Raw genomic sequence first — 57,460 nt, 5'->3', positions numbered from 1 at the left:
TTGGACACCCCCGCCGAGATCGCCCGGGTGTTGCATGCGAAGTGGAGCATGGGCTTGGACGGTGGCATGGTAATTGCAAACCCCATCCCTCCTGAATTTGCCATGCCGCGTGATGCCATTGATACCGCGATTGAACAAGCCCTGGCGGAGGCTAAGGCCCAAGGCGTGGGCGGAAAAGAGTCCACGCCTTTCTTGCTTGCAAGGGTGTGTGAGTTGACGGGCGGGGATAGTTTGGCGTCCAACATCCAATTGGTGCTGAACAATGCCCGACTTGCCAGCGCAATTGGTCAGTCTTTGCTGGACGCGCGCCGCACGGCGGCTTGAAGTACGTATTTGATGCGGGTTAGGGCGTGTATAAGCACTGAGTTATATACGGAGAAGCCCTGATGCGGACACTGGGACCCACTGTGATTCTTGAACTACAGTGTGGCGTTGTCTGCGGTAAGCAGCAAATGGGTAAGAAAAGGCGGCATTCGTGCCGCCGGATGGTTGGTCAAACTGATTTTTTTAACTTGATTAAGAACTGAGAGAAACTATGAACGTGAAATCTCCTGTGCGCATGACACTGTTGGCCGCTACCTTGGCTGCAAGCTTCCAGGCTATCGCGGCAGACCCTGCCGTGGTGTTCGATATGGGCGGCAAGTTCGACAAGTCTTTCAACGAAGCGGCCTACAACGGTATCGAAAAGTGGAAGAAAGAAACCGGCAAGAAATACCTGTCGTTCGAAATCACCAACGAATCCCAGCGCGAGCAGGCTATCCGCCGCATGGCAGAGCGTGGTGCCAGCCCCATCATCGGTATCGGTTTCGGCCAGGCTTCCAGCATTGAAAAAGTGGCCAAGGAATTCCCCAAGCTGCAATTCGCCATCATCGACATGGTTGTAGACCTGCCGAACGTGCAGTCCGTGGTGTTCAAAGAGCAGGAAGGCAGCTTCCTGGTGGGCACGATTGCAGCCTTGTCTAGCAAGTCCGGCAAAGTCGGCTTTGTGGGCGGCATGGATATTCCCTTGATTCGCAAGTTTGAATGCGGCTACAAGCAGGGTGCCCTGTTCGCCAACCCCAAGGCGGAGGTTGTGGGCAACATGACTGGTACCACCGGTGCAGCTTGGAACGACCCCGCACGCGGCGGCGAGTTGGCCAAGGCCCAGTTCTCCCAAGGTGTGGACGTGGTGTTTGCCGCCGCCGGCGGCACCGGTATCGGCGTGTACCAAGCCGCCAAGGACAGCGGCAAGCTGGCCATCGGTGTGGACAGCAACCAGAACCATCTGCAGCCAGGCACGATGCTTACCTCTATGCTCAAGCGTGTGGATACTGCGGTGTACAACGTGGCCAAGGGCCACAAAGCAGGCTTGACCGTGTTGGGCTTGAAAGAAGGCGGCGTGGATTACGCAGTGGATGCCAACAACGCCAAGTTGATCACTCCTGATATCAAAAAGAAGGTGGAAGCTGCCAAGGCTGACATCATCAGCGGCAAGATCAAGGTCGCAGATTTCATGGCAGACAACGCCTGCAAACTGTAATCCAACGGATAGATGTTCAGCGGCCTGCGTGTCGCTGAGCGTTGGTCCAGCTTGGTTTGAAAGCCCGCGGTGCTGATACGTACCGTGGGCTTTTCGCTTCAATGCAAGAGCCCCTTGAGGAGCAGGATTTGAGTTCAGAGAGCACAACACCGCGAACCACGCCCCCCCCGGCGATTTATATGCAAGGTATCCATAAGCGCTTCGGCGCAGTGGCCGCCAATGCAGAGGTGGATTTGCGCGTCGCCGCCGGTACGGTGCACGGTATCGTGGGAGAAAACGGTGCGGGTAAAAGTACCTTGATGTCCATTCTGTATGGCTTCTACCAAGCCGACAGTGGCGTGATTGAGGTGCAAGGCCAGCGGGTCATGATTCGCAATGCAGATGATGCGATTGCGCAAGGCATTGGCATGGTGCACCAGCACTTTATGCTGGTCGACACCTTGACGGCGCTGGAAAATGTGATGCTGGGTGCCGAGCCGCACTGGCTGTTGCACAAGGCGGATGCCCGGGTGCGCGCCAAGCTGGATACGCTCATGCAGGCCACGGGTCTGCAAGTGCAGCTGGACGCGCTGGTCAGCGACTTGCCGGTTGGCGACCGCCAGCGCCTCGAAATTCTCAAAGCCTTGTACCGTGGCGCCAAAATTTTGATTTTGGATGAACCCACTGCGGTGCTGACTCCCCAGGAAACCGAGCACCTGTTCAAGGTGCTGCGGGTGCTGCGCGGCCAGGGGACGACGATTTTGTTGATTACCCACAAGCTCAAAGAAGTCATGGGCTTGTGTGACCACGTTACCGTCATGCGCGGTGGCCGGGTAGTGCAGGAATTGCCGATTGCGCAAGCCTCGGTGGAAGGTTTGGCCGAAGCCATGGTGGGCCGCAAGGTGCACATGGGCCGCATCGAAGGCGAGGTGCTCAGGGCAGGCGATACCCTGTTGTCGGTGCGTGATGTGGTCGTGAAAGACGCCTTGCAGGTCGTGCGCCTGCATGGATTGAACCTGGATTTGAGCGCTGGCGAGATCGTGGGTGTGGCGGGTGTCTCCGGTAACGGACAAAGCGAGTTGCTGGATGTCTTGTCCGGATTGCTTACTCCAGACTCTGGGACCCTGCGCCTGGGCTCTGCAAGCTTTGCGGCCCCGGTGTGGTTGGACCCGCAAAAGGCCCGTGAACTGGGCTTGGCGCATGTACCTGAAGACCGCCACGCCCGCGCGATGGTGATGGATTTTGTGGCCTGGGAATCCGCAGTGTTGGGCTACGACAATTTGCCCGCCTACTCTCGCGCAGGCTGGATGTCGCACCGCGGTATGCGCCAAGCGACAGCGGCGTTGATGGAGCGTTTTGACGTGCGCCCACGTGATCCTGAGCTTAAGAGCAGCAAGTTTTCGGGCGGCAATCAGCAAAAGCTGGTGCTGGCGCGCGAGTTGGGGCAGGCGCCCAAGGTGCTGCTGGTGGGGCAGCCTACCCGGGGGGTGGACATTGGCGCGATTGAATTCATTTACTCCCAGCTCCGGGCCATGCGCGATGCAGGTTGTGCGGTGCTGGTGGTATCCAGCGAATTGGATGAAATTTTGGCACTCTCAGATCGGGTGATTGTGATGAACCAAGGGCGTGTAACCGGTGAGTTGGCCATTGAAGACTGCACCGAAGCAGGTATTGGCCTTTTGATGACGGGAGGCCCGCAATGAGCGCCACCAGTTACTCCTTGCCACGATGGGCCGACCTAGTGCTGTTGCCCGTGGTCTGCCTGGCGGTGGCCTTACTCGCAGCGGCCGGCGTGGTAGCCCTTGTGGGGCAAGATCCGGCCGAGGTGCTCTCTGTACTCGTTCAAGGGGCCTTTGGCAGCCAGCGGGGCATCAGCTATACGCTGTACTACGCCACCACTTTTATCTTTACTGGGTTGGCGGTGGCTGTTGCCTTTCATGGCGGACTGTTCAACATCGGTGGAGAAGGGCAAGCCATTTTGGGTGGTCTGGGCACTGGCTTGATGGCCTTGTGGTTGTCCCACAGCCTGCCGGCATGGGCTATGTTGCCTTTGATGTTGTTGAGTGGGGCTTTGTTCGGTGCCGCTTGGGCTGCGGTGCCGGCCTATTTGCAAGCCTACCGGGGCAGCCATGTGGTGATTACGACCATCATGTTCAATTTCATCGCCAGCAGTTTGCTGGTGTATTTGTTGGTGAACGTGCTGCGTCCGGCCGGGTCTATGTCCGTGGAAAGTGCGGCCTTCGCTGCGTCTGCCAAGTTACCGGGCGTGCATGAAGTATTGGCCTCGCTGGGGGTGGAGTGGGATGCTTCCCCCCTGAACCTGAGTGTGCTGTTGGCGCTCCTGGCGTCACTGGCGGTCTACTTGTTTTTGTGGCGCACGCGGGCTGGATACCGCTTGCGTGCGGTGGGCTCCAGCCAGAGCGCCGCAGAGTATGCAGGCATCAATGTGCGCCATCAGATTGTGATCGCCATGGCCATTTCGGGCGCCTTGGCGGGTATGGTGGGTATGAATGAAATCGCCGGTGTCAACGGCAAGCTGCTGCTGGAGTTTGTGAGCGGCGCGGGCTTTACCGGTATTGCCGTGGCACTCATGGGGCGCAATCACCCGGTAGGCATTATTGTTGCCAGCGTGCTGTTTGGCGCCCTTTTCCAGGGCGGTGCGGAGGTGGCGTTTGAGGTACCAGGTTTCAGCCGGGAGATGGTGGTGATGTTGCAGGGCTTTATCGTGTTGTTTTCGGGCGCCATGGTGTACGTGATTGCACCGCTTTTGGCCCGTGTGCTGTCGTGGGGCTTGAAGTCGGGGGTGCAACATGGATGAAGCCTTGTTCGCAGCCATGCTGGCCTCTACCTTGCGGGTATCCACCCCCTTGATTTTGTGTGCGCTGGCGGGCTTATTTTCTGAGCGCTCCGGCGTGGTGGATATCGGTCTGGAGGGCAAGATGCTGTTTGCCGCATTCGCAGCTGGCGCGGCCGGGGCAGCCTACCAATCCACGACGCTCGCCTTGTGTCTCGGTGTGCTGGTGGCGGTGGCCTTGTCTTGGATGCACGGGTTGGCCTGTGTCAGCCATAAGGGCGATCAGGTGGTCTCGGGTGTGGCCATCAACATCATCGCGGCGGGTATGACGGTGGTGCTGGGCATCGCCTGGTTCGCCCAGGGCGGGCAAACGCCGCCGGTGACAACAGAGGTGCGTATCAAGGCCCTGTTTCCTGGTCTGCAGGACGCGATGAGCAGTATTCCGCTGGTCGGGCGTGTCGTGGGGGAGGGCTTGCTAAGCCATAACGCTTTGGTGTACCTCGCCCTCGCGCTGGTGCCGGCGTCCTGGTGGTTGCTCTTTCGCACCCGCTTTGGTCTGCGCTTGCGGGCGGTGGGCGAGAACCCGCAGATGGTGGATGCCGCCGGGGTCTCGGTTACGGGCTTGCGTTATGCCGCTTTGACCATCAACGGCGTGTTGTGTGGCCTCGCGGGTGGCTACTTGGTGCTCGCGCAAAGTGCCAATTTTTCAGCCAATATGACGGCCGGCCGTGGCTTTATGGCGCTGGCCGCTTTGATTTTTGGTCGCTGGCATCCGGTCGGCGCCTTGTGGGCCTGTTTGCTCTTCGGCTTCCTGGACGCGGCGGCTATCCGTTTGCAGGGCGTGCAGATCAGCGGCTTTGGTGAGGTGCCGGTGCAGTTCATCCAAGCGCTGCCTTATGTGCTGACGGTGGTGTTGCTGGCCGGCTTTATCGGCAAGGCCGTGGCTCCCCAGGCGCTCGGTCGCCCTTACTCCAAGGAGCGTTGAGGCCCTACAGGTTTCACGGTTCACATGGCAATCACGGTATGGGTCAAAGTGGTGGGTTTTAGCGATGCCGAGCGGCACTCGCTGAACACCATTTTCCGCGTCTCCCGCCCCGACGGGCCGAACTATGTGCTGTGGACGCCGGACGACGCGGCATCCCCCAACGTGGCGGTGATCGATGTGGACAGCTACGAGGCCGGGCTGGACTTGGTCTCGCCCGGGTTCAACCCGCATTTGAAGATGATTGCAGTGGGTGACTCCGCCCCTTTGGGAGCCTGGCGGGCGGTGCAGCGGCCGGTAGATTGGGCGGGTATGGTGCAGATGCTGGACGAGCTCTTTGCCAGCCACCCGGAGGTGGACATCGACTTGTTTGCCGACACCTCGCCGGCTGCGCTCACATCGCCACCCGGGCTGCGCACTGCATTGCTGGTGGGTATTCCGCTGGAGAGTGCGTATTACCTGCGCGCCCGTTTGTCGCTGGCGGGTGTGCTGTTGGTGGATGAAGTGCAAACTCTGGCGCAATGTAGCGACAAACTGGCCGCCCGCGACTACGCCTTGGCCGTGGTCTACGTAGACCCGGCGACCCAAGACCCGTGGCGCCATGCCAAGTATTTGCAGGATTTGCCGTCCCCGCCCGACACCGTGCTGGGCGTGATGCCCGCCCCGGATTTCCGGGCCCAGCGTTTGTCGGAGAGCATGGGCTGTGCCGCCTTGCTGGAGGTGCCTTTCAACCCCCAGCAGGTGATTGCGGCATTGCAGCGGGTCTAGTGCGTTACATGCGTGGCTCTCGCGGGCACCACGCTAATTGCTGTCTGACTCTGCTTCCCGCAACGTGCGGCGCTTGCGCAGGCGCTGGGCATCCATGGACCGTGCCAGGCTGGTTTCCACAGGCCACGGCTCATGGCACAGGCGTGCTGCAATCAACTCGGCCCCGAGGGCAGAAAACGTCAAACCCCGCGCACCCATGCCGGCATGCATCCACAAGCCATTGCGCCCCTCTGCGTCTACCGGCCCGGCCAGTGGCAGGCGGTCGTGCGTAACGCAGCGTGTGCCGGACCAGCTTTGCACGGTGCCCGCCTGAAACTGTGGTGCTAGCGCATGGGCGGCCTCGGGCAAAAGCTGCTCCAGCCGCTGCAAGTTGCCGGCGTGTTGGGCACCAACCGGTGCCAAGTGGTGTGCTTGGAGCGAAGCAGCCGTGGGTTCCGCATCCGGCTCAAAACTGGAGCCAGCCAGCCACCCCATACCCGCGCCGGAGTCCGGCATGGGGATGAAGCAGCCGTGCCCGTTATGGGGCATAGCCCAGGCAGGCCCTGCAGCCCCCTCGGGCGCATTTCCCAGGGTGGCCGTGCCGTGTACCGCTTGGAGGTCGCCCAGGGTCAAGGGCAAAGTGGTGGCGCGGTGCGGCGCCAGGGTTTCTGCGTTTAGCAGGGCGCGCACGCCATAGGCCTGCGCGAATACGACTGTGTCTGCTGCGGCCAAGGTCACGCCTGCAGCGTCGGTCAGCGCCCAGGTGTCGCCATCGCGGGTGATTTGGTGCACCTCTGCATGGTGGCGCACGGTAATGCGCTCGTGAGCGAGCCATGCCTCAATCAGCGCGCGGGGTTTCACCCATCCCGCCTGGGTATGCATGCGGTCGGGGCCATCCCCCATGCGGTGCTCGTGCACACCGCTCAACCCCCATTGTTCGCCCTCGGTTAGCAAGCTCGCAGCGTGTTGCAGCATCAAACGTGCCCCCACGCGCGAGAGGCGTGAGCGCGGGCTGTCGTCTGCAGAAATGTGGGGTACCACCAAACCCACCGGCAAGCCGGAGGCGCCGGCGGCGGCGCGGGCAGCACGCTCCAACACCGTCACTCGCCAACCTCGGCGTGCCAAGGCATAGGCCACACTGGCCCCGGACAAGCCCGCTCCCACCACGCAGCAGTGCGGTGTACGCCCCGGGTCAAGAGGCACTGGCGGCTCCTTGGCCCCCAAAGACCATGCCGGGTCGAAGGTCGCCCGCAGCCTTGTGCCCCTGGCATTAACCTGTACGTTGACAAAGCCCGCTTCCCCCAGCCACTGCGCATGGGGGCCGGGCGGGAGCTGTGCGACAAGGCTTGCGCCGCGGGCGCATACGCGGGCCAGGGCGCGGGCGCTCCATTTGTCCCAGAGGCGGTCTTGCGCCTCGAACCACACCGTGTTCGCATACAAGCGGTGGTCGCTTAAAAAAGAGCTGCTCTCGCCAATGCACAGTGTGAGCGAGACCTGCCCTTCGCTCAGCAGCAAGCGGTGAATGCCGGGTGCGCGTTGTGCCGCTGCCGCGTGCAGGACGGCGTAGTGCATGGCCTCGTCCGCGCTCGGCGCGTGGGCTGGCGCAGTGGTGCTGAAGGCGTGCGCGTAATCGGTTTCGGTAATGTGACCCACGTAATGCAGCAGGGTGGGGCGCTGTGGGTCATTGCGCCAGGTCTGCCACACGGCCATGAAGCGCTGGCCTGCGTCGAACCGGGTGTCCAGCACGGTCCATGCCCGCTGGCCGGCCCATGCGGTGAGCTCCGCGGGTGCTTGCACCTCAGGCGCTGGGGGGAACGTAGCCTTGTGCAGCGTCGGCACCGTCGCCGAAAAAGTGGTTTTCCATTTGGCGGGCAAGGTACTGGCGAGCGCGGGCATCGGCCAAGTTCAGGCGGTTTTCATTGACCAGCATGGTCTGGTGCTTGAGCCAGGCCGCCCAGGCTTCTTTGCTCACGCTTTCCCAGATGCGTTTGCCCAGCTCACCGGGGTAGGGCGCAAAATCCAGGCCTTCAGCCTCTTTGCCCAGCTTGATACAGTTAACGGTGCGTGCCATGGGGAAACCTCATCGATGGTGTGAAAACGAAAGGCCGAATCTTATTCGCTTTGAACTCACCCACGGCGATTGCGGGAACTTCAGCGCCTAAGATGGCACCAAAATGTACAAGGCCCGTGCCCGCAGCGGGCTGGGCTCAACCCACAAGGACACAATTTTGAATTTGGTTTTCAGCTGGATGGACAACGCGCCCCGCCGCGCGTTCGGGATGGTGGCACTGGCCTGTGTGGCCATGCTGGTGTTTGGTCTATATCTGCAACATGTGGTCGGCCTGGAGCCATGCCCCATGTGCATCGTGCAGCGATATGCTCTCATTTTGGTAGCTGCTTGCGCAGCGTTGACGGGCGCTAGCAGCCGAAAAGGCTTGCATATCACAGGTGGGGCTCTCATGGTTGTACTCGCCGTTGCTGGTGCTTATGTGGCGGCCCGCCAGAGTTGGTTGCAGTGGTACCCGCCCGAAGTAGTGTCCTGTGGCCGTGACCTCTACGGCATGATCGAAACCTTCCCCCTCAAGCGCGCATTGCCCATGATCTTCCGGGGTGGGGGCGACTGCAGCAAGGTGGATTGGACCTTCCTGGGCGGCACGATTGCCAATTGGTCCTTCGTGTGCTTCAGTGCCTTTGCCGTGTTTGGCAGCCTCATGGTCTGGCGCAGCGCCCGCATGCGCTGACTCGGGAATCCGGCCGCGCTAGCGGCCGGCAATGAGCCCAGACGCCCTCAGCTCAGCTTCTTGACCAGCACTTGACTCTTGCGGTCCCAGTTGTATTTGCGCTTGCGGGCTTCCGGCAGCCAGTCCGGGTCCACCTGCACAAAACCGCGCTTGATGAACCAGTGCATGGTCCGTGTGGTCAGCACAAAAATGCTGTCCAGCCCGGCTGCCTTGGCGCGTTGCTCCACGCGCTTCAATACGCGCTCGCCGTCGCCCTGGCCTTGCACATCGGGTGACACGGTGAGGGCTGCCATTTCGGCCGTTTTGGCTTCCGGGTAGGGGTAGAGCGCTGCGCAGGCAAAGATGACGCCGTCGTGCTCGATGATGGTGTAGTTGCCGGCGTCCCGCTCGATTTCGGTGCGGCTGCGCTTGACCAGCGTGCCATCTTTCTCAAAGGGCTCAATCAGTTGCAGGATGCCGCCCACGTCTTCCTCGGTGGCTTCACGCAGCTCTTCGAGCTTTTCGTCCACCACCATGGTGCCGATACCGTCGTGCACATACACCTCCAGCAGGATCGCGCCATCCACCGCAAACGGGATGATGTGGCTGCGCTCCACGCCGTTTTTGCACGCCTTGACACAGTGCTGCAGGTAGAACGCAACGTCGGTGGGTTGGTTGGCTGCTGGTAGCTCCTTGAGCAGTTTTTCAGCCGCAGCCAGCGGCAGCTCGGTGTCAATCGGGTTGTCTTCACTGGCGGGCTGCGTTGGGTCCATGCGGATGCCGGGCACCTCGGTCAAAAAGATCAGCTTGTCCGCCTGCAGGGCTGTGGCCACACTGGTCGCCACTTCTTCCATGGTCAGGTTGAAGGCCTCGCCGGTGGGTGAAAAACCGAAAGGGGACAGTAGCACCATGGCGCCCATGTCCAGGGTTTTGGTGATGCCGGCAATGTCCACCTTGCGCACCAGACCGCTGTGCTGGAAGTCCACGCCATCCACAATGCCCACCGGGCGCGCGGTGATGAAGTTGCCCGAAATCACCCGTACCGTGGAGTCCGCCATGGGCGTGTTGGGCAGCCCTTGGCTGAAAGCGGCCTCAATTTCGTAACGCAGCTGGCCGGCAGCCTCTTGCGCGCAGTCCAGCGCCACTTCGTCGGTGATGCGGATACCGTGGCTGTATTTGGGGGTGTGGCCCTTGGCCAATAGCTGCTCATTGACCTGCGGCCGGAAGCCGTGCACCAGCACAATCTTCACGCCCATGCTCTGGATCATGGCCAGGTCCTGGGCCAAGTGCGGCAGCTTGCCCGCCGCAATTGCTTCACCGGCAATGCCCACCACAAAGGTCTGGTTGCGGAACTTGTGGATGTACGGCGCAACCGAACGGAACCAGGGCACAAAGGTGAAGTTGAAGACAGAAGTCATTGAGGGGCGGGGGAGGCCGGTAAGGGTTTGTCAGGACTGGGATAATCCGCAATTCTCTACGAAGACCACGCCTTGACTGCCAGCCCCTTGCAAATCGAATTCCCAGAGTCGCTCCCGGTGTCGGGCAAACGCGACGAAATCATGGACGCCATTGCGGCGCACCAAGTGGTCATCGTCTGCGGGGAAACCGGCTCGGGCAAGACCACCCAGCTGCCCAAAATCGCGCTCGCCATGGGCCGCGGCAAGTTGAATTACCCGGCGGGCCAGCGCGGCAAGCTCATCGGCCACACCCAGCCCCGCCGCATTGCGGCCAGCAGCGTGGCCAAGCGCATTGCCGAAGAGCTGAAAACGCCACTGGGCGATGTAGTGGGCTACAAGGTGCGCTTTAACGACCGGCTGGGCAAAGACGCTTCGGTCAAGCTGATGACGGACGGTATTTTGCTGGCCGAGACGCAGACCGACCCGCTACTCAACGCCTACGACACCATCATCATCGACGAGGCGCATGAGCGCTCGCTCAACATCGACTTCTTACTGGGTTACCTGCGCCAGATCCTGCCGCGCCGCCCGGACCTGAAGATCATCGTCACCTCGGCCACGATCGATGCGCAGCGCTTTGCGGATCATTTTGCGAGCCGACCGGCGCTGGGCCGCCCCAAGCCGGGCGACGCCCCCTCGGGGGGCAGCGACCCGCAAAGCGGCGGAGCCTGGGGGCCTTTGACGCCAGCGCCGGTGATTTTTGTGTCCGGCCGCATGTTCCCGGTGGAGCAGCGCTACCGCCCGTTTGAAGAAAGCCGCGAGTACGACCTGAACAACGCCATTGCCGATGGGGTGGATGAGCTGTGGCGCGACCCGCATAACCAAGGCGACATCCTGGTCTTTCTGCCCGGCGAGCGCGAAATCCGCGAGGCAGCCGACCACCTGCGTAAACACTTGAGCCACCAGCCGGTCATGCGCAATGCCGAAGTGCTGCCCCTGTTTGCCCGCCTGAGCCCGGCGGAACAGGACCGCATTTTTGACGGCCACACCGGCCGTCGCATCGTACTGGCCACCAACGTGGCGGAAACCTCGCTTACGGTGCCAGGCACCCGATACGTCATTGACGCAGGTACAGCACGCGTGAAGCGCTACAGTTTCCGCAGCAAAGTGGAGCAGCTGCTGGTAGAGCCCATCAGCCAGGCAGCAGCCAACCAGCGCGCCGGCCGTTGCGGGCGCGTGGCCAACGGTATCTGCATACGCCTGTACGACCAAAAAGACTTTGACGGTCGCCCGCGCTTTACCGACCCGGAAATATTGAGGTCCTCGCTGGCAGGCGTCATCCTGCGCATGAAGTCGCTGCATCTGGGCATCGTGGAAGATTTCCCGTTTTTGGAGCGCCCCAGCGGCCGTGCCATTGCCGATGGTTACCAGCTGCTCAATGAGTTGGGGGCCGTGGACGATGCGAATGAACTGACGCCTTTGGGCCAGGAACTCAGCCGCCTCCCATTGGATCCGCGCGTAGGCCGCATGCTGCTGGAAGCCCGTGGCCGCGAGGCCTTGGACGAAGCGCTGGTGATTGCCAGCGCCTTGAGCGTGCAAGACGTCCGTGACCGACCCATGGAGGCCCAGCAACAGGCGGACCAAGCGCATCAAAAGTTTGACGATGAAAAGAGCGAGTTCACTGGCTACCTGAAGCTATGGAAGTGGATTCACGACGCACGTGGCGGCGCCTCACCCGCCGCCCCGGGAGTTGGGGGCGGCGCACGTTCTGCGCAGGTCAAGGAGGAGCCCGCGCAGCGGGCGGGGGACACGGAGCAGAGCGTGCGCCGCCCCCAACTACCAGCGAGCGCAAATACGCACAAGTTAAGCAACCGCCAATACGAACAACTCCTGCGCCAAAACTTCGTCAACATCCGCCGCGTGCGCGAGTGGAAAGACATTTACACCCAACTCCACACCGTAGTGGCCGAACACAAATGGCGCCTGAATACCAAGCCCGCCAGCTATGAGCAGCTGCACCTGTCCATGCTGTCCGGCCTGCTGGGCAACGTGGGCTGCAAGCTCGAAGAAGGCCAAAACGGTGAATATCTGGGCGCACGCAGCATCAAGTTTTTTGCCCACCCCGGCGCCCACCTGACCAAAAAACCGGGCAAATGGATCGTCGCAAGCGAGCTAGTGGAAACCACGCGCCTGTTCGGCCGCGGCATCGCCGCCATAGAGCCCCAATGGCTAGAGCAAGTAGGCGGCCATCTGCTCAAGAAACAGCTGCTGGACCCGCATTGGGAAAAGAAAGCCGCCGAGGTCGTGGCGCTGGAGCGGGCCACGCTCTACGGCATCGTGGTCTACAGCGGCCGGCGCGTGAACTACAGCCGTGTGGACATGGCCGGCGCGCGGGAAATCTTCATCCGTGAAGCGCTGGTCGGCAAAGAATGGGAAACCACGCTGCCCTTTCTGGCCGCCAATCACAAGCTCATCAAACAAGTCGAAGAACTGGAGCACAAAGCCCGCCGCCAGGACGTGCTGGTAGATGACGAGCTGATCTACGCCTTTTACGACCAGCAATTGCCCGCCGATGTGTGCAGCGGCTACAGCCTGGAGCGCTGGTACCGCGAGGAAAGCAAAAAGCCGCAGTACTACGAGGGCGCTGGATTGGCAGAGCGCTCTGCTCCGTGTCCCCCGAGCCCTGCGGGCTCTCCTCCTTTACCTGCGCAGAACGCTCTGCCAACCCAGCTTCATGCGTGCAAGCTGCTTCGCCTGACCCGCGAAGAGCTCATGCGCCACGAGGCGGCAGGCATTACGACTGCGTCGTTCCCCAAAACCATCCGTTTGGGTGGCGTGGACTGTGCTGCAACTTACCTCCATGAACCCGGCGATGCCCGCGACGGCCTGACCGTGACCGTGCCCTTGTTTGTGCTGAACCAGGTGAACGACGAGCGCTGCGAATGGTTGGTGCCCGGCATGCTCAAGGACAAGGTGCAGGCCCTGCTGAAGACCCTGCACCAGCGCCCGCGCAGCCGCCTGGTGCCGCTGCCCGACACTGCGTCCAAGTTCGCCGAAGTCCTGAATGCGCCAGAGAAGTTTGGTACTGGCGGCTTGGTGGAAGCCGTGCTCAAGCTGGTGCGGGAAGCCACGTCGCTGGACATTGTGAAAGCCGACATCAAGGTCGACATGCTCAGCCCGCACTTCTTCATGAACTTCCGCGTGGTCGATGAACACGGCCGCCAGTTGGGCCATGGCCGCAACCTGGGTGCATTGAAAGCCGAGCTCGGCAGCCAAGCCCGCGGTGCCTTCCAAGCGCTAGCCAGCTTGAAGCTGGCCCAAAACCAGACTGCGAGCCAGGAACAGAGCAGCGCTAGAGCAAGCGGGATGACTGGGCGTTCTGCGCAGGTTAAGGGGGAGACCGCGCAGCGGTCGGAGGACACGGAGCAGAACGCCCAGTCATTCCGCGCCCCAGCGCCCGCCAACAATGCGCAAGCAGCTACAAAAAACGTAGCAAATGCCAACACGCCCAAAAACAGCGCCCCAAGCATCCTCGATAGCCGCTTTACCGCCTGGACCTTCGGCGAGCTGCCCGAGTTGCTGGAAATCCGCAAGGGCGGCCAAACGTTGATCGGCTTCCCAGCACTCATAGATGCCGGAGACTCGGTCACGGTCGAAGTGTTTGACGAACCCGAAGTAGCTGCCGCCAAACACCGCGCCGGCCTGCGCCGCCTGTTTGCCATCCAGATCAAGGACGCACTCAAGTACCTCGAGAAGAACATCCCGGACCTGCAAAAAATGGCGGTGAGCTACATGAACGTGGGCAAGGCCGACAACGGAAGCGGCGGAGGTACCGTGGAAGAGCTGCGTGAGCAAATCATCGCGGTGGCGCTGGACCGAGCCTTCCTGTTAGACCCGCTGCCCACCGACGAATTCGCCTTCAAACGGCGGATTGAAGAAGGGCGGGGGCGCCTGACGCTGATCGCCAACGAAGTGGCCCGCATGGCGAGTGTGATCCTGCTGGAGTACGCCACCGCTGCTCGCAAGATCAAGGACACCAAAAACGCGCCGGATGCCACGAGTGACGCCCAGCAGCAGATCAACCGCCTGATTCCCAAGAAGTTTTTGCAGGCCACGCCCTGGGATCGCTTGCAACACCTGGCTCGCTACCTCAAGGCCATCACGCTGCGGCTGGACAAATACCGTGCCGACCCGGCCCGCGATGCTGCCCGCCTGACCGAACTGCGCCCGCAAGAGCAACGCTACTGGCGGCTGGTGGCGGAGCGCAAAGGCGCGGTCGATGAGCGCATGCAGGAGTTCCGCTGGTTGCTCGAAGAATTGCGCGTCAGCTTCTTTGCCCAAGAGCTGCGCACGCCCCAGCCGGTGAGTGTGAAGCGGCTGGACAAGGCCTGGGCGCAGATCCAGAGCTAGCTGTCTTCCCTGAGAGCTCAGCCCTCGGGCGGTAGCAGCATGGCAATGCGCTCGCTGATGGAGTCCGCCCGCTCGTGGCCGGCAATTTCTTCCACGGCGCTGATCATGTCGCGCGCTGCAGCCAGCATGGATTCGCGGTCTTTGGCGTTGCGCAGTGCTTCGCGGAACGCTTCGGCGCGCGCCGGGTCGCGGCGCACAAACATGCGCTCGCAAATATCGAACAAAAACATGCGCGTGGTCGCCAGCGAGCGCTTGCCCTCGAAGTTGTCAGCGGCCACGGGGGGCGCGGGCTCCACCGTCGCGGTCAACGTGGGCGCGCTCTCAGCGGGTGGTTTGAGTTTGCTACCGGCTTCCGTTTTCCGCGTGGCCTCCTGGCTGCTGGCGGGCGCACGCACCTCGTGGCGCGCAGGTGCAAGCGGCTCGCGCAGCGTGATGGGGCGGCTCAAGTCCAGGCCGACCAGGTAGCCGGTATCGATGAGCTGCCTGGCCAGTTGCTGGGCTTGGCCGTTGAACAGGTGGTCGATCGTCTGCAAGGTGTTTTTGCCATCGGCAAGGATGAGCATGGTGCGCTCCCGCTGCCCCAGCGTGCGGCTACCACCCTGCAATTCGGCCCGTGCTTTGTCGGTTTTGAGTAGTTGCATGGTCTATCTCCAACGAAGGTCGGATTACAACCATGCCAAGTGACAAATCGGTGAAGGCGGTGGTGCCGGAGCGTCCGCTCACCGCCGCACACCGTCGTCCGACGCCGTTCAGCGCGGCAACACCCGCAGCAGGCGGCCGGGTGCCTGGTCGGTGAGCAGGTACAGCCAGCCATCGGGGCCTTGGCGCACATCGCGCACCCGCTCGCCCAAGGACTGCAGATGCCGGGTTTCCCGCAGCATCGTGCCGGCAAACGGCGCACTCAGCTCCAGGCGCGCCAGGTACCCGAATTTGAGGGAGCCCACCACCAGATTGCCCGTCCATGCCTTGCCGTAGCGGGCGCTGGTGACAAAGGCCATGCCCGAGGGGGCTATGGAGGGCGTCCAGTGGTGCAGCGGTTGCTCCATGCCCGCTTGCGCAGTCAGGCCGCTGCCGATGGGGCCGCCGCCATAGTTTTCCCCATAGGTGATCACCGGCCAGCCATAGTTGCGCCCGGCCTGCAGGAGGTTGATTTCATCGCCACCTTGGGGGCCATGTTCGATTTCCCACAGAGTGCCATCGGGTGCCTGCACCAAGCCTTGCGGGTTGCGGTGGCCGTAGCTCCATATCTCTGGCCGGGCTCCGGCGGGGCGAGTGCTGGCGCCGGCAAAAGGGTTGTCGGTAGGTACGCCGCCGTCTTTGTGGATGCGGATCATCTTGCCATGGTGGTTGTCCAGGCGCTGGGCGTCGTCTTTGCGGCTGAAGCGTTCGCCCAGTGCAAGGTACAGGCTACCGTCCGAGGCTCCTTGGCGTTGGCCCTCGGCGATGCGGCAGCCGAAATGGGCGTTACTCGCTACCTTGGGCTGTTGGCTGAAAATGACTTGCACATCGGTGAGGCTGCGGGTGTCTTCGCTCAGGCGTGCGCGGGCCATGGCGGTGCTGTTGCCGCCCGCGCCCGGCTCGGCGTAGCAGAGGTAGAGTTGCCGGTTGCGCGCAAAGTCGCTGTCCAGCAGCACATCCAGCAAGCCTCCTTGGCCCCGCGCATCCACGGCAGGCACACCGCGGATGGGCGGCCCCACGCGGCCTTGTGCATCCACCACCCGCAGGCGGCCCGGCCGCTCGGTCACCAGAAACTGGCCGTCCGGCAAAAAGGCCAGGGCCCAGGGGTGCTCCAGGCCGCTTGCCACCGTCTCGGTGCGCAACGCATCAGCCTGCACGCCCCAGGTACATAGCGCGAGGCCCACCGCCACTGAGGCGCGCCGTGCTGGGAGGGACAGGGTGAAAATCATATGAAATATGCCTCTAGCGCTCGTGGAATATGCGCAAGTAGCTATAAAAATGATAGTGAATGGGCAGACCTTCTGGTCTTATAAGGTTTTCAGGCGCTCCAGGGCGGAGTGCAGGGTGGCATCCTGCTTGGCAAAGCAAAAGCGCACCACGCGCTGGTCAAAGCCATTGCCGTAAAACGCTGACAGCGGGATGGCCGCTACGCCCACCTCGCGGGTGAGCCATTGGCAGAAGTCGGCTTCGTTCAGGTCGCTTACCTCGGAAATATCGATGCACTGGAAGTAGCTGCCCTGGCTGGGCAGCAGCTTGAAGCGGGTGCCGGCCAGCCCGGCGCGGAACAGGTCGCGCTTGCGTTGGTAGAACGCGGGCAGGTTGGTGTAGGGCGCGGGATCGGCCAGGTAAGCTGCCAAGGCGTGCTGTACCGGGGTGTTGACGGTGAATACGTTGAACTGGTGCACCTTGCGGAATTCGGCGGTCAAGGCGGCAGGCGCTGCCACGGTGCCCACTTTCCAGCCGGTCACGTGGAAGGTTTTGCCAAAGCTGGACACCACAAACGCGCGTGCTGCCAAGCCGGGAAACCGCGATGCGCTCTCGTGCTGCTGCCCGTCAAACACCATGTGCTCGTACACCTCGTCGCTGATGAGCAGTATGTTGGTGGGGGCGAGCAGGTCTTGCAGGGCCAGCATGTCAGCCCGGCTCCACACGGTGGCGCTGGGGTTGTGTGGGGTGTTGATCAGGATCGCCCGCGTTTTGGGCGTGATGGCCGCGCTGATCTTGGCAAAGTCGGGGCGGAAGGTGCCGGGCGTCAGGGGCACCCGCACCACGACGCCGCCAGCCAGCTCAATGTTGGGTACATAGCTGTCGTAGCAAGGCTCCAGCACAATCACTTCGTCACCCGGATGTACGACGGCCAGAATGGCCGTGATGATGGCCTGCGTGGCACCCGCGGTGATGGTGATTTCACTGTCGGGTTGGTAGGTCTTGCCGTGCAGCGCCTCAATTTTGGTCGCCACGGCCTGTCGCAGCACCGGCACACCCGCCATGGGCGGGTACTGGTTGTGCCCGGCTTGCATGGCAGCCGTCACAGCGTTCACCAAGGCGGGGTCGCAAGCAAAGTCCGGAAAACCTTGGCCGAGATTTACCGCTTTGTGCTCAGCGGCTAATGCCGACATGACGGTAAAGATGGTCGTGCCTACGTTGGGCAGGCGGCTGGTGAGCGAGGGTGTAAAAGCAGTGGTCATGAAATCACGCAGTGCAGGAGTGAAGTGTCTTGTTCAGTGCCAACGCGGAACCGGCTTTGCCGGGCCGCTGGTGGCGCCCCCCTGAGGGGGGAAGCGGCTAGAAGCCGCTTCGGGGGGCTCACAACTCATAGTCGTTGACATGGCCTTCCATGGCCTTGGCGATCAGGGCGCGGTTCAAGCGGCTACTCAAAAATTCAGCAAAGGTGAATACAAAATTGCGCAAATACGCGCTGCGCTTGAAGGCTACCCGGGTCACGTTCTGGCCGAACAGGTAGCCGGCAGGGCGTACCACCAGGCCGCCACGAGCGCCATTTTTCTCCATGTCTTCCACCACATCGGTCACCGCCATTTCGGCCGCGATGCCGATGCCCAGCCCCAGGCGCACATAAGTTTTGATCACATCGGAGTCAATGGCTTCGAGGGAAATGCGCGGCTCCAGCTTGCGCGCGGCAAATGCCTGGTCGATGCGGGTGCGCCCTGTGAAGGAGGGGTGGTAAGTGATGAGTGGCTCGGCGGCCACGTCCTCCAAGCTGATGCGCTCTTTTTGCGCCAGCGGGTGGTCTACCGGCAGCACCAGCACGTGCTGCCATTCGTAGCAGGGCAGGGTGACCAGCTCGGTGTAGTTGGCCAGCGACTCGGTGGCAATACCGATCTCCGCCACATCGTCAATCAGCATGCGCGCTACCTGGTCGGGCGCGCCTTGGTGCAGGCTGACGTTGACCTTGGGGAAGGCGGTGCGCAATTGAGCCACTTTTTCAGGCAGCACATAGCGCGCCTGGGTGTGGGTGGTGGCAATCGACAGGGTGCCGCTGTCCTGCGAGCTGTATTGCTCGCCGATGCGCTTGAGGTTGTTCACCTCCCGTAGGATCAGCTCGATGCTTTTGAGCACATGCTGGCCGGGTTCGGTGATGCGCTTGAGGCGCTTGCCGTGACGGGCAAAGATGTCAATGCCCAGCTCCTCTTCCAGCTCGATGATGGCTTTCGAGACACCCGGCTGCGAGGTGTGCAACGCCTTGGCCGCTTCGGTGAGGTTGAGGTTGCGGCGCGCGGCTTCTTGGACGAAGCGGAATTGGTGGAGGTTCATATCGAATTCCAGCTAAAGATGGAATTCATTATGCCTCAGAGCCTCATTTTCAGGCCGGGCTGAGTGCGATAGCGGCCAGCATGTCCAAGAGGCGTGCATCCTCACCCACAGCCGCTTGCAGATGGAATTGCACGGCTGGGTACTGCGTGCGCAGCTGCAGCACCAGCGCGGGCAAGTCTTCCCGGGCATGGCGGCCTACGCCCAAAAACATGGGCACGATGGTGATGTGGTTCACGCCACCTGCTGCCAAGCGTGCCACGGTATCTGGCAAATCGGGCTGGCTGAGTTCGAGGTAGGCGCACGCCACTTCCACGTCAGCGCTTTGCAGGCGAATGCGCTCGGCCACCGCCTCCATGGGTTTGTGCCACAAGGGGTCGCGGGAACCATGGGCGAACAGCACGATGGCGCTGCGGGGGGTGTTGCTTGTCATCGTCGGAGTACCAGCCAGGTGAAGGCGGCGAGTGAGAAAAAGGAATAAATCAAGCCCGGCAAAGCCGCCGTAATCCACGGCTGCCAGCCTTGCAGGTTGCCCAGGTCATTGAGCACGTTATTGAGCAGTACAAAGCTGATGCCAGCCATCACGCCACCAAAGGTGTAGCCCGCAATGCTGCCGGAGCGGAAGTGCAGGTAGGCAAAAGGCAGCGACAGCACCACCATCACCAGGCAGCTCAGGGGGTAAAACACTTTTTTCCAGAACTGGATTTCATACTTCTGGGCGCTTTGGCCGTTGGCGTTGAGGTGGCGGATGTACTGGAACAGGTCAATCGTGCCCATCCGCTCGGGGCGCAGCACAGCGGCGGCCACCATCTCGGCGCTGATCAGGGTGGGCCAGCGCAGGGTTTCCAGTTTGGCGTTTTCCACACGGATGGCTTGCTGGTTGCCAGCGCTGAATTCTGTGCGTGTTACATCTTGGAGTTGCCAAGACTCGTCCTCGCCAAACGTGCCGCCGGCCGCTTCGGTCAGGGACACGATGTAGCCTTGGTTGTCGAACTCAAAAATACGCACATCCTTGAGCGCCGCGTCGGAGGTGAGGGAGCCCACATTGACCGAATAGCTGCCGTAGGCCTGCTTCTCTTTGAGCCATGCGCCCGTTTTGCCCACGCTGATCTTGCCCTGAAAGCGGGACTTCAAGAGCTGCGCTGTTTTGTCCGCCAGCGGCGCTACATAGTCGCCCACCGCAAAGGTGAACATCACAAACCCCAGCCCCAGCGCGAGCAAAGTGCGCAAGGCCCGCCAGGGCCCCAGGCCGCTGGTACGCAAAATGGTGAACTCCGAGCTGCGGGCCAGCCGCGCCATCACAAAAATGGTGCCAATCAGCACGGTGATAGGAAACAACTCATACACGTGGGCCGGAATCATCAGCGCCACGTAAATCAAGGCCTGGGGAACTTGGTAGCCAGACGCCTTGATGCGGCTCACCGACTGCAGCTCTTCCACAATGTCGAAGAAGAAAAACAAGGCCATAAAGCCCAAGGTGACGAGCGCGACCGCCGTGATCACCTCCCCATAGAGCAGCTTGCGCAGCGTTTTCATGTGGCAGCTCCGGCCCTGGTCATGCGGCGTTTGGGCCAGCGGATAGCCCAGTGAAAGTGGCGCTTGGCAAGCCACACCATGCTGAGGATGAAGACCCCGCCATGCAACTGCAGCAACATGGGCAGCAGCGACATTTTGCTGTTATCAATCCAGCTTTTGCCCAGCACCAGCAGGTTGAAATACACCACAAAGGCTAGGAACGCAAAGATCAGGTTGCTGCTGCGCCCGGCGCGCGGGTTAGCTCCGGCCGCAGCCAGCCCGATCCAGAGCAAATTGAAGGCCGCCAACGTGAGCCCGGCACGCCAGGACAATTCGCCCTGGTGCTGGGGGGTAGGTGCTTTCAAAAGGTCCAAGGTGGTTTTGGCGTTGGAGGGGGCGTAGTCTCTGGCAGACGCATCGTCAGCGCCTACCCGTGCGCCGTAGCGCTCAAACGTGCTCAGGGTGAGGTCCGCCTTATCCGCTTTACGCTCCAGGCGCTGGCCGTTTTGCAGCACCAGAAACTTGTCGTCATTCATGACCTCCACGGTGCCGGTGTGGGCGGACGTGATGGTTTCTTTGTCTTGTTCTTTGGTGGCGATAAAGACGTTTTTACCGGTCTGTTGGCCTTTGCTGTCTTTTTCAATGAAGAAAACGCGGTCGCCGTTGGCGGATTCCTGGAACTGGCCGGGCTCGATGCGGGCGATGTCGCCCCGTTTGTCGTACTTGTCGCGCAGGTCTTCAATCTTGCTGAACGACCACGGCAGAATGAAAAAAGCCAGCGCCATCACCACCACCAACACCGGCCAGGCAAACCGCAGCAAAGGCCGCACCAACGACAGTAGGCCGTTGCCGCTGCCGAACCAGATCACCATTTCGCTGTCGCGGTACATACGGGTCACCACGCTGAGCACCGAGATGAACAGGCTCATCGACAAAATGGTGGGCATGTCTGACAGCACGGTGTAGCCCATGATGATGAGCACATCCGCAGGGTTGAACGTGCCCCGGGAAGCCTCACCCAGCGTGCGCAACAGGGTCATGGTGGTAACTACCGTGACCAGCACCACCAAGGTGGCGCCGAAACTGCGGCCTAACTCTTTGCGGATGGAGGAATGGAATAACATGGCGTTCAACGAAAGCGTGAATTATGAACTTTGAACTCAAGCCTCTGAATCTCGTAGCCCTTGCTAATGAAAAAACGGATCTTTTGATCTTGCTGGTGTCGCAAGATTTCAAGCCCGGTAAAGACGAGTTGTCTGTCTTGATCGCGCAGACGCTCAAGCAGGGCGATTTTTTAACCAAGGCGGGCACTGTGCTGTCGCTGTACCGGCCGGTGCAGGCTAACGCTCCGAAAGTGCTGCTCGCAGGCGTTGGAGACGGGCACGCGCGCGGCGTTCGCGGAGCACTCGCCGCATGTGCTGCGTCGCTCAAGGCGAGCAGCGTCAAGAAGGCCATCGTAGGGTTTGCCGGACCCGCCCACGAAGACGCTGTGCGGGCGGTGCCATTGGCGGTGGCGGAAGCCAGCTATGTGTATACCCACACCAAGTCCAAGCCAGAGGCCCGGACTCTGCAGAAAGTACTGGTGGCGGCCACCAATGCTTCTGAGGTGAAAAGCTCTTTTGATACCGGAGCTGCGACCGTTGCGGGCGTGGAATTTGCTAAGGAGTGGGCGAATCGCCCGGCCAATTACGCGACGCCGACCTTGCTGGCTCAAGCGGCGCAAAGTATTGCCAAGTCGGCCAAGGTCACATGCGAAATCCTCGGACCCAAAGAGGTCGTCAAGTTGGGCATGGGCTCCTTCATGGCTGTGGCTCAGGGCTCAGATGAGCCGCTGCGGTTTATTGTGTTGCAGTATTCCGGCGCACCCAAGGCGCAGCCGCCCGTGGTGTTGGTGGGCAAGGGCATCACCTTTGACAGCGGTGGCATTTCCATCAAGCCTGCGGCAGAGATGGATGAGATGAAGTTCGATATGTCCGGTGCCGCGAGCGTGCTGGGCACTTTCCGCACTTTGGCGGAGTTGAAGCCGGCGATCAACGTGGTGGGTTTGATTCCCGCTTGCGAAAATTTGCTGAATGGCAAAGCCGTGAAGCCTGGAGATGTTGTCACCAGCATGAGCGGGCAAACCATCGAAATTTTGAACACCGATGCGGAAGGTCGTTTGGTGTTGTGCGACGCACTGACTTACGCTGAACGTTTCAAGCCGGCCGCCGTGGTGGATATTGCCACTTTGACGGGGGCCTGCGTGGTCGCTTTGGGCGGCGTGCGCAGCGGTTTGTTTACTAGCAAACCTGAGCTGGCCGATGCCTTGTACAAGGCGGGTGAGGCCAGCGGTGACTTGTGCTGGCGCCTGCCCTTGGATGACGATTACGCAGACGGGCTCAAAAGCAATTTCGCTGATGTCGCCAACGTGGCGGGCCGCGCGGGCGGTGCCATTACGGCTGCCAAATTTTTGCAGCGTTTTACCGAGAAGTTCGACTGGGCGCACTTGGATATCGCGGGTACCGCCTGGAAAGGCGGCGCAGCCAAGGGCGCGACCGGGCGCCCCGTGCCCCTGCTGGTGGAGTTTTTGTTGAGTCGGGTCGCAGGGCGGTGACAGACGTTGCCTTTCATTTCGGCGCGCCCAACAAGCTGGAGTATGTGGGGCGGCTGCTCCGCAAGGCGGTCGCCAGAGGCGCCCGCCTGACCGTGTTGGCCGCGCCCGCACAAGTGCAATACCTCGACGCGAGTTTGTGGGCGACGGCGCCCACCGATTTTTTGGTACATGCCGTGGATGACGGAGGCGTGCCGCAGCCCCGGTGCCCGGTGGTCTTGACCTCGCGTGTACACAGTGCTTTGCAGAGCCACAGCGTTCTGGTGAATCTGACCACTACGGTGCCAGATGCTTTTACGCAGTTTGAGCGGGTAATTGAGGTCGTCTCGGTGGATGATGAAGATCGGGCTTTGGCCCGCACCCGCTGGAAACACTATGTGCAGCAGGGCTACGCGATTCAGCGCCACGACCTGAAACTCAAGGGGGCAGATTGATGCAGGCACCCAAAGCGACACCGCGTTTTTTGCCCACCTTGACCGAGGTAGTTAAGCCTGCGGTGGCGCTGGAAGTGCCCGAATCCGCTCCGGCAGAGGCGGCCTCGGCATCCACTGCCGCGCCGGATGAAGCCTTGGTGGAGGCGCTTGTCCAGCGTTTGTTACCCGGCTTGGAGCAACGCCTTCAAGCGGCCTTGCGAGAGAGCTTGCAGGCGCAATGGGATGCCTTGTTACCCAAGGTGATGGAAGATTTGGAGGACACGGTGCGGGATATGGCGGCCAGCACAGTGACATCGGCGCAATCGGAGCGCGAGCCCTGAGTTTTGCGGCAGATCTGCCTATGGCTGCGTGGAAATTTTCTAAAAAGTTTCGTGCGAACCAAGAATGCTTGAATTTACGGACTAGAATACGAGGCTCTGGAGCGGTGGATGAGCGGTTTAAGTCACACGCCTGGAAAGCGTGCGTGGGGTAAAACCCACCGCGGGTTCGAATCCCGCCTGCTCCGCCAGAACTGAAAAACCCTTGTAATTCAATGAGTTACAAGGGTTTTTTCTTTGGTGCTCCGGGGGGGCGCAGAATGGATAGCCATTCTGCTGCTAATGCTTACTTGCTGGATTGCACCATTTTCATGGCGGTCGCAATCAGGCCGGACACCTCGCTCATATTCCCCGGAATGATCAAGGTGGTGGTGGCATCCGCTGCCACCTTTCCGTAGGCATCTACTGCCCGCTCGGCCACTTTCAACTGCACTGCTTGCTCGCCGCCGGGTTGGCGGATGGCGGCGGCAATGCGTTCGATGGCCGAGGCCGTCGCTTCTGCCACTGCGGTGATGGATGCGGCTTCACCTTGTGCGCTGTTGATGGCGGCTTGTTTTTCGCCCTCGGAGCGTGCGATGTAGGCTTCGCGCTCGCCAGTGGCAATGTTAATTTGCTCTTGGCGCCGGCCTTCGGAGGCCGCAATCAGGGCGCGCTTTTCACGCTCCGCAGTAATTTGCGCTTGCATGGCGTGCAAGATTTCTTTGGGCGGTGTCAGGTCTTTGATTTCATACCGCAGCACCTTGACGCCCCAGTTCAGTGCAGCCTCGTCAATCGCTGCGACGACCTGCGCGTTGATGATGTCGCGCTCCTCGAATGTTTTGTCCAGCTCCAGCTTGCCGATGACCGAGCGCAATGACGTTTGAGCCAGCTGAGAAATCGCCACGATGTAGTTGCTGGAGCCATAGCTGGCCCGCATGGCATCTGTCACCTGGAAGTACAAGATGCCGTCTACCTGCAGTTGGGTGTTGTCTTTGGTAATGCAGACTTGGCTGGCGATATCCAGGGGAATTTCTTTCAGCACATGCTTGTAGGCCACACGGTCTACAAAGGGCACCAAAAAGTTCAAGCCCGGCGTCAAGGTGCCATGGTATTTGCCCAAGCGCTCAATCACCCACGCGTGCTGCTGGGGCACCACTTTCACCGAGCGGGTGATGAAGATGACGGCGATGACCAAAAGAATAATTGCGATTTCCATAAGGGTTCCTGTTCAAGTTTTATCAAGCAAGAGGCGGTTGCCCACCATTTCTGCCACCCGGTGCGGGCCCGGCGCGGGGATAACACCCGCGCGGTGGATGGCCGTCCAGTGGGCACCCCGGTAATGCACGCTGGCCGTGCCATTCGTGTCCCAGGCTGCGACCTGCACCGTTTCGCCAATATCCAGGTTGACATTCGGATTCGCTTGCGCGGGTAGCTCATGGTTGCGACGCATGCGTTTCCAGTGCCAAGCAACCACTGCGCCTCCGCCTACGAGAGCAGCCAGAGCAAGCTGTGCCGCGAGCCCAGCCCCCGCATGGGCTGCCAAGGCCGCCGCCACAGCACCCAGCGCCAGCATCAGCAAATAAAAAGTGCCGGTGAGTAATTCAAGGGCGACCAATCCGCCTGTGACAAGCCACCACAAGGTGGGTTCCGACATGGGTGCACTCCGGTTGTATTGATGACGCCACATTGTGGGCCAATTGAATGACCGCACCACGGCGTTGTCGCAATAAGTCCTTACACTTCGCGCCTGTTTGCCATTTTTAGCCCCCTCTTGTCGCTGGAGCCATCCGATGAAGTTTCGCTTTCCCATCATCATCATTGACGAAGATTTCCGTTCGGAAAACACGTCAGGCTTGGGCATCCGTGCCTTGGCGCAGGCCATTGAGTCCGAGGGCTTTGAGGTGTTGGGTGTCACCAGCTATGGCGATTTGAGCCAGTTTGCCCAGCAGCAAAGCCGGGCCAGCGCCTTCATTCTGTCCATTGACGATGAGGAATTCACCCCCGGCCCGGACCTGGACCCTGCGGTGTTGAACCTGCGCCATTTCATTGAAGAAGTGCGCCGCAAGAATCTGGATGTTCCCATTTACGTGTACGGCGAGACCAAGACCAGTCGCCACATCCCCAACGACATTCTGCGCGAGCTGCATGGCTTCATTCACATGTTTGAAGACACGCCCGAGTTCGTGGCGCGCCACATCATCCGCGAGGCCAAGGGTTACCTGGAAGGCGTGCAGCCGCCATTTTTCAAGGCGCTGCTGGACTATGCTGAAGACGGTTCCTACAGCTGGCACTGCCCCGGTCACTCCGGTGGCGTGGCCTTCTTGAAGAGCCCCGTGGGCCAGATGTACCACCAGTTTTATGGCGAGAACATGTTGCGCGCCGACGTGTGCAATGCCGTGGAAGAGCTGGGCCAGCTGCTGGACCACAACGGCGCGATTGGTGCGTCCGAACGCAATGCGGCGCGTATCTTCAACGCCGACCACTGCTTCTTTGTGACCAACGGCACCTCCACCTCCAACAAGATGGTGTGGCACCACACGGTGGCACCTGGTGACATCGTGGTCGTGGACCGCAACTGCCACAAATCCAACCTGCACGCCATCATCATGACCGGGGCCATCCCCGTGTTCTTGAAGCCCACGCGCAACCACTTCGGCATCATCGGCCCGATTCCGCAAAGCGAGTTCGAGCCCGCCACCATCCAGGCCAAGATCAAGGCCAACCCGCTGCTCAAGGGGGTAGATGCCAAGAAGGTGAAGCCGCGCATCCTGACGCTGACGCAAAGCACGTACGACGGTGTTCTCTACAACACCGAGACCATCAAGAGCATGCTCGATGGCTATGTGGAAAACATCCACTTTGACGAGGCCTGGCTGCCGCACGCGGCTTTCCACCCGTTCTACGGCACCTACCACGCCATGGGCAAGAACCGCGCGCGCCCCAAAGAGGCTGTGGTCTACAGCACGCAGTCCATCCACAAGTTGCTGGCCGGTATCAGCCAGGCCAGCCATGTGCTGGTGCAGGACTCGCAGACCGTCAAGCTGGACAAGCACCTGTTCAACGAGGCCTACCTGATGCACACCAGCACCAGTCCGCAGTACAGCATCATTGCCAGTTGCGACGTGGCGGCTGCCATGATGGAGCCCCCCGGTGGCACCGCGCTGGTGGAAGAAAGCATTGCCGAGGCGCTGGACTTCCGCCGCGCCATGCGCAAGGTGGATGAAGAGTATGGCGACGACTGGTGGTTCAAGGTCTGGGGACCGGACAAGTTGGCCGAAGAAGGCATTGGCCGCGCGAACGACTGGATCATCAAGGGCGAGAGCAAAACTGCCAAGGCCAACTGGCACGGCTTCGGCAAGCTGGCCAACGGCTTCAACATGCTGGACCCCATCAAGTCCACCATCGTGACACCCGGTTTGGACCTGAACGGCAAGTTTGCCAAGACGGGTATTCCTGCGTCTATCGTGACCAAGTTCCTGGCCGAGCATGGCGTGGTCGTGGAGAAGACGGGCCTGTACAGTTTCTTCATCATGTTCACCATCGGCATTACCAAGGGCCGCTGGAACAGCATGTTGACCGCGTTGCAGCAGTTCAAAGACGATTACGCCAAGAACCAACCCATGTGGCGTGTGCTGCCCGAGTTCGTGCAGAAGTACCCACGCTACGAGAAGATGGGCCTGGCCGACCTGTGCCAGCACATCCACCAGCTGTACGCCAAGTTCGACATCGCGCGCCTGACCACCGAGGTGTACCTGAGCGATCTGGTGCCTGCCATGAAGCCTAGCGATGCCTACGCCCACATTGCCCTGCGTAAGACCGAGCGCGTGGAGATCGACCATCTGGAAGGCCGCGTATCAGTGGGCATGGTGACACCGTACCCGCCCGGCATTCCCTTGCTGATTCCCGGCGAAGTGTTCAACAAGAAAGTGGTGGACTACCTGAAGTTCTCCCGCGAGTTCAATGCCCAGTGCCCCGGTTTCGAGACCGATGTGCACGGCCTGGTGAGCGAAGTGGGCGAGGACGGCAAGGTGCGCTACTACGCCGACTGCGTGAAAGCCTGAGAGTGCTCTCCAATCCGGAGGGCCTCATGAAAATAGCGCCGGCAAATCACTTTGTCGGCGCTATTTTTTTGATAGCTGCTCGCGCACACTCTGCGTGCGCTAGAGCCCTTTTTTGTACTTAAGCCTCTGCGGTCACGCCCATGGTCTGGCTGTAGCCGCCGTCCACGTAGGTGATCTCGGCTGTCACGCCGCCGGCCAAGTCGCTCAGCAGGAACGCCGCGACATTGCCCACGTCTTCAATCGTCACATTGCGGCGGATGGGGGATGCGCCGGCCACCATGTTCAGCAGCTTGCTGAAGTCCTTGATGCCGCTGGCTGCCAGTGTCTTGATCGGGCCTGCGCTGATGCCGTTCACACGGATGCCTTGAGGGCCCACTGCCTCGGCCAGGTAGCGTACGCTGGCTTCCAGCGAGGCTTTGGCCAGGCCCATGGTGTTGTAGTTGGGGATGATGCGCTCGGCACCCAAGTATGACAGTGTCAGCAGTGCCGCCTTGGGCGAGAGGTAGGGTAAAGCAGCCTTGGCCATCGCGGGGAAGCTGTAAGCACTGATGTCGTGTGCGATTTTGAAATTCTCGCGGGTCAGGCCGTCCAGAAAGTTGCCTGCAATCGCTTCACGGGGGGCAAAGCCGATGCTGTGCACAAAACCGTCAAACGTGGGCCAGTGGGCCGACAGGTTTTTGAACAACTGGTCGATCTGCTCATCGTTGCCCACATCGCAGTCAAACACCAGTGTGGAGTCGAAGTCTGCAGCGAACTCGGTGATGCGCTCTTTGAAGCGCTCGCCCACGTAGCTGAATGCCAGTTCGGCGCCTTGTTCTTTGCACGCTTTGGCAATGCCGTAGGCGATGGAGCGGTTCGACAACACTCCGGTGATCAACAACTTCTTGCCTGCTAAAAAGCCCATATCGTCCTCATAAAAATGCGTGGTCTAGTGCAGAATTGTCGCATGCGGAAATGGGTGGCATTACTCGGGAGTTTCATGGCGGGCAGCGTGTGGGCTGCGCATGGCTATGCCCTCTGGGGCGACCTGCAATATCCACCGGGCTTTGCCCACTTCAGTTATGTGAATCCACTAGCGCCCAAAGGCGGCGAGTTGCGCCTGGTGAGCAATCTGCGCGTTTCCACCTTTGACAAGTACAACCCGTTCACCGTCAAGGGCTCGGCTCCAGCCTATCTCAGCAACCTGATGTTCGATAGCTTGCTGGCTGGCGCGCTGGATGAGACAGCGGCCGGTTACGGCTTGCTGGCCCAAGAGGTGAGCGTGGCCCCTGATGGCTTGAGTGCCACCTTTGTGTTGCGGCTGGAAGCCCGTTTTCACAACGGAGATGCCGTGCTGGCGCGCGATGTCAAACACAGCTTCGACATGCTCAAAGGCCCGCTGGCAGCCCCGGGCTTTCGCAGCATGCTGGAGGACGTGGTGGGTGCGGATGCGTTGGATGCACGCACGGTGCGCTTTCGCTTTGCCAAGCCCAACCGTGACTTGCCACTGACCGTGGGAGGCTTGCCGGTGTTCAGCCACCGTTGGGGCGAGGAGGGCGGCAAGCCCAAGCCTTTTGACCAGATCGTGATGGACATCCCCATCGGGAGCGGGCCTTACAAATTAGGTCCGGTGAACTTCGGCAAAGACATCACCTATGTGCGCAACCCCGACTACTGGGCGCGCGATTTGAATGTGCGCAGTGGCACGGCCAATTTCGACCGCATCACCGTCAAAATCTACAAAGACAGCACATCCCGCCTCGAGGCCCTGAAGGCCGGCGAGTTCGACCTGATGCGCTTTTTTTCAGCGGGAGACTGGGCCCGCCGCGTAACTGGCCGCAAGTTTGACAGTGGCGAGCTGATCAAGGCTGAGTTTCAGCACCGGCTGCCCACCGGTTTTCAGAGCTATGTGCTCAATACCCGCAAACCTTTGCTGCAAGACGTGCGGGTGCGGCAAGCGCTGGGCCTGGCACTGGACTATGAGTGGATGAACCGCCAGATGTTTTATGGCGCCTACCAGCGGGTGCAAGGCCTGTTTGGCAACACCGATTGCCAGGCCACAGGTGTGCCGCCCGAGCAAGAGTTGGCATTGCTGAATCCGTGGCGGGGCAAAGTGCCAGAGGCCGCTTTTGGACCCATGGCGCGCCCACCGCGCACCGATGGCGAAGATTCTTTGCGCAACAACCTGCGCAGAGCGCAAGCCTTGCTGAAGGAGGCAGGTTGGACCTACCGCGACGGCGCCTTGCGCAACGCACAGGGGCAGGCGTTTGAGCTGGAGTACCTGGACAGCAACGAGGCTGGCGCCCGCGTGGTCACGCCGTGGGCGCGCAATCTGGAGAAGATCGGGGTCACGCTCAAGTTCCGCCCGGTGGACTTCGCGCTTTACCAGCAGCGTTTGCAAAAGTTTGAGTTCGACATCACCTCCATCGCCTATGCCGGCACGCAGAACCCCGGCCAGGAGTTCGCGGATTTGTTTGGCAGCAAGGCCGCCAGCCAGGAAGAGTCCGGCAATTTCAGCGGCATCCAAAGCCCGGCGGTGGACGCCCTGATTCTGCACATGACGAGTGCCAAGTCCAAGGCCGCACTGTTGCCGGCTTGCCGTGCCCTGGACCGGGTGATTGCCCACAGCCATGTGCTGGTGCCCCAGTGGTCGGCCGCGACCCACCGCATTGCCTACAACGCCTGGCGTTTGGACAAGCCTGCGCAGATGCCGCCCTACGCTCAAGGTGAGGGCTGGGCCATCGATACCTGGTGGGCCAAGCCATGATGGCCTATGTGTTCAAACGGCTGTTGTTGATGCTGCCCACTTTGTTTGGCGTGTTGCTCCTCACGTTTGTGGTGGTGCAGTTTGTGCCCGGTGGTCCGGTGGAGCAATACCTTGCGGAGGCCAAGGCGGGCGCCGGTGTCGGCGCAGAGGGCGGCATGAGCTACCGTGGCGCACAAGGGGTAGACCCCAAGCGCCTGGAGCAGGCCAAGGCCTTGTACGGGTTTGACAAACCGGCGCCCGAGCGCTTCTGGCAGATGCTCACCCAGTTTGCCCGGTTTGATTTGGGCACCAGCTTTTTCCAAAACCGCAAAGTCTCTGAGCTGATTTGGGAGAAGCTTCCCGTGTCCATGAGTCTGGGCTTGTGGACCTTCTTCCTGAGTTACGGCATTGCCGTACCGCTGGGCATTGCCAAAGCCGTGCGGGCGGGTAGCCGGTTTGACATGGTCACCAGTGTGTTGGTGCTGGTGGGCTTTGCCATTCCGGGTTTTGTGCTGGGCGTGGCGTTGCTGGTGGTATTCGGCGGGCAGTTGCAATGGTTTCCGCTGCGGGGCCTGGTGTCTGCCAACTGGGAGAGCTTGTCCTGGGGCGCCAAAGTGACGGATTACCTCTGGCACATCGCCATGCCCGTGACCGCCATGGTGATGAGCAGCTTTGCCACCATTGCGATGTTGACGAAAAATGCGTTTCTCGAAGAAATCCGCAAGCAATATGTGCTGACTGCGCGCGCCAAAGGCCTGCCCGAGCGCAAGGTGCTCTGGAAGCATGTGATGCGCAATGCGCTGATTCCCATCGTGACCGGTTTCCCGGCGGCGTTTATCGGCGCGTTTTTCACGGGCTCCCTGTTAATCGAAACCCAGTTTTCGCTGGATGGCCTCGGCTTGCTGAGTTATGAGAGTGTGATCCGCCGCGACTACCCGGTGGTCATGGGCACCTTGTATCTCTTTACCCTTATCGGCTTGGTGACCAAGCTGGTGTCTGACCTCTGTTACGCCTGGGTGGACCCCCGTGTTACCTTCGACTAATCCCGGTCCCGCCCTGCGCGCCTGGCGGCGCTTTCGCCGCAACCGCGTGGGTTTTGCGAGCTTGTTGATTTTTTGCGTGCTGGTGCTCATCAGCCTGGGAGCGGAGTTGGTCTCCAACGACAAACCGCTGGTCGTGGTCTACCAAGGCAGCACTTACTGGCCCATGCTGCGCGACTACCCGGAGACCACGTTTGGCGGCGACTTCGCCACCCCCACGGATTACCTCGACCCCTTCATTCAGCAAAAGTTGGCAGAGCCTGGCAACTGGGCGGTGTTTGCGCCCAACCGCTACGGGTCCAAAACGCTCAATTACTTTGCCACGGCCCCCAACCCCGCGCCGCCGAGTGCTGCGAATTGGCTGGGCACTGATGACCGCGGTCGCGATTTGCTCGCGCAGTTGATTTACGGCTTCCGTGTCAGTGTGCTGTTTGCGCTGGCCTTGACGGCCACCGGCGTGCTCCTGGGCATCGCCACCGGCGCAGTGCAGGGCTTTTTTGGCGGAAAGACGGATCTGGTCTTCCAGCGCTTCATCGAAATCTGGAGCTCCATGCCGGAGCTCTACCTGTTGATCATTTTCAGTGCCTTGTTTGCACCCAGCGTGGGCCTCTTGCTGGTGTTGCTGAGTCTGTTTGGCTGGATGGGGCTGTCGGACTATGTGCGGGCCGAGTTTTTGCGTAACCGCCAGTTGGACTATGTGCGGGCGGCGCGGGCCTTGGGGGTGTCCAGCCGCGTCATCATTACGCGACATATCTTGCCCAACAGCCTGACGCCAGTGGTTACGTTTTTGCCTTTTCGCATGAGCGGGGCCATCCTGGCGCTGACCTCGCTGGATTTTCTGGGGCTCGGCGTACCACCAGGCACGCCGTCTCTGGGGGAGTTGCTGTCACAGGGAAAAAACAATATCGACGCGTGGTGGATATCGCTGTCCACCTTTGGCGTGCTGGTGATCACATTGCTGCTGCTGACGCAAATGGGCGATGCCTTGCGCGACGCGCTGGACCCCCGGAAGCAAGACGCATGAACCCGACCACGCTTTTAACGGTAGAGAGCTTGCGGGTCGCATTTGCCGGGCGCGAGGTGGTGCATGGCGTGAGTTTTGACATCCGGGCCGGCGAGAAGTTGGCCTTGGTGGGTGAGTCTGGCTCCGGTAAAACCATCACCGCGCTGAGTTTGCTGGGCCTGGCCCAGGGTGCGCATTTGAGCGGCAAGGCCGACTTTGCCTCCAGCGCCGGGCCGCTCGATCTGTTGGCGGCACCAGAGCGGCAACTGCGGGGCATCCGTGGGCAGGACATTGCCATGGTGTTCCAGGAGCCGATGACGGCGCTGAACCCGGTGTTCACCATCGGCGCACAGATTGCAGAAGTTTTGGAAGAAAAACTGGGCCTAGCGCCCGCTGAATTTGCGCAAGCAGCTATTGATTTGATAGCGGAGACGGGCATGGACGATCCAGCGCGTCGGGCCAAGGCCTATCCGCACCAGTTGTCGGGCGGTCAGCGCCAGCGGGCCATGATCGCCATGGCGCTGGCGTGTGCGCCCAAGCTGCTGCTGGCGGACGAGCCCACCACGGCGCTGGATGTGAGTGTGCGGCAGCAGATTCTCGATCTGTTGACGGATTTGCAGCGACGCAAAGGCATGGCCGTACTGCTGATCACGCATGACCTGCATCTGGTACGCAAGTTCGCGGACCGCGTGGCGGTGATGGAGCAGGGCGTGATCGTGGAGCAGGGCGCAGTGGCAGAAGTATTTGCCCGCCCTCAACACGCCTACACCCGCCAGTTGCTGGACAGCCTGCCGGTGCGGGATGTGCGCGCTCCGGCCCCGGGCGCTCCGGTGCTGCTGGAAGCCCGGGGGGTACGGGTCGAGTACCCCATTCCCCAACCGGGGCTGCGTGGCTGGTTTTCCAGCGGACGCTTTGTGGCTGTGCAGGGTGCAGACTTTCGCTTGCACCGAGGAGAGACTGTAGGGGTGGTCGGAGAGTCCGGATCCGGCAAATCCTCGCTGGCATTGGCTGCTCTGGGGTTGGTGCGGCACGATGGGCTGGTTCGCGTTGGCGGTGCATCCTGGTCTGGGCGTGCAGCGAGTGACCTGTCTTTGCGCAAGCAGGTGCAGGTGGTGTTTCAGGATCCTTTCTCTTCTCTGTCGCCCCGGCTCACGGTGGAAGAGTTGGTGGGCGAGGGCTTGGATGTGCACATGCCCACCTTGTCCCGCGGTGAGCGGCAAGAGCGTGTCGTGCAGGTGTTGGAGGTGGTTGGTATGGGGCAGGCCCAGTTTCCCGGCATCCTGCAGCGCTATCCCCACCAGTTTTCCGGCGGGCAGCGGCAGCGTCTGGCGATTGCTCGCGCCTTGGTGCTGGAGCCGGCGGTGTTGGTGCTGGATGAACCCACCAGCGCGCTGGACGTCACCATGGCTCAGCAGGTGCTGCTCCTGTTGCAGCGCCTGCAACAGGAGCGTGGCTTGGCCTATTTGCTGATCACCCATGATGTGGCCGTCGTCAAGGCCATGGCGCACCGCGTGCTGGTCATGCAGTCCGGTGCAATTGTGGAATCCGGCGAGCTGGATGCGGTATTCAACACGCCCAGCCACCCTTACACCCGCAAATTGCTGGCGGCGAGCCTCTAATTTCCTTAAGAATCAAGGGCTTTGGCACGCTTTTGGAGTACAATCCAAAGCTCACGACCAAACGGGCGGGTAATTACCGCCCGTTTTTTTTGGTCGATCGTTTTTCACTCGAACTTCAGGCAGGCTTTAAAGACGTGGCATTACAGGACATCGTTGCACAAACCGTAGCAGGATTGGGATATGACTTGGTAGAGATCGAGCGCTCTGCCGGAGGCTTGCTGCGCATTACGATTGATTTGCCCTGGGTAGCGCCTGTAGATGGTCAGCCTGCTGTTGAGCAGTTCGTTAATGTGGAAGACTGCGAAAAAGTCACGCGCCAGCTGCAATTCGCTCTGGAAGTCGATGGCGTCGAATACAAGCGCCTGGAAGTGTCTTCCCCCGGTATTGACCGCCCCTTGCGCCATGTGCAGGATTTCGAGCGCTTTGCCGGTCAGGTGATCGACATTACCTTGAAGGCCCCCATGGGCGCTGCGGCCAACGGCCAAGTCAGCGCCAACCGTAAAAAATTCCGCGGCACGCTGGAGCGCGTGCCGGCTGCAGACGGCAGCACCGGCTGGCAAATCGTTTGGAGCGATGCGCCCGAAGTCAAGCCCGGCCAAAAAGTGAGCAAGAAGCGCGTGCCGCCGCCGTTGCAGGCCTTGGGCTTTACCTTCGATGAGCTGCGTGATGCGCGTTTGGCCCCCATTGTGAGTTTCAAAGGCCGTGGCGGCCAAGGGCAGGCAGACGAGGCTTGAGGCCCGGCTGCGTTCCCATCCGTTTTTGTATTGGTTGATAAGAGTGTTCAGGAGAGTCATGGCATGAATCGCGAACTGTTGATGCTGGTTGAAGCAATTTCCCGTGAGAAGAACGTGGAGCGTGATGTGGTGTTGGGTGCCGTGGAGGCTGCTCTGGCCCAGGCCACCAAGAAGTTGTATGCGGGAGATGTGGACATCCGTGTCGCGCTGGACCGTGACAGCGGCAACTACGAAACCTTCCGTCGCTGGCACGTGGTGCCCGATGAGGCCGGTTTGCAACTGCCTGACCAGGAAATCTTGCTGTTTGAAGCCAAAGAGCAAATCGCCGACATCGAAGTGGACGAGTACATCGAAGAGCCGGTGGCGTCTGTGCCTATCGGCCGAATTGGTGCGATGGCGGCCAAGCAAGTGATCTTGCAAAAGATTCGCGATGCAGAGCGCGAAATGCTGCTCAACGACTTCATGTCCCGTGGCGAAAAGATTTTCGTTGGAACCGTCAAGCGCATGGACAAGGGTGACATCATTGTGGAGAGCGGCCGTGTCGAAGGTCGTTTGCGCCGCAGCGAAATGATCCCCAAGGAAAACTTGCGTACCGGTGACCGCGTGCGCGCCATGATCATGGAAGTGGACCTGACCTTGCGCGGCGCACCGATTGTTTTGTCCCGTTCGGCGCCTGAATTCATGATGGAGCTGTTCCGCCAAGAAGTGCCTGAGATCGAGCAAGGCCTGCTCGAAATCAAATCCTGCGCCCGTGATGCAGGCTCCCGCGCCAAGATTGCCGTGGTGTCGCATGATTCCCGTGTGGACCCTATTGGCACCTGCGTTGGCGTGCGCGGCACCCGTGTGAACGGCGTGACCAATGAGCTGGCCGGCGAGCGCGTGGACATTGTGCTGTGGAGCGAAGATCCTGCCCAGTTCGTGATTGGTGCGTTGGCCCCGGCTAATGTGACCTCCATCGTGGTGGACGAAGAGCGCCATGCCATGGATGTGGTGGTCGATGAGGAAAACCTCGCAATTGCTATTGGCCGCGGTGGTCAGAACGTGCGTTTGGCCTCCGAGTTGACCGGCTGGAAGATCAACATCATGGATGCCGCCGAGTCTGCCCAGAAGCTGGCAAACGAAACCGACTCCGGCCGCAAGCTGTTCATGGAAAAGCTGGATGTTGACGAAGAAATCGCCGACATCCTGATTGCCGAAGGCTTCACCAGCCTGGAAGAAGTTGCGTATGTGCCGCTGCAAGAAATGCTGGAAATCGAATCCTTCGATGAAGACACCGTGCATGAGCTGCGCAACCGTGCGAAAGACGCGTTGTTGACCATGGAAATTGCCCACGAAGAGAGCGTGGAAGAGGTATCGCAGAACTTGCGCGACCTGGAGGGTTTGACCCCTGAATTGATCGGCAAACTGGCAGATGGCGGTGTTCACACTCGCGATGAGCTGGCGGATCTTGCCGTTGACGAATTGACAGATATTACCGGCCAGTCTGCGGACGAGGCCAAGGCCCTGATCATGAAGGCGCGTGAGCATTGGTTTACCAATGACAGCGCTTCTCAAGAGTAACGGTCATGAAAGGTTTCACAGAATATGTCCAGTACGACCGTTGCCGAGTTTGCCAATGAACTCAAAAAATCTACCGATACGCTGCTCGAACAGCTGAAATCCGCCGGAGTGCCCAAGGCCTCTGCGGGCGATGTGCTGACCGATGCGGATAAACACAGCTTGTTGAATTTCTTGCAAAACAGCCATGGCACTGCCAGCCCTGAACGCAAGAAGATCACGCTGGTGAAAAAGCAAACCACGGAAATCAAGCAGGCCGATGCCACCGGCAAAGCCCGCACCATTCAGGTGGAAGTCCGCAAGAAGCGCACCTTTGTGCGCCGTGATGACGGCGTGGAAGGCACTACCGAAGTTGAGGAACATGATGTTGCCTCTGCCAATGCCGCCCAAGTCATTGAAGACGCGGAATTGGCGCGTCGCGAAGAAGAAGCCAGCCGTCAGGCTGAGTTGATTCGTCGCCAGGAAGAAGAGTTGGCCCAGCGCCGCCGTGAGCGCGAAGAGCAAGAAGCCCGCGCCAAAGCCGCCGCTGAGCAAGCAGCGGCTGCCGAGCGCGAAGCCCAAGCTGTTGCGGCTCGCAAGGCCCAAGAGCAGGCGGCTGCACAAGTGCAAGCTCCAGCGAAAGCCGAGCCCGTGCCTACCGTGCAGGCAGTGGATGCTGCTGCCGCAGCACAAGCCAGCGAAGCGGCTGCCAAAGTCGCTGCGCAAGAGCGTGCCGCCGCCGCTGCCCAGGCTTCCAAAGCCGCAGCGGCTGAGGAGGCTGCGCGCGCAGCCGATCTGAGCGAACGCCGTCGCAAAGCGGAAGCGGAAGCTGCTGCGATCCGCTCCATGATGGCGGCTCCTAAAAAGGTCATGGTTGCGCCCAAGAAGGTCGAAGAGCCCAAGCCGGCTGTCGACGCCAAAGCCGCCATGAAGGGCACGCTGCACAAGCCTGCCAACGGCTCCGCAGTGGCCAAGCCTGGCAAACCTGCACCCGGTGCCGGAAATGCTGGCGCGCCCGCAGGCAATGGCAAGGAAGTCAAGTCCGCCAAGCTGTCCAGCAGCTGGGCTGGCGATCCTGCCAAGAAGAAAGAACTCAAGACCCGTGGTGACACCACCGCAGGTGCTGGCCGTTCCAGCAACTGGCGTGCAGGCCCCAAGGGCCGCCGTGGTAACGACCGCGATCGCGACGACCACCACAACCAGCAAGCTGCGCCGGTCGAAGCGCGCGTCATTGAAGTGCACGTGCCTGAAACCATCACCGTGGCTGAATTGGCCCACAAGATGGCGATCAAGGCATCCGAAGTCATCAAGCAATTGATGAAGCTGGGCCAGATGGTCACGATCAACCAGCCGCTGGACCAGGACACCGCCATGATTGTGGTGGAAGAACTGGGCCATAAGGCCGTAGTGGCGGCGCTGGATGATCCTGAAGCGTTTACCGACGACGACGTGCAAGGCCAGGAAGCGCCTTCCTTGCCACGCGCTCCTGTGGTGACCGTGATGGGCCACGTGGACCACGGTAAAACCTCGCTGTTGGACTACATCCGTCGCGCCAAAGTGGCTGCGGGCGAAGCCGGCGGCATTACCCAGCACATCGGTGCTTACCACGTGGAAACACCGCGTGGCATGGTGTCTTTCCTGGATACCCCCGGCCACGAGGCGTTTACGGCCATGCGTGCCCGTGGTGCGCAGGCTACTGACATCGTGATTCTGGTGGTGGCCGCCGACGACGGCGTCATGCCTCAAACCAAAGAAGCCATCAAGCACGCGAAAGCGGCAGGCGTGCCTTTGGTGGTGGCGATCACCAAGTCCGACAAGCCCGATGCCAACCCCGACCGCGTGAAGCAAGAGCTGGTGGTGGAAGAGGTGGTGCCGGAAGAATACGGTGGTGATTCTCCATTCGTGCCTGTGTCTTCCAAGACTGGTATGGGCATTGACGAATTGCTGGAGCAAGTGCTGCTGCAAGCCGAAGTGCTGGAACTCAAGGCCCCTGTGGATGCCATGGCCAAGGGCTTGGTCATCGAAGCCAAGCTGGACAAGGGCCGTGGCCCTGTGGCCACGATGCTGGTGCAGTCCGGTACCTTGAAGGTGGGCGATGTGGTGCTGGCTGGTCAGACCTATGGCCGCGTGCGCGCCATGTTGGACGAAAACGGCCACAAGATCGAAACCGCGGGTCCTTCCATTCCGGTAGAAATCCAGGGCTTGACTGAAGTGCCGCAAGCCGGTGACGAGTTCATGGTGATGTCGGACGAGCGCCGTGCCCGTGAAATCGCAACTTACCGTGCCGGCAAGTTCCGCAACACCAAGTTGGCCAAGCAACAAGCCGCCAAGTTGGAAAACATGTTCTCCGATATCGGTGGTGGCGACGTCAAGATGTTGCCCATCATCGTCAAGGCGGACGTGCAGGGTTCGCAGGAAGCCTTGGCGCAGTCGCTGCTCAAGCTGTCGACCGACGAAGTCAAGGTGCAGATGGTCTACTCCGCTGTGGGTGGTATCAGTGAGTCCGACATCAACTTGGCCATCGCTTCCAAGGCGATCGTCATCGGCTTCAACACCCGTGCCGATGCCGGCGCGCGCAAGTTGGCCGAAGGAAATGGCGTGGACATCCGTTACTACAACATCATTTACGACGCCGTGGATGAGTTGAAGGCAGCCATGTCCGGTATGTTGGCGCCCGAGAAGCGCGAAGAGATCATCGGTATGGCCGAGATCCGAACCGTGTTCGTGGCGTCCAAGATCGGTACGGTCGCGGGTTGTATGGTCACCAACGGCTTTGTCACTCGCAACGCACACTTCCGTTTGTTGCGCGAGAACGTGGTGATTTACACCGGCGAACTGGACTCTTTGAAGCGTATGAAGGACGATGTACGCGAAGTCAAAGAAGGCTTCGAGTGCGGTATCAAGCTCAAGAACTACAACGACATCAAAGAAGGTGATCAGCTGGAGTTCTTCGAGGTTAAAGAAATCGCCCGTACCCTGTAAGCGAGAGACATCGAGTGCGCAAAAAGTCATCGACACCCAACCGCAGCTTCCAGGTGGCCGACCAGATCCAACGGGATCTGGCCGAGCTGATCGCCCGCGAGCTCAAGGACCCGCGGGTGGGTATGGTCACTATCCAGGGCGTCGAAGTCACGCCCGACTACGCCCACGCCAAGGTCTTTTTCAGCTTGCTGGTCGGCGACCCGGTGGAGACGGCCGAAGGCCTGAACCAGGCTGCGGGCTTTTTGCGCGCCGGTCTGTTCAAGCGTTTACACATCCACACCGTGCCGACCTTGCATTTCATTTTTGACCAGACTACTGAACGTGCGGCGGACATGAATGCCTTGATTGCGCGTGCGGTGTCTTCGCGCGCGAAAGAGGACTGAACCTATGAACGCGCCACGTGCACGGGTTGCAAGGCGCCCCGTGCATGGGGTGCTGTTGCTGGACAAGCCTATTGGTTTGTCCAGTAATCAGGCTTTGCAGAAAGCCAAATGGTTGCTGCGAGCGGAAAAAGCGGGCCACACCGGCACGCTGGACCCCTTAGCGACCGGCGTGTTGCCGCTGTGCTTTGGTGCCGCGACCAAGTTCAGCCAGATGCATTTGGATGCCGACAAGGCCTATGAAACGACGGTACGACTGGGCATCAAAACCAGCACGGCGGACGCAGAGGGCGAGATTTTTAGCGAGCGTCCTGTGGCTTTTTCGCAGGAGCAACTGGATGCCGTGTTGGCACGGTTCACCGGGCCGATTGCGCAGGTGCCACCGATGCACAGTGCCTTGAAAAAGGACGGCAAAGCGCTCTACGAGTACGCGCGTGCGGGCATTGAAGTGGAGCGTGAAGCCCGCCATGTGGTGATTTATGCATTGAATCAGCTGCCGGCGCCCGTGGATAGTGCGCAACCAGCTATCAAATTGATAGTGGAGTGCAGCAAGGGAACCTATATCCGCACCTTGGGTGAAGAGATTGGTGAGGCCCTGGGGTGTGGCGGGCATTTGAGTGCGCTGCGCCGCATACGCACCGGCGGTTTTGATACCAGCCGATGCGTCAGTTTGGAGGCCTTGGAGGCCATGACGGAAGAGCAGCGTTTGGCGTGCCTCTTGCCGGTCGATGCGCTCTTGCCGCAGCATGTGCCTGTCACATTGGACAGTGAGAATGCGGCACGTTTTTTGAGTGGCATGCGCAGGCGCGGAGCGTGGGCGGATGCTGAGCAAGTGGCGGTATACGCCACGCAGCCCCGTGCCTTGCTAGGTACGGCGCATGTGAAGGCCGGGGAATTGATCCCGGTGCGTTTGTTGAGTCCGCTGGAGATCAGCGAAACCTTGGGCCAGCAGCAGGCCCTAGAACAGAGTTTGAAACAGAGTAACGAAACCTTGGCCCTAGGGGCGTAAGCAGAAAGTGAACCATGAGTAAACAAATCCGAAACATCGCCATCATTGCGCACGTTGACCACGGCAAAACCACCATGGTTGACCAGTTGCTGCGTCAGTCCGGCACCTTTGCCGAGCACGAAAAAGTAGTCGACACCGTGATGGACAACAACGCCATCGAAAAAGAACGTGGCATCACGATCTTGGCCAAGAACTGCGCGGTGAGCTGGGAAGGCACCCACATCAACATCGTGGATACCCCCGGACACGCGGACTTCGGCGGCGAAGTGGAACGCGCCCTGTCCATGGTCGACAGCGTGTTGCTGCTGATTGATGCCCAAGAAGGCCCCATGCCCCAGACCCGTTTCGTGACCAAGAAGGCCTTGGCCTTGGGTCTGAAGCCTATCGTCGTGGTGAACAAGGTGGACAAGCCCGGTGCCAACCCCGACAAGGTGGTTAACGCTGCGTTTGACCTGTTCGACAAACTGGGTGCAACCGACGAGCAATTGGACTTCCCCGTGGTGTACGCCTCCGGTATCAATGGCTGGTCTTCCTTGGAAGAGGGTGCGCCCGGTGAGCAGTGGGGCCCCGATATGTCGGCCCTGTTCAACACCATCCTGAAGCACGTGCCACCGAATTCCGGTGATCCCGCTGCACCTTTGCAGTTGCAAATTTCTGCGCTGGACTTCTCCAGCTTTGTGGGCCGTATCGGCGTAGGCCGTATCAGCCAAGGCACGATCAAGCCCATGCAAGACGTGGTGGTCATGGAAGGCCCGGATGGCAAGGCTGTCAAAGGCCGCGTGAACCAGGTGTTGACCTTCCAAGGTCTGGACCGCATGCAGAGCCCCTTGGCCGGCCCCGGCGACATCGTGCTGATCAACGGTATCGAAGACATCGGTATCGGCGTGACGGTGACCGACCCCACCAATCCCCAGCCTCTGCCCATGCTGAAGGTGGACGAGCCGACCCTGACCATGAACTTCTGCGTGAACACCAGCCCCTTGGCCGGTCGTGAAGGCAAGTTCGTGACCAGCCGCCAGATCTGGGACCGCCTGCAAAAAGAACTGCAACACAACGTGGCGCTGCGCGTCAACGAAACCGACGAAGAAGGCGTGTTTGAAGTGTTGGGTCGTGGTGAATTGCACCTGACTATCCTGCTGGAAAACATGCGCCGTGAAGGCTATGAAATGGCCGTGTCCAAGCCGCGCGTGATGTTCAAGGACATCAACGGCGAGAAGCACGAGCCTATCGAGCTGGTGACAGCCGACATCGAAGAGCAGCACCAGGGCGGCGTGATGCAAGCCATGGGCGAGCGTAAGGGTGAGTTGATCAACATGGAACCGGACGGCCGTGGCCGTGTCCGTTTGGAATACCGCATTCCTGCCCGTGGCTTGATCGGTTTCTCCAACGAATTCCTGAACTTGACCCGTGGTTCCGGCCTGATCTCCAACATCTTTGACAGCTACGAGCCGCACAAGGGTGAGATCGGTGGCCGCAAGAACGGCGTGCTGATCTCCATGGACGACGGTGAAATCTTTACCTACGCGCTGGGCAAGCTGGACGACCGCGGCCGTATGTTCGTGAAGGCGAACGATCCGGTGTACGAAGGCATGATTGTGGGTATCCACAACCGTGACAACGACCTGATCGTGAACGCCACCCGTACCAAGCAGTTGACCAACTTCCGCGTGTCTGGCAAGGAAGATGCGATCAAGATCACACCTCCTATCGAGTTGACCTTGGAATACGGCGTGGAGTTCATCGAGGACGACGAGCTGGTAGAAATCACGCCCAAGTCCGTGCGTCTGCGCAAGCGTTTCTTGAAAGAGCACGAACGCAAGCGCGCCAGCCGCGACTAAGCAGTGGGTGCGGCCTCTGGCCGCCTCATTCCCGTCACTGGGACCATACGCCCACGGACCGGTTTGACCGGCACCGGGGCGTTTTGTTTGGAATCAACACCCATGAAACTCACCCATAACCGTGCCATTTTTTTGATGGTCGCGGTCACTTTGATGTGGTCCACCGCCGGCGTGGTGACGCGGCATTTGGAGTCTGCCCGGAGCTTTGAAGTCACGTTTTGGCGCGCCGCGTTCACGGTGCTGAGCTTGGGCGTGTATTTGCCTCTCTCGCAAGGGCGCGACGTGTTTGCCAAAATGCGTGGCGCCGGCATGGCCTTCTGGCTCTCCGGGGTGTGCTGGAGCGTGATGTTTACCGCCTTTATGGTGGCGCTGACCTTGACCAGCGTGGGCAATGTGTTGGTCACCATGTCGCTCGGCCCCTTGCTGACGGCGGTGATTGCGCGCCTGTTCATCGGCCATCGCATTCCCGCGCGCACTTGGGTCGCGGTGGTGGTCGCAGGGGCGGGCATTGTGTACATGTATGCCTCTCAAATCGACACCTTGAGCCTCTGGGGCACCCTGGTTGCTTTGTGTGTGCCGATTGCAGGCGCGACCAACTGGACGGTGACACAACACGCCCATGCCCAAGGCCATGATGTAGACCTGATGCCAGCGGTGTGGGTGGGCGGCGTTTTATGCTGTGCGGTCACCCTGCCGTTGGCGTTGCCGTTTCAAGCGACACCACATGACGTGGCGCTGCTCGGCGTGTTGGGTGTTTTTCAGCTGGCGGTGCCGTGCGTGCTTAGTGTGCGATGTGCGCAAATTTTGAACGCCCCCGAGATCTCGTTGCTGCAATTGCTGGAGGTGATATTCGGTATCCTCCTCGCCTGGTGGGGCGCTAACGAGGCGCCCGGTATGGCGGTGCTGACCGGCGGTGCCGTCGTGATCTGCGCGCTGGTGGTGAATGAAGTGATTGGATGGAGACAACGGACATGAACGAGATGACAGCGTGCAACGACGTGGTGCTGGATGTGCAGGGGGGCGTGGGGTTTATCACCCTGAACCGCCCCAAAGCCCTCAATGCGCTGAGCCTGGAGATGGTGCGAGCCCTGAGCGCTGCGCTGCACGCCTGGCGCGAGGATGCGCGCATCCACGCTGTCGCCATCCGCGGAAGCCATAAGGAAGGGGTGTTTGGCGGCTTTTGTGCAGGCGGTGACATCCGCTTTTTTCATAGGGCCGCGTTGGCGGGTGACCCCGCTCTGGAAGATTTTTTCACCGAAGAGTACGCGCTCAACCACCTGATCCACCACTATCCCAAGCCCTATATCGCCTTCATGGACGGCATCGTCATGGGCGGGGGCATGGGGTTGAGTCAAGGCGCCTCGCACCGGCTGGTGACTTCCAAAACCAAAATGGCAATGCCGGAAACCCATATCGGCCTGTTCCCTGATGTGGGGGGCGGCTATTTTCTGAGCCGCTGCCCGGGCGCTACCGGCGAGTGGTTGGCGCTGACGGGTGAGGTCATCGATGCCGGTACCGCCATCACCCTAGGCTTGGCCGATCACTGTGTGGACCCCGAGCGGCTCAGTGATGCGTGGGCCGCGCTGTCGCAGCTTGACTGGAGCACCACCGATGCCTTGGCGTCGTGGACTGCTACTTATTCGATAGCGGCTGGCGCACATTCCATGAGCGCTAGAAGCCAAATTGATGCTGTTTTTAGCGCTGAATCGGTCGTTGCGATACTGGCACGCTTACATGCAGATGGCAGCGCGTGGGCCCTGCAAACCGAGGCGACATTGCGCAAGCGTTCCCCCCTGATGCTGCATGTGGCGTTGGAGCAGGTGCGCCGTGCGCGCACCATGCACCTGGCGGACGATTTGCGTATGGAGCGCGATATGGTGCGGCACTGCTTTGCGCCAAGCCATTTAGGGCGCACCGCCGCGCAGTCGGAAACCGTAGAGGGCATCCGGGCCTTGGCGGTAGACAAAGACCACCAGCCACGCTGGAGCCCTGCACGGGTGGAGGACGTCACGCCGGCAATGGTGGAGCCGTTTTTCAGCAGCCCTTGGCCTGCTTACGCCCATCCTCTGCGTCATTTGGGTTGAGTGACGGTATCTGCAGCGCTGATTTGCGCGAATACAAGCTCAGACAGTTGCATCAACGCAGCACGGTCCAAGACGCCGGTCAGGGCGTAGCCAAAGCCCTGGTCTACCCAGTAAAAGCTGCTGTTTTTGCCTTGGCTGCTGAATTGGAATGCCGTATCGTGGCCTGAGGGCTGCGCTGTGGGCGTGGACACCCCGCCCAGGTACAGCGTAATGCGATGGTCTGCGGCATCTTGAAACATAAATTGGGCCCGGGCCCCGGAGTCACCGGGTAACAGCCGCCCCCCCATCAAGGTGTAGCCCTCTGCACTGAGGTCGGGCACACGCAAAGTCCGGCCCAAACGCTTGGACAGCCATTGCACCAGGTGCGCTTGCTCTGCACTCGTGACCTCGACCGGGTGGCGCACCTCGGGGGCATAGACGGCATAGGCCACACTAGCTTGTTGTATGAAGGTATGGGGGCTCGACGTGCCCGCAGCCATGGCTGCGCCGGACAGGGGAGGGCGCATGTACCAACCGCCAGCAAACGCCAGCGCCACGCTGGCCGCCATGCCACCCCAGCGCGCCCAGAGGGTGTGGCGCTGCTGCCGCAGAGCCAGCTGGCGCAAACTGTCTTCAAGGTGGTCCGGCACGGGCGCTCCCCTGTCTTCGGGGTACAGAGCGCGAAGCGCCTGTGCTTGGGCCCTCCATTGCCGCGCCTCGCCATGGAGGTGAGGCTGTGCTGCCAGCAGGGCTTCCACAGCAGCGTGCTCTTCGGGCGAGAGGCGCTGGTCAACCCAGGCGTGAATTTGCTCTTGGGTCGGAGAGGGGCCGGAAACGGTGGGCATAAGGCGAATACTCAGCGGGAGCCGTGCAGGGGGATTATTTGTGCACCGGCAGGTTCGGAATGTGTTTCCTTGGCTGCAGGCCCGTTCATCAAGGCCTCCAGCCGGCTCCGTGCACGGGAGAGGCGCGACATCACGGTGCCTATCGGCGTTGCCGTGATGGCGGCGACTTCTGCGTAAGACATGTCCTCCAGCACCACGAGAAGCAGTACCGTCCGTTGCTCCTGCGGGAGCTGCATCAGGCAGTGTTGCAGGTCCAGGCGCATATCGCTGTTTGAGGGCGCGTCTGCCACCTTTTGGGCTTCTTGGTCCCACGGGCCGGTGGGGGCCAGTTGCTGTTGTCGCAGCGTGCGGCGCAGGTCGCTGGCATGGATGTTGTGCATGATGGTGAAGAGCCATGCCCGTAAATCGGTGCCGGCTGACCACAAGCGCCACTTGTCGCAGGCGCGCTCCAGGGTGTCTTGCACCAAATCATCAGCTGCCCACGCATTACCCGTGAGCGCCCGTGCATAGCGGCGCAGCCCGGGGAGTTGCTCGCGCAGCTGAGAGGGGTGCATGCAGGTTCAGGGTTTGATCAGGTGCCAAACGCCCTGCACACCGTCGCCAGTGGTGTCGCCTGCTTTGCTGTCTTTGATCCAGAAGTACAAGGGTTTGCCTTTGAGGGCCCACTGCTTCTTGCCATCATCTCGGGTGATGATGCTGTAGTCACCATGCGCTTTGTCGGAGTCGGTCGCCAGCAGCGGCGGCCAGTTGACGGCGCACGGCCCGTTACACACCGATTTGCCACTGCCGGTGGCGTCTTTGTCAAAGGTGTACAGCGTCATGCCGTTGGTGCCGGTCAATACACCGTTGCTAACCGCCACAGGCTCCGATGGGGACAGGGCTGCGCAGCCGCCCAGCAATGCACCAGACAGAACCAACAAAGAAACAAATTTCATGGGGGACTCCAGTTGAACGCAGGCGGAATGCCTGCTACCGGGATAAACGCATGCCACCTGCCGTTTATTCCATGACCCGCCAACTATTTTTTAGCGGTTGCGATCTTTCATGGCGCGCTCCACTTCGCGCTTGCCTTCGCGGTCCTTGATGGTGTCGCGCTTGTCGTGTTCGGCCTTGCCTTTGGCCAATGCAATGTCGCACTTCACTTTGCCACTCTTCCAGTGCAGGTTGATAGGCACAAGCGTGTAGCCTTTTTGCTCGACTTTCCCGGTCAGGCGCTTGATTTCTTCTTTGTGCAGCAGCAGCTTTTTGGTGCGAACCTTGTCCGGGCTGACGTGGCTGGATGCGGTGTGCAGCGGGTTGATCTGCAGACCGATGATGAACATTTCGCCATTGCGGATCACCACATAGCCATCGGTGAGCTGCACTTTGCCCTCGCGCAGAGATTTCACTTCCCACCCCTCCAGCACCAAGCCGGCCTCAAAGCGTTCCTCAAAAAAATAGTTGAACGCGGCTTTTTTATTATCAGCAATGCGCGAAGCAGTTTCGGGTTTTTTGGCCATGGAGACGAAGTGGGGGTGAGGTGCAGAATTGAAAGAGACGCATATGGGCTTGTCTACAATCCCGCGCAACCTCGTATTCTATGAAAACTGTCAACAAGTCCGTTCTGATCTGGTACAGCCCCGCTGAAATGTATGCCTTGGTGACCGACGTGGCCCAGTACCCGCGTTTCCTGCCCTGGTGTGACCATGCGCAAGTGCTCGCACAGGACGCCCAAGGCATGACCGCAGAAGTCGGCATATCGTTCAGCGGGATTCGGCAGACGTTTGTGACTCGCAATTCCCATGACGATGCCAAGCGGGTCGGCATGCAGCTGGTGAAGGGGCCGTTTTCCAATTTGGATGGAGAGTGGCTGTTTCAAGCCGTGGGGGACGGCAGCCAGCGCGCCTGCAAGGTGAGCTTGGCGCTGAACTATGGTTTCGAGAGCGGGACGCTTGCCAAACTAGTGGGCCCGGTATTCGACAAAATCGCCGCCAATCTGGTGGATGCGTTTGTCAAGCGAGCCCAGCAGGTCTATGGCGACTGACGGCACCCTCCGCGTGCTGGTGGTGTATGGGCATGCGCCGCGGCGGTGTCAGCAAATACCGATCGATATGCCGGATGGGGCTACGGTTGCGCAGGCCGTAGCTGCAAGTGGCCTGCTGCAAGCGCTTCCTGCCCATGAGGTGGATGAGTTAGGTCTTGCAGTCTGGGGGAGACGGGTCACCGCTCAGCACGCTTTGCGGGACGGCGACCGACTGGAAATCGTCCGCCCGCTCACGGTGGACCCGAAAGTCGCGAGGCGGGAGCGCTTTGCCAAGCAAGGCGCCAAGTCGGCAGGCCTTTTCTCCAAGCAGCGACAGGGCTCCAAAGCGGGTTACTGAGGCCAGTCCGGCTGGATTGCGCTACCGACAGTCTGCCTCGATGACGCCCTGAATTCGTTGCATCTCCGCAGCGCGGGTTGCATCGTCCAGGTACTCGCGTTCACCTGCCGCATTGGTGCGCGCCACCCGCACCCCGCTGTCAAATGTTGCTTTGGCCTGCTTGGCAATGCGGCAGTTATCCGTTTTGGCGCGTGCAATGCGGTCATCCTCAGCCTTCTTTTTCGCGGCCTCTGCTGCTTCAGCTTGTTTTTTCTTGGCCTCCAGCGATTTGTCTACGCCTGTGTCTTTGGGCGCTGGTGCCGGGGCTCCAGTGCTAGCGGTGGGGTCGGTGGCTTCTGGCGTGATCGGGCTCGCAGCGGCGTTGCCGGGCTTGCTCCCGGCAGGGCGTTTGAGGATATTTTTCTCGGGCACTTCCGAGCCGGGACCTCGATCGCTAAAGATTTTTCTCCCGTCTTTGTCAATCCATTGCCATTGGGCGCTTGCCCCCATGGCCAGGGTGAGCAGGAGTGTTGCTATGACGGTGTTCAGCAGTTTCATGGTGGCAGTTTAGCGTCTGGCCGCCTGAAAGCGGTGATGCACGCGGGTACAATCCAATTTTTGGAGCTTTGACATGCGCCTTCTCGGCAAAGCGCTCACCTTCGACGATGTGTTGTTGGTGCCAGCGTTCTCCCAAGTCCTTCCCAAGGACACCAGCCTCGCCACCCGTTTCTCCCGCAACATCGCATTGAACCTGCCGCTCGTTTCTGCGGCCATGGACACTGTGACCGAAGCACGCTTGGCAATTGCCATCGCGCAAGAGGGCGGTATGGGCATTGTTCACAAAAACCTCACGCCCGCAGAGCAAGCTGCGCAGGTGTCGAAGGTCAAGCGGTACGAATCCGGTTTGCTGCGTGACCCGGTCGTGATTACCCCTGACACCACCGTGCGCCAAGTGATGGCGTTATCGGACCAACTGGGTGTTTCCGGTTTTCCAGTGGTTGATGCGGGCAAAGTGGTCGGTATCGTCACCGGCCGCGACTTGCGTTTCGAAACCCGCTACGACCAGACCGTGCGCGAAATCATGACGCCCCGTGAGCGGCTGATCACCGTGCCCGACGGCACCACGCCAGAAGCCGCGAAAGCTTTGCTGAACAAGCACAAGCTGGAGCGCTTGCTGGTGGTGAACGAGGCGTTCGAGCTCAAAGGCTTGATAACCGTGAAAGACATTACCAAGCAACTCAACTTTCCCAATGCCGCCCGGGATGCAACCGGTCGCTTGCGCGTAGGCGCTGCGGTGGGCGTAGGTGAAGGCACCGAGGCTCGTGTGGAGGCGCTCGTCGCTGCGGGTGTGGATGCGATTGTGGTCGACACCGCCCATGGTCACAGCAAAGGCGTGATTGACCGCGTACGATGGGTAAAGCAAAACTTCCCGCAAGTGGATGTGGTTGGTGGCAACATTGCCACCGGCTCCGCGGCACTCGCGTTGGTAGAGGCTGGTGCGGATGCTGTGAAAGTGGGTATTGGCCCCGGCTCCATCTGCACCACCCGCATTGTGGCTGGTGTGGGCGTGCCCCAGATCATGGCGATTGACAGCGTGGCCACCGCGCTCAAAGGTACGGGTGTTCCTTTGATTGCTGACGGCGGTATCCGTTACAGCGGTGACATCGCCAAGGCCATCGCGGCAGGCGCCAGCACCGTCATGATGGGGGGCATGTTTGCCGGTACCGAAGAGGCACCAGGTGAGGTGATCTTGTACCAAGGGCGCAGCTACAAGAGCTATCGCGGCATGGGGTCTATCGGTGCCATGCAGCAGGGCAGTGCGGACCGCTATTTCCAGGAGTCCAGCACGGGCAACCCCAATGCGGACAAACTGGTGCCGGAAGGTATTGAGGGGCGTGTGCCGTACAAGGGTTCTATGGTGGCCATCGTTTTCCAGATGGCCGGTGGTATCCGCGCCAGTATGGGCTACTGCGGTTGCGCCACGATTGCCGATATGCAAGACCAAGCGGAATTTGTAGAAATTACGACAGCGGGCATCCGTGAAAGTCACGTCCATGACGTGCAGATCACCAAGGAAGCCCCCAATTACCGAGCTGACTGACCGGACCCAGGCCCATGCACCAGAAAATTCTCATTCTCGACTTCGGTTCTCAAGTCACCCAGTTGATTGCACGCCGTGTGCGCGAAGCACACGTGTTTTGCGAAGTACATCCTTGCGACGTCAGCGACGAGTGGATTCGCAACTATGCGGCCGATGGGCAGCTCAAAGGCGTCATCCTGTCCGGTAGTCACGCCAGCGTGTACGAAGAGGCTACCGACAAAGCGCCGCAATCTGTCTTTGAATTGGGTATTCCGGTGCTAGGTATTTGCTATGGCATGCAAACCATGGCGCAGCAATTGGGCGGCAAGGTGGAGGCCGGGCATACACGTGAATTTGGATTCGCCCAGATTCGTGCACATGGTCATACCGAATTGTTGAATGGCATTCAGGATGCTGTGAATGACGACGGGCATGGCTTGTTGGACGTCTGGATGAGCCACGGCGACAAAGTCACCGAACTGCCTCCAGGTTTCACGCTGATGGCCAGCAATGCGGCATGCCCGATTGCCGGTATGGCTGACGAGTCACGTAAGTTTTATGCGGTGCAGTTCCACCCTGAGGTGACCCACACCGTCCAAGGCCAAGCCATGCTAGAGCGCTTTGTGCTGGGCATATGCGGTACGCGGGCAGACTGGATCATGGGGGACTACATTGCTGAAGCCGTAGAGCGCATTCGCGCCCAAGTGGGTGATGAGGAAGTCATTTTGGGTCTTTCCGGTGGTGTGGACTCATCGGTTGCTGCGGCACTGATCCACCGGGCGATAGGGGATCAGCTGACTTGCGTGTTTGTGGACCATGGCCTGCTTCGCTTGAATGAAGGCGACATGGTGATGGAGATGTTCGTGGACAAGCTCCATGCCAAAGTCATTCGGGTCGACGCCTCTGCCCAGTTCTTGGGGCATCTGGCAGGTGTGACGGAGCCCGAGGCCAAGCGCAAAATTATCGGTCGAGAGTTTGTGGAGGTGTTCAAGGCAGAAGCTGCCAAACTCAAAGCCTCCGGTGCTTCCAAGAAGGGGGCCAAGTGGCTGGCGCAGGGGACGATTTACCCTGACGTGATCGAGTCCGGCGGCGCTAAGTCGAAAAAGGCGGTGACGATCAAGAGCCATCACAACGTGGGCGGTTTGCCGGAGCAGCTGGGCTTGAAGTTGCTGGAGCCCTTGCGCGAACTTTTTAAAGATGAGGTACGCGAGCTGGGCGTGGCCTTGGGTTTGCCTGCAAATATGGTTTACCGCCATCCTTTCCCCGGACCTGGGTTGGGCGTGCGTATTCTCGGTGAAGTGAAAAAAGAGTACGCCGATTTGCTGCGCAGGGCCGACGCTATTTTTATAGAAGAGCTTCGTAACGCGCCTTACGCGGGCGGAAATACCCTGGGCTCGAACCCTCGTCTTGCTCCCAAAACTTGGTATGACGCCGTTTCTCAGGCCTTCACTGTATTCTTGCCGGTTAAAAGCGTGGGCGTCATGGGTGACGGACGCACCTATGACTACGTGGTGGCGTTACGCGCAGTCCAAACGAGCGACTTCATGACCGCGGATTGGGCCGAGTTGCCCTACAGCTTGCTGAAGACCGTCTCGGGACGCATCATCAATGAGGTTCGCGGTATCAATCGGGTTACCTACGATGTGAGCAGCAAGCCGCCAGCAACTATTGAGTGGGAATAGCGGCCTGCCGGCATCTGCGTTGGATTCAACGGTGGCTTAGTGCACAATGTTCTTATGAATACTGGCAATCTGTTAGACCCGCATACAGACGCAGATGCACTCCAATTTCTGGATGACGAAACTATCGTCGGCATGCAAAGAGAGCCCGTGTGGCGTCTTTTGATTGTTGACGATGAACCAGACGTTCACCGTGCCACGACCTTCGCACTGTCGGGTGTGCGCATACTGGGTAGGCCGCTAGAGTTTCTTCATGCGTATTCGGCGTTGGAGGCCTCAGATTTGCTTCGCAGCGAGTCGGAGGTTGCTATCGTTCTGCTGGATGTCGTGATGGAAAGGGAGGATGCAGGTCTGGCCTTGGTGCGCACCATCCGGCAAGAGTTGAAGCTGACAGAGCTGCGCATTATTCTGCGCACAGGGCAACCCGGTTATGCACCGGAAATTGAAACCATCCACGACTTCGACATCAACGACTACAAGACCAAGTCGGAGTTAACGCGCACAAAGCTTTATGCAACAGTGACGGCGGCTCTGCGGGCTTACGAGCAGATTCGCAAGTTGGATGAGATGGCCTTTTATGACCGGTTGTCGTGCTTGCCCAATCGCAATAAATTTATTGATCTCAGTGACGAGCGACTAAATGATCCGGCTTTGCATGAGGACGTTGTCGCCATTTTGGATATTGATGACTTCTCTGAAATCAATGATGCGTTAGGGCATCAACAAGGCGACAGGCTTTTGCAAGCGGTCGCTGAGCGATTGAAAAATGAACTAGGCCCCGATGCAGTGCTTGCCAGAATCGGCAGCGACACATTTGGGTTAATGGGGCCCACTGACATTGTGGATCCGCTTCGTGTGCTGGCATTGTTCCGTTCGCCTTTCGTGGTTCAAGACGATGCCATGGTTGTAACCGCAACGATGGGGCTTACCCGGTTAACGGCCGGGGGAGTTTGCGGCGGTGATGCACTAAAAGACGCCAACATCGCATTAAAACGAGCCAAGAAAAGCCGACGAGGAAGTTTCGTTGTTTTCTCTGCAGAAATGGGTTCGGATATTCGTGAGCGTGTTCGGCTGCTTCAGAGTTTGCGCAGTGCGGTGGAGAGCGAGCGGTTGTTTATCGTTTACCAACCGCAGGTCAACTTGTCTACCGGAGACGTGGTGGGCATGGAGGCCTTGATTCGTTGGAAAAACGAGGACGGTACCTTTGTTCCGCCGGATAAGTTCATTCCTTTGGCTGAGGCGTCTGGGATGATCATCGCGATCGGTGATTGGGTATTGCGGATGGCTTGTTTCGAGTTGGTTCGCCTCCAGTCGCTAGGCTTGGCGGGCCTGCGTATGTCTGTCAATGTTTCACAAATTCAGTTTAGGCATCCCGAGTTTCTCGAAAAACTCGGTGCTGCGCTTTTGGATACTCGTATTCGGCCCGAGTGTTTGGAGTTGGAAATTACCGAATCCGTTGCGATGGAGGACGCGGACTTTATGCTGGAAACGCTGCATATGGTCCGAGAAATGGGAATTTCTATTGCCATTGATGATTTCGGGACTGGATATTCGTCCCTCAGTCAATTGCGTCAACTACCCATCGACCGCTTGAAAATTGACCGTGCGTTTGTAAATGAATTAAGTTCTGATGTGCTCGGTGGGCATATTGCTTCGATGGTGGTTGAGTTGGGTAAAAACTTGAATCTCAAAGTGATCGCCGAAGGAATTGAGACGGAGATGCAAGCCCAAAAACTCAAGGATTTGGGTTGCCATGAAGGGCAGGGCTATCTGTATGCCAGACCTATGACTCCACCTTTGCTGAAAGATTGGCTTCGCGAGCGTGGCTGCATCCAATCCGCCTGACGAGTACTTTATGCAGCTTGCAATTCAGCAAGCTGCAGAGGCTGAGTTAGCAAATGAAGTCCCGGTCGGCGCGGTGATCGTGAAAGACGGGGAGGTTATTGCTGTCGGCAGAAATAGAACTCTGGAGACGGGTGATCCTACTGCGCATGCGGAAATTGTTGCTTTGCGTGAGGCAGCAAAAATAGTAGGAACGCATCGCCTGGACGGCTTAGAGCTCTTTGTTACGTTGGAACCGTGTCCCATGTGCACGGGTGCAGTGTTCCACAGCCGGTTGTCAAGGTTGGTGTACGGGGCTGCTGATCCCAAGACGGGGAGCGCCGGCTCTGTGACTAATTTATTCGACATTCGCCAACTCAATCATCATACGGCCTTGACCGCTGGTGTTCTGGCAGAAAGCTGTGGATCACAGCTACAGTCATTTTTTCAGAAAATTCGCCGAGATAAGACGCGCGCACGAGTCAGGCTACGAGAAGATGCAGTCCGGTCCAATGAGAAAGACTTCGCTGAGTTCAAGGAATTTTTGACGGATAGCCACTATTTCGTAACCTCCGAAGGATGGCGAATTCATTACATTGATAGTGGTGGAGCGCCCGAGTCAAAGGTGATTTTGTGTCTGCATGATTTTCCTTTTTGGTCTTATCAGTTCAAGCGCTTGTTGCCTTTTTTAACGAAGCGAGGCTATCGCGTCGTAATGCCTGACTTGGTCGGATGTGGTTTGAGTGATAAACCCAAAAGAAGTAGCTGGCACAGTCCACAGAGTCACGCGGCTGCATTACATCAATTGTTATCTAGCTTAGCGGTTTCTCGTGTGCAGTCTATTGCATTAGGTGCTTCAGAAAAAATTATAGAAAACCTAGTAATTATTTCAAATATTAAATTTGATAAGATCTTTGTTGCTGGCTTGCAGGAAAATTCTATAACTAAATCAATTAATAAAAATAATCCATTGAGCGGGTATTTTTTAGATCCTATAATCTGGTCGCGTGCGAGTGCTAAATATCTTCAAGATTTGTTAATTGATGATGTCAAGGCCTTCTTGGTACCGTTTCCCGATAAGGGGCATGCTGGAATACTAAAGTATCTTGCTGAGATTGAGGGTGGCAGCTTCTGCCGTTTTCTAGCGTTGTCAGAATCTTCTGTTGATACTTTATTTGAAAATTTAAATTTTCCGAATTATGGGTGAACACATATATATATACTCTCCATCAGGGGCTATTAGAGATAAAAATGCCTTCAAGAGAGGAATCAAGAGACTTTCACAATTGGGTTACAACGTAGAGGTCGATACGGGTTCCCTGTTGTCATCTACCCGTTTTGCTGGGGATGATGAGCAACGCGCGCAAGCCTTCTCCAGGGCTGCTGACAGCGGTGCCGACGTTGCGCTTATTTCAAGAGGCGGCTACGGTATCACCCGAATATTGGATATATTGCCCTACGAGAAAATCGCTGCCTCTATTGAAAACGGCACCAAATTTGTAGGTATCAGTGACTTCACGGCATTTCAGGCTGCGATCTATGCCAAATGTAAGAGTGTGACCTGGGCTGGACCGGCACTATGTGAGGGGTTCGGCAGTGTTGAAAATGACGGTCTTCCAGACGACATTATGGAAGACTGTTTTTATGATTTGATATCAGGGCAAGGGGAGGGTACTGGTTGGCGCCAAGACCGGAACGCTCATTATGTTGAATCTGATCAAACTTTGGCCACCGACGCTGTTGTCTGGGGCGGCAATCTTTGCGTTTTAAGTGGATTGCTAGGAACGCCATATTTCCCAGCAATAAACAATGGAATTTTGTTCCTCGAGGATGTGGGGGAGCATCCGTATCGCGTTGAGAGAATGTTGTCTCAATTACTGTATGCGGGTGTTCTATCAAATCAGCGCGCAATTGTCTTGGGCCAATTTACAAGCTTTAAATTAAATTCGCATGACAGAGGCTTTTCAATGAAGGTGGTTGTTGAATGGTTAAGATCTAAAACCAATGTACCTGTCATCACCAACCTACCATACGGGCATGTTCAGACCAAGGTTGTACTGCCGTTCGGCAAGTATGCCGAGCTAGCAGTTCATTCGAAGGATGTCATGCTATTTTGGGGGCATTGAAATTAATCTAATTACCCTTTGGATGGGTTCGGGGAACTAAATACGCATTCGGTATGAGTCCCCGAAACATTTGACTAATCTCACTTAACTTACTGCGGGCTACAGCCTCGCCGTCCATGGCTGATATGGCTGTCATAACATCGTTTCGCAAATGCCAGAGATCCTGAATATCTTGGGCATAAGAAACTCGCAAATGAATGCGTGGAAAATTATCGGCAGCTTCTTCTCCAAGTTCATGCAGCATCGCTGCGCGAATTTCCTGGATGGTGTGAGGTGTTTGATTTTTTTCGAAAAATGTAGATTTCAGGAGTAGATAAATTTTTTTTTGTTCGGCTCATTGTTTTCCAACGCGTGTGTCTAATGATCAGTCTCGCAGTACGATAAGCAACTAGGAACAAAGAGACAAGAGGGCAGTCCCTATTCGGTCTTTTTTAGTCGATGCCAAATCGTAGGCCTCCCGAATCTATTCCTCGTGTGTGAAAATTTCATGATGCCTATCAGCTACTTTCGGTCCAGCGTGTCGTTCGATGTAATGACTATCGAACCTATGAGCGTATGTGTCGCCCTTAGTGATCTTGCAACGAAGTCTAGGTAGTCGCTGATATGAGCGTGCGTTCGACAGTAGTTTTTACAGATTTACATGGCAGTACGGCCGTCTTCGGTGCGCTTGGTAACGCACGTGCCACCGCCGCAATTACGCAGATCACATCATGGATTAGTGGTCTCTGCGCTCCGCATCGTGGACGCCTTGTAAAGACATTGGGAGATGGCGTCATGGTTGTATTTGCAGATAGCGTTGAAGCTATTGATTTCGTACTCGATGTACAGCGCTCCTACCAAATCCATTCTGCCAGTACCCCGCCGGAACTTCGTTTGCCAATACGAATTGGTTTGGCTTGCGGTGACATTGAATTACTAGCAGGCGACTGTTATGGTGATGCCGTTAACGTTGCTGCCCGGCTATGCGACCTGTGCGGACCAGCTCAAATTTGGGCCAGTGCTTCTGTGGTCGAGTCAATGGACAAACGGTTCGGACCCAGTGTGCGTTCTTTAGGGCCTATTCACATACGCGGCCGCCAGGAGGTTTGTGATGTTTTCCAGATCGAATGGCGTGAAGAAGAGCCCTCTGATTTTTTAACAATGCAAGCTGGCTTGGGTCCAGACGGTGGCATAGCGTTCAGAGATGCTTTGGGAAAAGAGATATGCCTTATGGCAGGCTCCAATCAATCGACTTTTAAGTCTTTCGAGTTACCGGTGCATATTGGACGTGTCAAAACTGCTGAGTTCGTTGTGTCTGATCCGCGCGTATCTCGTACTCACGCAAAGCTGGAATGGCGAAATGGTGGAATTATTTTGGTCGATCTCAGCACCTATGGAACAGGTGTTCGGTTCGCGGACGACCACAGCGGTGATTTGCTGCTTCGAAGGGATGAATGTGTGCTCCACGGGAGTGGCAGTATCTCGCTGGGCGGATCTTTTGCGGATGAAACCGTTCCATGCATCCAGTTTGAAGTCAGGTGAGGAGCTCTATCACCTATGCATTTAACTTTACATAATATACATCGTATAAAGTAGAGTGAATCATAAAAATCCAACCCAGTCTGCAACTACGCCTCCAACTCACCAAGCGCCTTTAGGCCGGCGTGCCCTAACAAACGCTGCGATGATCTCTGCGGATTCTGTGCGTTTCACTTGTTGTGCGAAATCAATGGCGGTGAGGCCAATCGCATTTTTCAAAGTCGGGTCTGCTCCCGCCTCCAGTAGAGTTTTTACTGCGGAGCTGTTTCCGTACATGGCGGCCATCATCAGGGGTGTAGATCCGTTGGGTGATGCTGCATCGATGTAGGCATAGCTGTCCAAAAGCAAACGGATCACCTCTACATGGCTATTGGTGGCTGCGTAATGCAGTGGTGTCCAGCCTGGTTTGTTGACATCGGCATCCATTTCAAGAAGCAATTTGCACAACGCGA

The 57,460-nt window shown here is 59.2% G+C and carries 51 protein-coding genes and 1 tRNA gene (2 of these 52 cut by a window edge); 33 read left to right on the top strand and 19 right to left on the bottom strand.

Annotation, left to right across the window (positions count from 1 at the left end):
* From FDM28_RS12365 to FDM28_RS12340, 6 genes are all read left to right on the top strand, one after another.
* Positions 1-324, top strand: the end of a protein-coding gene (locus FDM28_RS12365; RefSeq protein ID WP_420853027.1) for a pseudouridine-5'-phosphate glycosidase. 606 nt of this gene lie to the left of the window's left edge; only the last 324 of its 930 coding nucleotides appear in the window; its start codon lies off the left edge, out of view; the stop codon is at positions 322-324.
* Between the two features lie 211 nt (positions 325-535).
* On the top strand, positions 536-1,519 hold the full coding sequence (locus FDM28_RS12360) for a BMP family lipoprotein (RefSeq protein ID WP_138515510.1): 984 nt from the start codon (positions 536-538) through the stop codon (positions 1,517-1,519).
* A 179-nt stretch (positions 1,520-1,698) separates the two neighbouring features.
* Entirely contained in the window at positions 1,699-3,201 is a 1,503-nt protein-coding gene (locus tag FDM28_RS12355; RefSeq protein ID WP_240791994.1) for an ABC transporter ATP-binding protein, read from the top strand.
* The gene (locus FDM28_RS12350) at positions 3,198-4,316 is read left to right on the top strand and encodes an ABC transporter permease (RefSeq protein ID WP_138515506.1); all 1,119 of its coding nucleotides are present in this window, start codon (positions 3,198-3,200) and stop codon (positions 4,314-4,316) included. The genes FDM28_RS12355 and FDM28_RS12350 overlap by 4 nt, the downstream gene beginning before the upstream one ends.
* A complete protein-coding gene (locus FDM28_RS12345; protein ID WP_138515504.1) occupies positions 4,309-5,277 on the top strand; it encodes an ABC transporter permease in 969 nt (322 codons plus the stop codon). Before FDM28_RS12350 ends, FDM28_RS12345 begins: the two co-directional genes overlap by 8 nt.
* A gap of 24 nt (positions 5,278-5,301) precedes the next feature.
* On the top strand, positions 5,302-6,042 hold the full coding sequence (locus FDM28_RS12340) for a hypothetical protein (RefSeq protein ID WP_138515502.1): 741 nt from the start codon (positions 5,302-5,304) through the stop codon (positions 6,040-6,042).
* 33 nt (positions 6,043-6,075) lie between these two features.
* On the opposite strand, the gene FDM28_RS12335 is transcribed toward FDM28_RS12340, so the two are convergent.
* Together FDM28_RS12335 and FDM28_RS12330 are read right to left on the bottom strand one after the other, a co-directional pair.
* Positions 6,076-7,818: an FAD-dependent oxidoreductase gene (locus FDM28_RS12335; protein ID WP_170211740.1), complete on the bottom strand. Its 1,743-nt coding sequence runs from the start codon at positions 7,816-7,818 to the stop codon at positions 6,076-6,078.
* Between the two features lies 1 nt (position 7,819).
* Positions 7,820-8,092, bottom strand: coding sequence for an oxidative damage protection protein (locus FDM28_RS12330; RefSeq protein WP_087493783.1), 273 nt, complete (start codon positions 8,090-8,092; stop codon positions 7,820-7,822).
* 178 nt (positions 8,093-8,270) lie between these two features.
* Here FDM28_RS12330 and FDM28_RS12325 point away from each other — a divergent pair, with 178 nt between their 5' ends.
* Positions 8,271-8,762: a disulfide bond formation protein B gene (locus FDM28_RS12325; protein WP_138516283.1), complete on the top strand. Its 492-nt coding sequence runs from the start codon at positions 8,271-8,273 to the stop codon at positions 8,760-8,762.
* Positions 8,763-8,809: 47 nt separating this feature from the next.
* Here FDM28_RS12325 and argA read toward each other — a convergent pair whose 3' ends face one another.
* Positions 8,810-10,159 (bottom strand): amino-acid N-acetyltransferase, encoded by a 1,350-nt coding sequence (argA, locus tag FDM28_RS12320; protein ID WP_138515499.1) that lies wholly within the window; start codon positions 10,157-10,159, stop codon positions 8,810-8,812.
* A gap of 141 nt (positions 10,160-10,300) precedes the next feature.
* Between argA and hrpA the strand changes: the two genes are divergently transcribed.
* Complete coding sequence (gene hrpA, locus FDM28_RS17970) at positions 10,301-14,548, top strand: ATP-dependent RNA helicase HrpA (protein ID WP_420853026.1); 4,248 nt, start codon at positions 10,301-10,303, stop codon at positions 14,546-14,548.
* Positions 14,549-14,565: 17 nt separating this feature from the next.
* Here the strand turns inward: hrpA and FDM28_RS12305 are convergent, their stop codons facing one another.
* The 7 genes from FDM28_RS12305 to lptF form a co-directional block, all read right to left on the bottom strand.
* Positions 14,566-15,189 (bottom strand): hypothetical protein, encoded by a 624-nt coding sequence (locus FDM28_RS12305; protein ID WP_138515497.1) that lies wholly within the window; start codon positions 15,187-15,189, stop codon positions 14,566-14,568.
* Between the two features lie 108 nt (positions 15,190-15,297).
* Positions 15,298-16,455, bottom strand: a complete 1,158-nt coding sequence (locus FDM28_RS12300) for a PQQ-dependent sugar dehydrogenase (RefSeq protein ID WP_138515495.1) — start codon at positions 16,453-16,455, stop codon at positions 15,298-15,300.
* 78 nt (positions 16,456-16,533) lie between these two features.
* The gene (locus FDM28_RS12295) at positions 16,534-17,694 is read right to left on the bottom strand and encodes a pyridoxal phosphate-dependent aminotransferase (RefSeq protein ID WP_138515493.1); all 1,161 of its coding nucleotides are present in this window, start codon (positions 17,692-17,694) and stop codon (positions 16,534-16,536) included.
* A 118-nt stretch (positions 17,695-17,812) separates the two neighbouring features.
* Positions 17,813-18,778 carry a CysB family HTH-type transcriptional regulator gene (locus FDM28_RS12290; RefSeq protein ID WP_138515491.1) on the bottom strand — a complete coding sequence of 322 codons (966 nt, stop codon included), beginning with the start codon at positions 18,776-18,778 and terminating at the stop codon, positions 17,813-17,815.
* 49 nt (positions 18,779-18,827) lie between these two features.
* Complete coding sequence (locus tag FDM28_RS12285; RefSeq protein ID WP_138515489.1) at positions 18,828-19,208, bottom strand: sirohydrochlorin chelatase; 381 nt, start codon at positions 19,206-19,208, stop codon at positions 18,828-18,830.
* The gene (gene lptG / locus FDM28_RS12280) at positions 19,205-20,311 is read right to left on the bottom strand and encodes an LPS export ABC transporter permease LptG (protein WP_138515487.1); all 1,107 of its coding nucleotides are present in this window, start codon (positions 20,309-20,311) and stop codon (positions 19,205-19,207) included. Before lptG ends, FDM28_RS12285 begins: the two co-directional genes overlap by 4 nt.
* Positions 20,308-21,414, bottom strand: a complete 1,107-nt coding sequence (gene lptF, locus FDM28_RS12275; protein ID WP_138515486.1) for an LPS export ABC transporter permease LptF — start codon at positions 21,412-21,414, stop codon at positions 20,308-20,310. The genes lptG and lptF overlap by 4 nt, the downstream gene beginning before the upstream one ends.
* A gap of 23 nt (positions 21,415-21,437) precedes the next feature.
* Here lptF and FDM28_RS12270 point away from each other — a divergent pair, with 23 nt between their 5' ends.
* The 4 genes from FDM28_RS12270 to FDM28_RS12255 all read left to right on the top strand — a co-directional run bounded on the left by FDM28_RS12270 (position 21,438) and on the right by FDM28_RS12255 (position 23,822).
* The gene (locus tag FDM28_RS12270; RefSeq protein ID WP_138515484.1) at positions 21,438-22,883 is read left to right on the top strand and encodes a leucyl aminopeptidase; all 1,446 of its coding nucleotides are present in this window, start codon (positions 21,438-21,440) and stop codon (positions 22,881-22,883) included.
* The gene (locus tag FDM28_RS12265; protein ID WP_138515482.1) at positions 22,880-23,314 is read left to right on the top strand and encodes a DNA polymerase III subunit chi; all 435 of its coding nucleotides are present in this window, start codon (positions 22,880-22,882) and stop codon (positions 23,312-23,314) included. Before FDM28_RS12270 ends, FDM28_RS12265 begins: the two co-directional genes overlap by 4 nt.
* A gap of 38 nt (positions 23,315-23,352) precedes the next feature.
* Positions 23,353-23,634 carry a hypothetical protein gene (locus FDM28_RS12260; protein WP_206021966.1) on the top strand — a complete coding sequence of 94 codons (282 nt, stop codon included), beginning with the start codon at positions 23,353-23,355 and terminating at the stop codon, positions 23,632-23,634.
* A gap of 98 nt (positions 23,635-23,732) precedes the next feature.
* Positions 23,733-23,822 (top strand) — tRNA-Ser (locus FDM28_RS12255).
* 95 nt (positions 23,823-23,917) lie between these two features.
* Here FDM28_RS12255 and FDM28_RS12250 read toward each other — a convergent pair.
* Both FDM28_RS12250 and FDM28_RS12245 read right to left on the bottom strand, forming a co-directional pair.
* The gene (locus tag FDM28_RS12250) at positions 23,918-24,826 is read right to left on the bottom strand and encodes an SPFH domain-containing protein (RefSeq protein ID WP_138515478.1); all 909 of its coding nucleotides are present in this window, start codon (positions 24,824-24,826) and stop codon (positions 23,918-23,920) included.
* Between the two features lie 12 nt (positions 24,827-24,838).
* Entirely contained in the window at positions 24,839-25,264 is a 426-nt protein-coding gene (locus tag FDM28_RS12245; RefSeq protein ID WP_138515476.1) for an NfeD family protein, read from the bottom strand.
* Positions 25,265-25,400: 136 nt separating this feature from the next.
* Here FDM28_RS12245 and FDM28_RS12240 point away from each other — a divergent pair, with 136 nt between their 5' ends.
* Complete coding sequence (locus tag FDM28_RS12240) at positions 25,401-27,671, top strand: arginine/lysine/ornithine decarboxylase (protein ID WP_138515474.1); 2,271 nt, start codon at positions 25,401-25,403, stop codon at positions 27,669-27,671.
* Positions 27,672-27,789: 118 nt separating this feature from the next.
* On the opposite strand, the gene fabI is transcribed toward FDM28_RS12240, so the two are convergent.
* Positions 27,790-28,575: an enoyl-ACP reductase FabI gene (gene fabI / locus FDM28_RS12235; protein WP_138515472.1), complete on the bottom strand. Its 786-nt coding sequence runs from the start codon at positions 28,573-28,575 to the stop codon at positions 27,790-27,792.
* 42 nt (positions 28,576-28,617) lie between these two features.
* On the opposite strand from fabI, the gene FDM28_RS12230 reads away from it, so the two are divergent.
* From FDM28_RS12230 to FDM28_RS12175, 12 genes are all read left to right on the top strand, one after another.
* A complete protein-coding gene (locus tag FDM28_RS12230; RefSeq protein ID WP_138515470.1) occupies positions 28,618-30,417 on the top strand; it encodes an extracellular solute-binding protein in 1,800 nt (599 codons plus the stop codon).
* Positions 30,414-31,439, top strand: a complete 1,026-nt coding sequence (locus tag FDM28_RS12225) for a microcin C ABC transporter permease YejB (RefSeq protein WP_138516281.1) — start codon at positions 30,414-30,416, stop codon at positions 31,437-31,439. The genes FDM28_RS12230 and FDM28_RS12225 overlap by 4 nt, the downstream gene beginning before the upstream one ends.
* The gene (locus FDM28_RS12220; protein ID WP_138515469.1) at positions 31,423-32,460 is read left to right on the top strand and encodes an ABC transporter permease; all 1,038 of its coding nucleotides are present in this window, start codon (positions 31,423-31,425) and stop codon (positions 32,458-32,460) included. Before FDM28_RS12225 ends, FDM28_RS12220 begins: the two co-directional genes overlap by 17 nt.
* Positions 32,457-34,058 (top strand): ABC transporter ATP-binding protein, encoded by a 1,602-nt coding sequence (locus FDM28_RS12215; RefSeq protein WP_138515467.1) that lies wholly within the window; start codon positions 32,457-32,459, stop codon positions 34,056-34,058. The genes FDM28_RS12220 and FDM28_RS12215 overlap by 4 nt, the downstream gene beginning before the upstream one ends.
* 134 nt (positions 34,059-34,192) lie before the next feature.
* Positions 34,193-34,792, top strand: coding sequence for a ribosome maturation factor RimP (gene rimP / locus FDM28_RS12210; protein WP_138515465.1), 600 nt, complete (start codon positions 34,193-34,195; stop codon positions 34,790-34,792).
* A 63-nt stretch (positions 34,793-34,855) separates the two neighbouring features.
* The gene (gene nusA / locus FDM28_RS12205) at positions 34,856-36,352 is read left to right on the top strand and encodes a transcription termination factor NusA (protein ID WP_138515463.1); all 1,497 of its coding nucleotides are present in this window, start codon (positions 34,856-34,858) and stop codon (positions 36,350-36,352) included.
* A 24-nt stretch (positions 36,353-36,376) separates the two neighbouring features.
* Positions 36,377-39,310 (top strand): translation initiation factor IF-2, encoded by a 2,934-nt coding sequence (infB, locus tag FDM28_RS12200; RefSeq protein ID WP_138515461.1) that lies wholly within the window; start codon positions 36,377-36,379, stop codon positions 39,308-39,310.
* 14 nt (positions 39,311-39,324) lie between these two features.
* Positions 39,325-39,693 (top strand): 30S ribosome-binding factor RbfA, encoded by a 369-nt coding sequence (gene rbfA / locus FDM28_RS12195; protein WP_138515459.1) that lies wholly within the window; start codon positions 39,325-39,327, stop codon positions 39,691-39,693.
* 4 nt (positions 39,694-39,697) lie between these two features.
* On the top strand, positions 39,698-40,699 hold the full coding sequence (truB, locus tag FDM28_RS12190; RefSeq protein WP_138515457.1) for a tRNA pseudouridine(55) synthase TruB: 1,002 nt from the start codon (positions 39,698-39,700) through the stop codon (positions 40,697-40,699).
* 14 nt (positions 40,700-40,713) lie between these two features.
* Positions 40,714-42,537, top strand: a complete 1,824-nt coding sequence (gene typA / locus FDM28_RS12185; RefSeq protein ID WP_138515455.1) for a translational GTPase TypA — start codon at positions 40,714-40,716, stop codon at positions 42,535-42,537.
* Between the two features lie 102 nt (positions 42,538-42,639).
* A complete protein-coding gene (locus FDM28_RS12180; RefSeq protein WP_138515454.1) occupies positions 42,640-43,512 on the top strand; it encodes a DMT family transporter in 873 nt (290 codons plus the stop codon).
* The gene (locus FDM28_RS12175) at positions 43,509-44,621 is read left to right on the top strand and encodes an enoyl-CoA hydratase/isomerase family protein (protein ID WP_138515453.1); all 1,113 of its coding nucleotides are present in this window, start codon (positions 43,509-43,511) and stop codon (positions 44,619-44,621) included. The genes FDM28_RS12180 and FDM28_RS12175 overlap by 4 nt, the downstream gene beginning before the upstream one ends.
* On the opposite strand, the gene FDM28_RS12170 is transcribed toward FDM28_RS12175, so the two are convergent.
* The 4 genes from FDM28_RS12170 to smpB form a co-directional block, all read right to left on the bottom strand.
* Entirely contained in the window at positions 44,609-45,445 is an 837-nt protein-coding gene (locus FDM28_RS12170) for an anti-sigma factor family protein (protein WP_138515452.1), read from the bottom strand. The genes FDM28_RS12175 and FDM28_RS12170 overlap by 13 nt on opposite strands.
* 11 nt (positions 45,446-45,456) lie before the next feature.
* On the bottom strand, positions 45,457-45,999 hold the full coding sequence (locus FDM28_RS12165; RefSeq protein ID WP_138515451.1) for a sigma-70 family RNA polymerase sigma factor: 543 nt from the start codon (positions 45,997-45,999) through the stop codon (positions 45,457-45,459).
* A gap of 6 nt (positions 46,000-46,005) precedes the next feature.
* Positions 46,006-46,380, bottom strand: coding sequence for a COG4315 family predicted lipoprotein (locus tag FDM28_RS12160; protein ID WP_138515450.1), 375 nt, complete (start codon positions 46,378-46,380; stop codon positions 46,006-46,008).
* Positions 46,381-46,470: 90 nt separating this feature from the next.
* The gene (gene smpB / locus FDM28_RS12155; RefSeq protein WP_138515449.1) at positions 46,471-46,944 is read right to left on the bottom strand and encodes an SsrA-binding protein SmpB; all 474 of its coding nucleotides are present in this window, start codon (positions 46,942-46,944) and stop codon (positions 46,471-46,473) included.
* Between the two features lie 80 nt (positions 46,945-47,024).
* On the opposite strand from smpB, the gene FDM28_RS12150 reads away from it, so the two are divergent.
* Both FDM28_RS12150 and FDM28_RS12145 read left to right on the top strand, forming a co-directional pair.
* Complete coding sequence (locus FDM28_RS12150; protein ID WP_138515448.1) at positions 47,025-47,468, top strand: type II toxin-antitoxin system RatA family toxin; 444 nt, start codon at positions 47,025-47,027, stop codon at positions 47,466-47,468.
* A complete protein-coding gene (locus FDM28_RS12145) occupies positions 47,458-47,805 on the top strand; it encodes an RnfH family protein (protein ID WP_138515447.1) in 348 nt (115 codons plus the stop codon). Before FDM28_RS12150 ends, FDM28_RS12145 begins: the two co-directional genes overlap by 11 nt.
* A gap of 21 nt (positions 47,806-47,826) precedes the next feature.
* Here the strand turns inward: FDM28_RS12145 and FDM28_RS12140 are convergent, their stop codons facing one another.
* Positions 47,827-48,342 (bottom strand): DUF4124 domain-containing protein, encoded by a 516-nt coding sequence (locus FDM28_RS12140; RefSeq protein WP_138515446.1) that lies wholly within the window; start codon positions 48,340-48,342, stop codon positions 47,827-47,829.
* A 73-nt stretch (positions 48,343-48,415) separates the two neighbouring features.
* Between FDM28_RS12140 and guaB the strand changes: the two genes are divergently transcribed.
* The 6 genes from guaB (at position 48,416) to FDM28_RS12110 (ending at position 57,011) form a co-directional block, all read left to right on the top strand.
* On the top strand, positions 48,416-49,885 hold the full coding sequence (gene guaB / locus FDM28_RS12135) for an IMP dehydrogenase (RefSeq protein ID WP_138515445.1): 1,470 nt from the start codon (positions 48,416-48,418) through the stop codon (positions 49,883-49,885).
* 14 nt (positions 49,886-49,899) lie between these two features.
* Positions 49,900-51,546 (top strand): glutamine-hydrolyzing GMP synthase, encoded by a 1,647-nt coding sequence (gene guaA, locus FDM28_RS12130; protein WP_138515444.1) that lies wholly within the window; start codon positions 49,900-49,902, stop codon positions 51,544-51,546.
* A gap of 54 nt (positions 51,547-51,600) precedes the next feature.
* Positions 51,601-53,388 carry a putative bifunctional diguanylate cyclase/phosphodiesterase gene (locus FDM28_RS12125; protein WP_138515443.1) on the top strand — a complete coding sequence of 596 codons (1,788 nt, stop codon included), beginning with the start codon at positions 51,601-51,603 and terminating at the stop codon, positions 53,386-53,388.
* Positions 53,366-54,571 carry a tRNA adenosine(34) deaminase TadA gene (gene tadA / locus FDM28_RS12120; RefSeq protein WP_138515442.1) on the top strand — a complete coding sequence of 402 codons (1,206 nt, stop codon included), beginning with the start codon at positions 53,366-53,368 and terminating at the stop codon, positions 54,569-54,571. The genes FDM28_RS12125 and tadA overlap by 23 nt, the downstream gene beginning before the upstream one ends.
* Positions 54,564-55,490: an LD-carboxypeptidase gene (locus tag FDM28_RS12115; RefSeq protein WP_138515441.1), complete on the top strand. Its 927-nt coding sequence runs from the start codon at positions 54,564-54,566 to the stop codon at positions 55,488-55,490. The genes tadA and FDM28_RS12115 overlap by 8 nt, the downstream gene beginning before the upstream one ends.
* 603 nt (positions 55,491-56,093) lie before the next feature.
* Positions 56,094-57,011, top strand: coding sequence for an adenylate/guanylate cyclase domain-containing protein (locus FDM28_RS12110; protein ID WP_138515440.1), 918 nt, complete (start codon positions 56,094-56,096; stop codon positions 57,009-57,011).
* A 99-nt stretch (positions 57,012-57,110) separates the two neighbouring features.
* Here the strand turns inward: FDM28_RS12110 and FDM28_RS12105 are convergent, their stop codons facing one another.
* Positions 57,111-57,460, bottom strand: the 3' portion of a protein-coding gene (locus FDM28_RS12105) for an ankyrin repeat domain-containing protein (RefSeq protein WP_138515439.1). Its footprint extends 310 nt past the window's final position; the window shows 350 of its 660 coding nt (coding positions 311-660); its start codon lies beyond the right edge, outside the window — the gene reads right to left on this strand; its stop codon occupies positions 57,111-57,113.

This window comes from Rhodoferax bucti (assembly GCF_005876985.1).
Classification (GTDB): Bacteria; Pseudomonadota; Gammaproteobacteria; order Burkholderiales; family Burkholderiaceae_C; genus Allorhodoferax; species Allorhodoferax bucti.
The sequence above is the reverse complement of the archived record's forward strand: the minus strand, read 5'-3'. Positions and strand labels throughout refer to the sequence as shown.

Coding starts and splice junctions, on each gene's coding strand:
- FDM28_RS12360 (WP_138515510.1), top strand. CDS start 536: ATGAACGTGAAATCTCCTGTGCGCATGACACTGTTGGCCGCTACCTTG.
- FDM28_RS12270 (WP_138515484.1), top strand. CDS start 21,438: ATGAACTTTGAACTCAAGCCTCTGAATCTCGTAGCCCTTGCTAATGAA.
- smpB (WP_138515449.1), bottom strand. CDS start 46,944: ATGGCCAAAAAACCCGAAACTGCTTCGCGCATTGCTGATAATAAAAAA.
- FDM28_RS12180 (WP_138515454.1), top strand. CDS start 42,640: ATGAAACTCACCCATAACCGTGCCATTTTTTTGATGGTCGCGGTCACT.
- FDM28_RS12140 (WP_138515446.1), bottom strand. CDS start 48,342: ATGAAACTGCTGAACACCGTCATAGCAACACTCCTGCTCACCCTGGCC.
- FDM28_RS12300 (WP_138515495.1), bottom strand. CDS start 16,455: ATGATTTTCACCCTGTCCCTCCCAGCACGGCGCGCCTCAGTGGCGGTG.
- FDM28_RS12150 (WP_138515448.1), top strand. CDS start 47,025: ATGAAAACTGTCAACAAGTCCGTTCTGATCTGGTACAGCCCCGCTGAA.
- FDM28_RS12125 (WP_138515443.1), top strand. CDS start 51,601: ATGAATACTGGCAATCTGTTAGACCCGCATACAGACGCAGATGCACTC.
- FDM28_RS12245 (WP_138515476.1), bottom strand. CDS start 25,264: ATGTCGGAACCCACCTTGTGGTGGCTTGTCACAGGCGGATTGGTCGCC.
- FDM28_RS12240 (WP_138515474.1), top strand. CDS start 25,401: ATGAAGTTTCGCTTTCCCATCATCATCATTGACGAAGATTTCCGTTCG.
- lptG (WP_138515487.1), bottom strand. CDS start 20,311: ATGAAAACGCTGCGCAAGCTGCTCTATGGGGAGGTGATCACGGCGGTC.
- FDM28_RS12325 (WP_138516283.1), top strand. CDS start 8,271: ATGGACAACGCGCCCCGCCGCGCGTTCGGGATGGTGGCACTGGCCTGT.
- guaB (WP_138515445.1), top strand. CDS start 48,416: ATGCGCCTTCTCGGCAAAGCGCTCACCTTCGACGATGTGTTGTTGGTG.
- guaA (WP_138515444.1), top strand. CDS start 49,900: ATGCACCAGAAAATTCTCATTCTCGACTTCGGTTCTCAAGTCACCCAG.
- FDM28_RS12295 (WP_138515493.1), bottom strand. CDS start 17,694: ATGACCACTGCTTTTACACCCTCGCTCACCAGCCGCCTGCCCAACGTA.
- fabI (WP_138515472.1), bottom strand. CDS start 28,575: ATGGGCTTTTTAGCAGGCAAGAAGTTGTTGATCACCGGAGTGTTGTCG.
- FDM28_RS12285 (WP_138515489.1), bottom strand. CDS start 19,208: ATGACAAGCAACACCCCCCGCAGCGCCATCGTGCTGTTCGCCCATGGT.
- FDM28_RS12115 (WP_138515441.1), top strand. CDS start 54,564: ATGGGTGAACACATATATATATACTCTCCATCAGGGGCTATTAGAGAT.
- FDM28_RS12355 (WP_240791994.1), top strand. CDS start 1,699: ATGCAAGGTATCCATAAGCGCTTCGGCGCAGTGGCCGCCAATGCAGAG.
- FDM28_RS12330 (WP_087493783.1), bottom strand. CDS start 8,092: ATGGCACGCACCGTTAACTGTATCAAGCTGGGCAAAGAGGCTGAAGGC.
- FDM28_RS12250 (WP_138515478.1), bottom strand. CDS start 24,826: ATGGAAATCGCAATTATTCTTTTGGTCATCGCCGTCATCTTCATCACC.
- FDM28_RS12290 (WP_138515491.1), bottom strand. CDS start 18,778: ATGAACCTCCACCAATTCCGCTTCGTCCAAGAAGCCGCGCGCCGCAAC.
- FDM28_RS12340 (WP_138515502.1), top strand. CDS start 5,302: ATGGCAATCACGGTATGGGTCAAAGTGGTGGGTTTTAGCGATGCCGAG.
- FDM28_RS12225 (WP_138516281.1), top strand. CDS start 30,414: ATGATGGCCTATGTGTTCAAACGGCTGTTGTTGATGCTGCCCACTTTG.
- typA (WP_138515455.1), top strand. CDS start 40,714: ATGAGTAAACAAATCCGAAACATCGCCATCATTGCGCACGTTGACCAC.
- FDM28_RS12160 (WP_138515450.1), bottom strand. CDS start 46,380: ATGAAATTTGTTTCTTTGTTGGTTCTGTCTGGTGCATTGCTGGGCGGC.
- FDM28_RS12170 (WP_138515452.1), bottom strand. CDS start 45,445: ATGCCCACCGTTTCCGGCCCCTCTCCGACCCAAGAGCAAATTCACGCC.
- FDM28_RS12345 (WP_138515504.1), top strand. CDS start 4,309: ATGGATGAAGCCTTGTTCGCAGCCATGCTGGCCTCTACCTTGCGGGTA.
- truB (WP_138515457.1), top strand. CDS start 39,698: ATGAACGCGCCACGTGCACGGGTTGCAAGGCGCCCCGTGCATGGGGTG.
- FDM28_RS12110 (WP_138515440.1), top strand. CDS start 56,094: ATGAGCGTGCGTTCGACAGTAGTTTTTACAGATTTACATGGCAGTACG.
- FDM28_RS12350 (WP_138515506.1), top strand. CDS start 3,198: ATGAGCGCCACCAGTTACTCCTTGCCACGATGGGCCGACCTAGTGCTG.
- nusA (WP_138515463.1), top strand. CDS start 34,856: ATGAATCGCGAACTGTTGATGCTGGTTGAAGCAATTTCCCGTGAGAAG.
- argA (WP_138515499.1), bottom strand. CDS start 10,159: ATGACTTCTGTCTTCAACTTCACCTTTGTGCCCTGGTTCCGTTCGGTT.
- FDM28_RS12175 (WP_138515453.1), top strand. CDS start 43,509: ATGAACGAGATGACAGCGTGCAACGACGTGGTGCTGGATGTGCAGGGG.
- hrpA (WP_420853026.1), top strand. CDS start 10,301: ATGGACGCCATTGCGGCGCACCAAGTGGTCATCGTCTGCGGGGAAACC.
- lptF (WP_138515486.1), bottom strand. CDS start 21,414: ATGTTATTCCATTCCTCCATCCGCAAAGAGTTAGGCCGCAGTTTCGGC.
- FDM28_RS12305 (WP_138515497.1), bottom strand. CDS start 15,189: ATGCAACTACTCAAAACCGACAAAGCACGGGCCGAATTGCAGGGTGGT.
- FDM28_RS12145 (WP_138515447.1), top strand. CDS start 47,458: ATGGCGACTGACGGCACCCTCCGCGTGCTGGTGGTGTATGGGCATGCG.
- FDM28_RS12230 (WP_138515470.1), top strand. CDS start 28,618: ATGCGGAAATGGGTGGCATTACTCGGGAGTTTCATGGCGGGCAGCGTG.
- FDM28_RS12165 (WP_138515451.1), bottom strand. CDS start 45,999: ATGCACCCCTCTCAGCTGCGCGAGCAACTCCCCGGGCTGCGCCGCTAT.
- infB (WP_138515461.1), top strand. CDS start 36,377: ATGTCCAGTACGACCGTTGCCGAGTTTGCCAATGAACTCAAAAAATCT.
- FDM28_RS12215 (WP_138515467.1), top strand. CDS start 32,457: ATGAACCCGACCACGCTTTTAACGGTAGAGAGCTTGCGGGTCGCATTT.